A 56273-nucleotide genomic window follows, 5' to 3' on the forward strand; every position below is an offset into this window, starting at 1 on the left:
TTGCTTCCTTTTTGGCGTTTGAAAAAGGGAGTCGCCGTAAGGGCGAAACCATAAGTGGTCGTTACCGCAGCAATGGATATGTACTCCGACAACAATCGCCCACAAGCTTTGGCTGTCCTAGGCACTGGCATCGGTTTCATGCGCATCGGCAAAGGCCATGAGCACGTCCAGGTCGAGCACGTCCAGCTTGATCCGCGAGATAAAGGCAGAGAAGGCCAGGTTGGCGGCAAGCAGGCGTAAATCCGAGGCCCAGGCCGGCAGATGGACCGGGCCCTGGAGCCAGCCGGACTCGAAGAGCGGGGCCAGGCGAACGGTATCCCCCAGGCTCAGGCGCCCGGCGAACAGGTAACCGACCAGCTCCGGTCGGTTGTCGCGGATCGCGATGCGCAACAGGGTGTGAACGCCGAGCAACCCGGTCAGGTAGGCCGCATCCTTGGTGAACGCCGAACCGCCGCGCAGGTCGGCGCCGCGGAACACCCGCTGGGTTGAACGGAAAGATTCCTCCTGGGTCTGGCCGGCAGCGAGAAAACCTTCGAACACCTGGATGAAATCGGCGCCATCGAGCGCCTGTTGCACCGCCAGCACGCGCAACGCGAGGCGGCGCAGGCGGTTGATGTCCATGCTGCCGGTGAACAGTTCGGCCAGGGTGGCGATACCTTCCTGGGTCTGGGTGGTGCGCGGCGCGCCCAGGCCAAGGCTCTTGAGGTTCGGTTGCAGTGCGCCGTTCTGCGCCGTGGCCACATGCACGAAAGCCTCGTGCTGCAACAGCTGGTTCTTGTCCAGTTGCGAAAACAACGCGCTGGCCCGCAAACGAATGCGGCTCGCCCCGGCGATGGCCTTGGCGGCCAGGGTCGGATCGAGCACCACCGTGATCCGGCCCGGGCCGAAGAAGCGGTCCAGTTCCGGTTGCATCCAGGCGGCGAAGGCCTCGGCCGGGATTTCCGCCGGGCTCGGTGGAATCCGCGCACCGCCCAGAAGGGCGTCGGTGGTCTTGAGGAAGAAGTGGGCCGCGTCCAGCATGCTCAGGTTCAGGTTGGGGTAGTAGAAGTCCGGGCGCCGATACAACGCTGACGAATACTGGGTAAAGGCCGGGGTGCCAATGGCACCAAGCATGTGCCCGGCCGTGGCATAGCTGCGCGCGGTCATGGCCAGGTGGCGCCCGGCGGGATGCCCTTCATCGCAGCGGCCGACAAAGGCCTCGAGCGCGCCAATGTCGGTGCTGTGATCACGCGGGCGCAACGTGACCCCGGGCAATCGGGCTTGCCCGGCGCGCCAACGGGCCAGGAACGTTTCCTCGACCCCCTCCGGCCAGGCCAGGGCATCCAGCACGCGGATCTTGCGTACCAGGCCGGGCAGGGCGGCATCGAGTTCGGACAGGGGAGCGCTGCTCACGTACATCTCCATGGGCAATCAGGTTCAATCGTAAAAGCTTAGTCGGTGTCGCAGCGTCGCGGTACGACTGCGCACGTTCGAATCGCCAGCGAAACAGGCTTTTCAAACTACACTGAAAATTTGTTGAAACCGCCCAGTGATAAAGGACCGCTGCCCTGGCCTGTCTCAAAGGGCCACACGTTGACGCGGCCGTGCGAGGATGACTGCATGCAAGGCACAGCAGAGCAAAAGCGGGCACGGGTACTGGATCCGGTCGATCGGGTGACGGAAGTGATCTTTGGCCTGCTCATGGCCATGACCTTCACCGGAACCATCAGCGTGGCGACCTCTGGCCAGGAGGCGGAACGCACGATGATGTTCGCCGCACTGGGGTGCAACCTGGCTTGGGGACTGGCCGATGCGGTGATGTATCTACTGCGCAGCCTGATCGAACGCACGCGCAAACGTACGCTGTTCGCCGCCCTGAGCGGCGAAGCGGATGCGGCGACCGGGCAAGCGCTGATCGCCGACGCGCTGCCACCGCGGCTGGTCGCGGCGGCCGGCCCCGAAGAACTGGAGTCACTGCGGCTGCGTTTGGTCAAATTTGCCAACACGTCGGTACAGCCGCGCCTGACCTGGGACGACTTCAGGGGCGCGATCGGGGTTTTCCTGTTGGTCGTGGCTTCGACATTCCCCCTTGTGGTGCCGTTTCTGTTGCTCGACCAGACAGCGCTTGCCGTACGCCTGTCCAACCTGGTCGGGCTGGTGGTGCTGTTCATCGCCGGCTGGATACTGGCGCGCTATGCCGGGGCAAAGCCCTGGGTAGGTGGCGTTGCGATGGCGGTCACCGGTGCCGTACTGATCGTCGCGATCATCGCGCTCGGTGGCTGAGCAGCCGGCAATGACACGGCTTACCTGTCGACAATTTGTTTTTCTGAGGTCTTGGTCATGGCAAAGGACAAAAAGAAAGCCGCTAAGGGTTATCCCGCACAAAGCCTGAAACTGAAGAACAAGGATTACCTTGAGCAACTGCGCCTGCTGCACGTCGAGCTGGTCAAATTGCAGGAATGGGTGAAAGCCAAGGGCATCAAGATCTGCATTGTCTTCGAGGGCCGCGACGGCGCCGGCAAGGGCGGGACGATCAAGGCGCTGACCGAGCGCGTGAGCCCGCGGGTGTTTCGCGTGGTGGCGCTACCGGCACCGACCGATCGGGAAAAAAGCCAGATGTACCTGCAACGCTACCTGCCGCATCTGCCCGCCGCCGGCGAGGTGGTGATCTTCGATCGCAGTTGGTACAACCGGGCGGGCGTGGAGCGGGTGATGGGGTTCTGCAGCAAAGAGCAGGTTGCCGGGTTTCTGAAAACGGTGCCCAACGTCGAGCGTGCGATTGTCGATTCGGGCATTATCCTGCTCAAGTATTGGCTGGAAGTCAGTCCGGAAGAACAGACCCGAAGGCTTGAGGAGCGCATCAAGGATGGGCGTAAAATCTGGAAATTGAGCCCCATGGACCTCAAGTCATACAGCCGCTGGTACGACTATTCACGGGCGCGTGACGACATGTTCCAGGCGACCGACACCGAGCACGCCCCCTGGCTGGTGGCCAACTCCAACGACAAGCGGCGCGTGCGCCTGAACATCCTCTCTGATTTTCTCAGTCGCGTCCCCTACGAGGAAGTCGCGCGTGAGAAGGTGGTGCTGCCCAAGCGGCAGAAGCCCGGCGGTTATCGCGAACCGGATTATCCGCTGCGGCGAATTCCCGAAAAATTCTGACGGGCACTTCAAGCAGGCACTTCCAAACAGAGTCATGCGCTGGACAAAAAGGGCCACAGTCCCATGAGCCATTCGGATGCTTCGCCGCCCACCCCGGAACCGGGGCGCATTGCCCCTCGCGATACCGGCGGCGACAGCGGCTGGAGCCGTTGGTTGCCCGGGCTACGAACGCTGCGCGAGTACCAGATAGCCTGGTTGCGCCACGACATCATGGCCGGCCTCGTGCTGACCACCATGCTGGTGCCCGTCGGCATCGCCTACGCCGTGGCATCGGGCGTACCCGGCATCTATGGCCTATATGCGACCATCGTTCCGCTCCTCGCTTATGCGCTGTTCGGCCCCAGCCGGATCCTGGTGCTGGGGCCGGATTCCTCGCTGGCCGCCGTGATCCTCGCCGTCGTGCTGCCATTGTCCGGTGGCGACCCCCATCGCGCCGTCGCCCTGGCGAGCATGATGGCGATCGTGTCGGGCGCGGTGTGCATCCTGGCCGGCATCGCACGCCTGGGTTTTATCACCGAGCTGCTGTCCAAACCGATCCGCTATGGCTACATGAACGGGATCGCGGTGACGGTACTGATCAGTCAATTGCCGAAAATCTTCGGTTTTTCCATCGAGTCCGACGGCCCGTTCAGAAACCTGTGGGCGATCGCCACCGGGGTGATGCAAGGCAAGACCAACTGGACCACTTTCATGGTCGGCGTCGCCACCCTGGCGGTGATCCTGCTGCTCAAAGGCAACAAGCGAATCCCGGGCATCCTGATCGCCGTGGCAGGTGCGACCGTCGCCGTCGGTGTGCTGGACCTTGCCACGGGCGCGGGCGTGTCGGTCCTTGGTGTGCTGCCACAAGGTTTGCCGGCGTTCGCGATCCCCTGGATCACCCGCGCGGATATTGTCCCGGTCATCATCGGCGGTTGCGCCGTTGCCCTGGTCTCGTTCGCCGACACTAGTGTGCTTTCGCGGGTCTACGCCGCGCGTACCCGCACCTATGTCAACCCGAACCAGGAGATGGCGGGGCTGGGCTTCGCCAATCTGGCGGCGGGTTTTTTCCAGGGTTTTCCCATCAGCAGCAGTTCTTCACGGACGCCCGTGGCCGAAGCTGCCGGCTCCAAGACCCAGTTGACAGGCGTGGTCGGCGCAGTGGCGGTGGCCGTGTTGCTGATGGTGGCGCCCAACCTGCTGCAGGACTTACCCAACAGCGCACTGGCAGCCGTGGTGATCGCCTCGGCCATCGGCTTGATCGAAGTGACCGACCTGCGACGCATTTATCGTATCCAGCGCTGGGAGTTCTGGCTGTCGATCGCCTGCACCATTGGCGTCGCCGTGTTCGGTGCGATCGAGGGTATCGCCCTGGCCATCGTGATCGCCGTCATCGAATTCCTGTGGGATGGCTGGCGGCCGTACTCCGCCGTGCTGGGGCAAGCCGAGGGGGTGAAGGGCTACCACGATATCCAACGTTATCCGAACGCGCGCCTGATCCCCGGCCTGGTCCTGTTCCGCTGGGATGCGCCGTTGTTTTTCGCCAACGCCGAACTGTTCAATGAACGGGTGCTGAACGCCGTGGCGGCTTCGCCCACGCCGGTGCGCTGGTTGGTCGTGGCGGCGGAACCGGTCACCAGTGTCGACGTGACCTCTGCCGACATGCTGGCAGAGCTGGACGACACCCTGCACGCGGCGGGTATCAAGTTGTGCGTGGCCGAGATGAAAGACCCGGTCAAGGACAAACTCAAGCGCTTCGGGCTGTTCGCCAGGCTTGGCGAATCGGCGTTTTTTCCCACGATAGGCGAGGCGGTGGACAGCTATCTGGCGGCTCATGGCGAGCAATAGGAAGCGCGTACTTTCAAGGGCGGCCAGCCCAACGTGCTGGCGCCCTTAACTGCCCGGGGACTTACCAGAACTTGAAGGTGTAGGCGATTATCAGTCGATTCTCATCGACGTCGGTCGTGTCGCTACCGCGATACGTCACATTGCGCCAGCGCAGGCTCAGGTTGCGCAACGGTCCACCCTGGATCACGTAGCCGATGTCGGTGTTGCGCTCCCACTCCTTGGCGCCAACGGCACGAATCTCGAAGTCATCGCCGCGCATGTAGCGGGTCATGAAGGTCAGGCCGGGGATGCCCAAAGCGGCAAAATCATAGTCGTAACGCAGTTGCCAGGAGTCTTCCCCGGCCCGCACGAAAGGCTGGTACGTGCCATTGTTCAACGCCCATGGGTCAGCCACCAGCAGGTAGGGCAGGCCAGTGTCGCCACGCTGGTTCTGATAGCCCAGGCCCAGGGAATGGCCGCGGCTGCTCAAGGTCAACATGCCGCCCAGATAGCGGTTGTCGACGTTGGTGCGGCCCTCGTCATCGCTGCCGAAGTAACGCACGTCGGCTTTGAGGTTGACGCTTTCGCTCAATGGCGCCTTGTACAAGAGGCTGGCGGCATTCTGGCTGTAGTTGTCCTTGAGCTCGGCGCGATAAACCGTGGCGCTGAGGCTGGGCAGGAAGGCGTAGGTAAAACCGCCATAGTTGAAGCGGTCAGTGGGCACACCACCGGTGGAACCATCGGCCGCCATGCGCATGTCTTCGTAGTCGGACGAGTCGCGCTGGTGGGCCTGGCGAAATTGCCCGGCGGTGAGGCTCAGGTCCTGGATATCGGTGGAGACCACCTGCCCACCGCGATAGGTCTGTGGCAGCAGGCGCGTGTCATTGCGAAACAGCACCGGCATCACCGGTTCGTGGTTGCCGAGGGTGACGAGGGTCTTGGCGACCTTGAGCTTGGCGGTCGGTGCCAGGAAGCTGTACTCATCGACCGGCTCGCCGGTGCGCTGGTTGCGCTGCAGCACGCCAGTGCCGCTGCTGCCGCCACCCGAGTCGAGCTTGACGCCCACCAGCCCCAGCATGTCCAGGCCCACGCCAATCGTGCCCTCGGTAAACCCCGAGTTGGCGCGCAAAATGAAGCCTTGCGCCCAGTCTTCCGCCTTGCTCTGGGGCTTGCCATCGTGGCGCGGGCCGTCAAACAACCCGGCGTCCCGGTAATCACGGTTCATGTAGAAATTACGGGTTTCCAGGCTCAAGTGACTGTCGGCGATGATGTCTGCGTGGGCCTGTGAAGCGAGCAATAAAGCAGAGACGCAAGGGGCCTTGAAGGAATACCGGGCACGAGTCGGCCCGGCCAGATGCCCGGTGACGGGATTGGCTGTACGCATGATGAGAGGTTCCTGCCTGCTGTGAGTTGTTTTTGTTGTTCAGCCAGCCCCGGGAAGGGGGCTGTTTAGGGTTTCATGAACAATGACGCTTCGGCGAGGGCAGGAAGGTGGGGATCAGCCTATTGCGCCTCGTCGTCTTGCGGCTCGTCGCCGAGCGATATGGCCACCATGTCGCCTTGCAGCTTGTTGAGGTAATGCAACAGGCTGACGCTGTCGTCGAAACTGAAGCCTTTCAACGCCTGCTGGTAAAACGTCTGGATCCGCTCCTGCAACGAGTCCCAGAAGGCCCGGCCGGTATCGGTCAGTTGCACCAGGCGCGCACGTCCGTCATCCGGGTGCGGCACGCGCAACACATGGTTGTCGCGCTCCATGCGCTTGAGCACGCCGTCCAGGCTCTGGCGACTGACGAACAGGTACTCGGTCAGTTCAAAGAACGAGATACCGCCTTCATAACGTTCACGTGACAGGGCGCCGAGCACGGCCCATTGCACCGTGCTGATGCCCATCTCTTTCTGGACTTGCCGCTGCAACACGTTGCCGGTCTGGAACAGCCGGAAAAACAGCGTGTTGGGTACGGATCGGGTATCGCTATTGTTCATTGATGTTCCTTATCGCTCCGTCAGGGTGAGCACAGTTGTATGAGCGCCCGACCTGATGGAGCAGGCAGGGCATCAATTGGGGACAAATTCGCGCGCGATGATATTTTTCATGATCTGCGCGGTGCCGTCACCGATTTGCAGGCCAAGTACATCGCGCAAGCGCTGGGCGAACGGCAGGTCCTCGCCGTAACCGGTGTGCCCATGGGCCAGCAGACACTGCTTGACCACATCGAACGCCAGTTTCGGGCCCCACCACTTGTTCATCGCTGCTTCGGCATTGTGTGGCAGCTTATTATCCTTGAGCCACAGGGCGTAATAACACTGCAGGCGGGCAGCATGCACGTAGGTCTGCAATTCTGCCAGAGGGTGGGTCAAACCCTGGAACGATGACAAGGCCTGGCCGAAGGCCTTGCGCTCGGTCAACCACTGCCAGGTTTCATCCAGCGACTGCTGGGCCAAGGCCAGGCATTGCAGGCCGATCAGGGCGCGGCTGTAGTCAAAGCCCTGCATGACTTGCTTGAAACCCTTGTTCTCATCACCCAGGCGATGGTTGACCGGCACCTGCACATTGTCGAAAAAAATCGAGCCGCGACCGATGGCGCGCTCGCCGGCATCCTCGAAGCGGGTGGTGCTGATGCCGGGCAGGTTCATCGGCACCAGGAACGCGCTGATACCGCTGGCGCGTTGCTCCACGGTGCCGGTGCGGGCGAAGACCACGGCGACGTCGGCCTGGTCGGCCATGGAAATCGACGTCTTCTCGCCGTTGAGCACATAGACGTCGCCCTTGAGCTCGGCCTTCAGGCGCAGGCTGGCGGCATCGGACCCGCCGCTGGGTTCGGTCAGGGCGATACAGGCGACCTTGCGCCCAGCGGTCATTTCACCCAGCCATTCCCGGGCCAGGGAGGAGTCGGCGTAGTGGGCGATGATCTGGCCGTTGAGCGACGTCAGCAGCGGGATGTACGCCACGTTGAAGTCGCCACGGGCCAGTTCTTCGATGATCAGGCCGGCGGTGACGCAGTCCAGGCCGCTGCCGCCGAATTCTTCCGGCAATTCACCGCCGAGCAGGCCCATCTCGCCCATCTGGGCAATGACTTCGCGCTCGATGCGGCCATCGCGATCCCGTTGGCGGTAACCGGGGGCGAGGACGTCGGCGCTGAATCGGGCAACGCTTTCGCGGATGGCATTTTGTTGTTCTGTGAAGGCGAAATTCATGATGCTCTCCAGGCCATTCGGGTGCTGTGCCGGCAGCGCGATGGCCGCCGGCGCAGGGATCATTTGTAGAACTTACGGAACTCGGGCTTGCGCTTTTCCTTGAACGCGGCGACACCTTCTTTGGACTCCTCGGTGTCGTAGTACAGGCTCAGGGCCTGCATGCCGAGGCCGCCAATGCCGCCGATGTTGGCGCTGTCGGCATTGAACGAGCGCTTGGCGATGGACAGCGCGGTCGGGCTCTTCTCGAGAATCTCTTCGCACCACTTCTGTACTTCTTCATCGAGCTGCTCGTGAGGCACCACGGCGTTGACCAGGCCCCAGTCCAGTGCCTGCTGCGCGCTGTACTTGCGGCACAGGTACCAGATCTCGCGGGCGCGTTTCTCGCCGATCAGGCGCGACAGGTAGGCGGTGCCGTAACCCGGGTCGACCGAGCCGACCTTGGGGCCGACCTGGCCGAATACGGCTTTGTCGGAGGCGATGCTAAGGTCGCAGACCACGTGCAGCACATGCCCGCCACCGATGGCAAAGCCGTTGACCCGGGCGATCACCGGCTTGGGCACTTCGCGGATCAGGTTCTGCAGTTCTTCGACCGGCAGGCCGATCAGGCCGCGACCGTCGTACTGGCCTTCATGGGCGCCCTGGTCGCCGCCGGTGCAGAAGGCCTTGTCGCCAGCACCGGTGAAGACGATGACGCCGATGTCCTTGTTCCAGCCGGCACGGTTGAACGCGTCAAGCAGCTCCATGCAGGTCTGGCCGCGGAACGCGTTGTAGCGCTCGGGGCGGTTGATGGTGATGGTCGCGACGCCGTTGAGTTCGTGGTACAGGATGTCTTCGTAGTTCATTGCATGCTCTCCCATTTGAGTGTGGTCTGGCTTAGCCAGCCATCGTCAGGCCGCCGGACACGCTGATCACTTGACCGGTAATGAAATTGGCATCGTCGCTGGCGAGCAGGGCGATGATTCCCGGGTAGTCTTCCGGCTGGCCGAGGCGACGCATCGGCACGGCATTCTTGAAGGCTTCCAGGAGTTTTTCCGGGTTGTTGGAGGTGTCGGCCACGCTCTTGAGCAGCGCGGTGTCGGTGGGGCCCGGGCAAACCACGTTGACGTTAACGCCCTTGGTCGCCAGCTCCCGGGCCAGGGTTTTGCTCAAGCCCACCAGGCCGGCCTTGCAGGCGGCGTACACGGCCTCGCCCGAGGAGCCGACGCGGGCGGCATCGGAGGCGACGTTGATGACTTTGCCACCACCGGCCTCGAGCATTTTCGGCAGCACCACGTGGTGCATGTTCAGGGCGCCGGTCAGGTTGATCGAAATCAACTGTTCCCACTGCTTGGGCTCGGTCTTGAGGAACGGCATGAAACGGTCGAAACCGGCGTTGTTGACCAGTACCGTCGGCACGCCCAGGTCTTTTTCGATGGCGGCCACGGTGTCGGTGATGGCGGCGTAGTCGGTGATGTCGGCGGTGTAGGCGACGGCCTTGCCGCCGGCTTCGCGGATCAGGTCGACGGTGGTTTGTGCAGCATCGCTGTCGCGATCGAGCACGGCCACCAGGCTACCTTCGGCAGCGAAGCGCTGGCACACGGCGCGACCGATGCCGCCGCCACCGCCGGTGATGATGACGGTTTTTCCATTCAGGCCTTTCATAGGGGCATTCTCCAATTCAATTGATTTGCGCGATTTGAGGGGGAGGGTTCAGCGGCGCTTGACCGGGTCGATGCGAATGCTCGCGGCCCGCTCATGCAGCTTGAATTTCTGGATCTTTCCGGAAGGCGTGCGGGGCAGGGCAGGCAGCACTTCCAGGTACTCGGGCAAGTAGTTGCGCGACAGGTTGTGTTCGAGCAGGAAGGTCACCGCCTCATCGAGGCGCAGGTTCGTGTAACCGTCATGCAGGGTGACGTAGGCGCAGACCCGCTCGCCAAGACGCTCGTCGGGGCAACCCACCAGGGCCACCGCCGAAATGGCCGGGTGCTTGTAGAGCAGGTTTTCCACCTCGACCACCGGAATGTTTTCGCCGCCGCGGATCACCACATCCTTGGTTCGCCCGGTGATGCGGATATAGCCCTGGGCATCCATGCGGGCCAGATCGCCGGTGGCGAACCAACCCTGGGCGTCGACGCTGTAGAGGTCGGGACGCTTGAGGTAACCCACGAACAGGCTGGCGCCGCGGACCTGAAGATGGCCTTCGCTGCCGGCAGGGGCTTCAATGCCGGCATCGTCGACCACCCGCACCTCTACCAGTGGCAGGGCCACACCATCGGTGTAGATGGCCCGCTCGGGATCGTCCTGCGGACGGGTCATGGTCGAGGCTCCGGATTCAGTCATGCCCCAGGCCGAGATGATTTTCGCGTTGAGGCTGTTGCCGGCCTTTTCCACCAGGCTTTCCGGAATCGGCGCGCCGGCGGAGACGAAAATCCGCAGGCTCGACAATGCATCGCGGTGCCCAGGGGCAAGCTCGATCAGGTCGGCGAGGAAGGGTGTCGAGGCCATCGTGAACGTCGGGCGCTCGGCGGCGATGATCTTCACGGCGGTGCGCGCATCCCACACGTCTTGCAGAACCGCTGCCGCGCCGAGGTAGATGGGCATCAGCATGCCGTAGAGAAACCCGGTCTGATGGGCCATGGGCGAGGCCATGAAGACAATGTCCTGGCGGCCAAGCCTCAGGCGCTCTGCATAGGGAATGATGTTGCTCAGCAAGGTTTTGCTGGTGTGCAGCACGCCCTTGGGTTCACCGGTGGTGCCGGAGGTGAACAGCAGCTGCACAATGTCATCGGCCTGCGGGCGACGCTCGGCGAACAGCGCCTGGGTATCGCCATTGTTCTCCAATGCCCGGTCCAGCAGTTGCCGTTCGAAGCTGTTGTCGCCTTCGCCACCGATCACCAGTACATGGCGCAGTTCAGGCAAATCAGCGCGCAGGCCCTCGGCCATGCTGGCGTAGTCGAAACCCCGGAAAAGCTTGGGCACGACCAATAGATGACTGCGGGCGTGGCCGAGCATGAAACGCAACTCGCGCTCCCGGAAAATCGGCATCAACGGATTGAACACCGCGCCGATACGGGCGCAGGCCAGGAACAGGGCGGTCATCTGCCAGCCGTTGGGCAACTGGCAGGACACCACGCTGCCTTTTTCCACGCCCAGGGCGGCCAGGCCGGCGCCCATGCGGGTCACCACGGCATCCAGTTCGCCGTAGGTAAACGAGACGGGGGTGTCTTCGCCGCTCTGGTAACTCGACAGGGCGCGGCAGTCGGCGCCCCGGGCAAGCTGCGCATCCCAATAATCTGTAATGATCATGTCACTACTGCTGGGCGTTTCTGGATGACGCTCTGCGGGTGTGCCTGTCCAGTTGTTCATTTGTAGATATCGACTCTTAAGGGTTTGAGTTGTTGTTATCTGGCGATCTGGTGTTGCCCTTTCGATGAGCTGAAGATAAGGCTTTCAAAATTAATATGTCAACATGTTGTCTTTATATTTTTCTGTGGATATATTCGAAGGCATTCCCGCAGAACAAGAGGTAGATGACATGGCTTTCCTGAACATCCTTGTCGAGCAGCGTGCGGCCGTTGGCCTGATCCGCCTTGATCGCCCGACTGTCTATAACGCGCTCAATGACGCCTTGATGACGGAGTTGGGCCAGGCACTGCTGGCCTTCGAGGCCGATGAGCAGATTCGGGCCATCGTCATTACCGGCAACGACAAAGCCTTCGCCGCCGGTGCCGACCTCAGCGAATTGCAGTTCAAGGGTTTTGCCGATGTGTACCTGGAGGACTTCGTCACGGCCAACTGGGAGACCGTGACCCGCTGCCGCAAACCGGTGATTGCAGCGGTTGCCGGCCTGGCGCTGGGCGGTGGCTGCGAGCTGGCGATGATGTGCGACATGGTCATCGCCGCCGACAACGCACGGTTCGGCCAGCCCGAAGTCAAGGTCGGCACGCTGCCCGGCGCCGGCGGCACGCAGCGCCTGACCCGCGCCATCGGCAAGGCCAAGGCCATGGACCTGTGCCTGACCGGGCGTTTCATGGACGTCGATGAAGCCGAGCGCCTGGGCTTGATCAGCCGCGTGGTGCCCCTGGCCAGCCTGCTGGATGAAGCCCTGGCCGTGGCCGCGCAAATCGCCGCTCACCCGGCCATCGCGGTCAAGCTCAATAAGGAAGCGGTCAACCGGGCGTTCGAAACCACCCTGGCCGAGGGCGTGCAGTTCGAGCGGCGCCTGATGCACGCCAGTTTTGCCAGCCAGGACCAGAAGGAGGGCATGCAGGCCTTCGCGCAGAAGCGCCAGCCGGTGTGGACTCACCGCTGACTGGCGCAAGCGATTGGCAAGCCGCATAACAACAAGAAGAGGAACTGTCCGATGACTTCAGTCGTACACATGACCCGCGAGGCAGGCGTGGCCTTGATCCGGGTCGACAACCCGCCGGTCAATGCCCTTGGCCACGCCCTGCGCGCCTGGTTGCTGGAAGCTTTTAGAACGGCCGAACAGGACGCGCAGGTGGAATTGATCATGCTCTATTGCGTGGGCAAGACCTTTATCGCCGGCGCCGATATTCGCGAGTTCGGCCAGCCGGCCCAGGTGCCGATCCTGCAGGAACTGACCCTGGCCATCGAAAACGGCAACAAGCCTTCGTTGGCGGTGTTGCACGGTTCGGTGCTGGGCGGCGGGCTGGAAGTCGCACTGGGTTGTCACTACCGCATTGCCCACAGTGCTACCCGGCTCGGTTTGCCGGAAACCCGCCTGGGGCTGTTGCCCGGTGGTGGCGGCACCCAGCGCTTGCCGCGTCTGGTGGGCGTGGCAACAGCGCTGGAGATGATCATCACGGGCGAACCGATAGAGGCGAGCCAGGCGCTGGAGCTCGGTCTTGTAGACGCGCTATTCGACGACGAGCCTCTGGTCGCAGGCCTGCGGCATGCACGGCAACTCTTGGCCGAGCAGGCCCCAGTGCGGCGCGTCGGCCAGATCGAAATGCCCACGACATCCGTCGAAGCCAGCGCCTTGATTGAGGCCCGACACAGCGAAATCACCCGAACCCAAGCTGATTCATTCTCGGCGCCGCGCTGCCTCGCCGCCGTCGAAGCGGCAACGCAAATGCCATTGAGCGAAGGCCTGCAGCGCGAGCGTGCACTGTTTCTCGAATGCATGGCATCGCCCCAGCGCGCGGCGTTGATCGAAGACTTCTTTGCCCGGCGCCAGGCGGCCAGGCAACGCCAAGGCTGAACTTGCGGCCAGCCTTGGGGTTGGCCTGACCATCGATAGAGGACTTTGCATGGACATCCATTACACACCCGCCGAGCTTGAGTTCCGCGCCGAGGTGCGGGCCTTTCTAAGTGACGCGCTGCCCGCAGACATCGCCAGCAAAGTTCGCCTGGGCAAGCGCTTGAGCAAGGACGACCACCAACGCTGGCAGCGCATCCTCGCGCGGCGCGGCTGGTACGCGGCCAATTGGCCGGTGGCCTTTGGTGGCACCGGTTGGAGCGTGGTGCAAAAGCACCTGTTCGAAGAAGAATGCGCCGCCTTCGGCGCACCGCGCCTGATCTCCTTCGGCGTCAACATGGTTGCCCCGGTGATCATGAAGTTCGGCAGCCCGGCGCAGCAGGCGCATTACCTTCCACGCATTCTCAGCGGCGAAGACTGGTGGTGCCAGGGTTACTCCGAACCGGGCGCGGGCTCGGACCTGGCCAGCCTCAAGACCCGCGCCGTGCGCGAGGGCGAGCACTATGTGGTCAACGGTCAGAAGACCTGGACCACCCTGGGCCAGCACGCCAACATGATTTTCTGCCTGGTGCGCACAGACAGCGAAGCCCAGCAGCAGCGGGGTATTTCCTTCCTGCTGATCGACATGGCCACTCCCGGCATCAGCGTTCGCCCGATCATCACGCTCGAAGGCGAGCATGAGGTCAACGAGGTGTTCTTCGACAACGTCCGCGTACCGGTCGAGAACCTGGTGGGCGAAGAGAATCAGGGCTGGACCTGCGCCAAGTACCTGCTGACCCACGAGCGCACCGGGCAGGCCGGTATCGGCCAGTCCAAGGCGGCACTGGCGCACCTCAAGGAGGTGGCCCGGCAGGAACTGCGCAACGGTTTGCCGCTGCTGGACGATTTGCAGTTTCGCCTGCAGGTCGCCGAGGTTGAGATTCAGCTGCTGGCCATCGAGATGAGCACCTTGCGCATCCTCGCCGCCGCCCAGGCCGGCGGTGTGCCCGGTGCCGAAAGCTCGATCCTGAAGATCAAGGGTTCGGAAATTCGCCAGGCAATCAGCCACTTGCTGCGCAAGGCGCTGGGCACCAAAGCGTTGCCCTTTGTCGAGGCAGAACTGCACGACGACTTCACCGGCACGGTGTTGCACAGCGACTACAGCGCCGCCCCCGCCAGCCAGTATTTCAACCTGCGCAAGCTGTCTATCTACGGCGGCTCCAATGAAATTCAAAAGAACATCATCGCCAAGATGATTCTTGAGCTTTAAGGAGGTACGCAATGGACTTCACACTCAGCGCCGAGCAGCAGATGCTGCAAGACACCGTGGCCCGACTGGCCCGCGATCACTACAGCTTCGAAGCCCGCGAGGGCTACTACCGCAGCGAAGCCGGCATGAGCCCGGCGTTCTGGAACCAGATGGCCGAACTGGGCCTGTGTTCGGTGCCGATTGCCCAGGCACACGGCGGCTTCGGTGGCAGCGGCGTGGACAACCTGCTGATCATGACCGAGCTCGGTCGCAACCTGTGCCTGGAGCCGTTCCTGCAATCGCAGATTCACGCGGCCGGCCTGCTGCAGCAACTGGGTGATGCCAGCCAGCAGGCAGACCTGTTGCCGCAAGTCGCTGCAGGCTCGCTGCAATTGGCGGTAGCTTTGGAAGAACAGCAAAGCCATTACCAACTGCACGATGTGCAAACCCAGGCGCGCGCGGTCGAGGGCGGCTGGTGCCTGTCCGGGCGCAAGATCGCCGTGGTCGGCGCGGCCAGTGCGGGGTTGATCCTGGTGTCGGCGCGTACAGGCGGCGATGCGCTAGGCGAACAGGGGATCAGCCTGTTCCTGGTCGATTCCCAGGCGGACGGCTTGCAGCGTTGCGATTACCCCTGCATCGACGGCCCGCGTGCCAGCGACCTGATCCTCGACGAGGTCTTTGTAGGTCGCAGCGCGTTACTTGGCAACGTTGGCGAGGCCTTGCCAGCCTTGCGTTATCAGCAGGGTCGCGCGATTGCCGGGCAGTGCGCCGAAGCCATCGGCGGTATGGAGGAGGCGTTTCGCCTGACCCTCGACTACCTCAAGACGCGCAAGCAGTTCGGCGCCCCCATCGGCAAGTTCCAGGTGTTGCAGCATCGCATGGCCGACATGCGCGGCGAGCTCGAATTGGCCACCTCGATGGCCATCCTGGCCGCCTGCGTGGCCGATCAGGCCGACAGTGACGACCGCAGCCGGCAACTGGCCGCCGCCAAATTCGTGGTGGTGCGCGCCGCACGCCTGATCGCCGAGCAAGCGATCCAGTTGCACGGCGGCATCGGCATGACCTGGGAATACAGCCTGGCCCATCACGCCAAAAGACTGGTGATGCTCAGCCACCAGTTGGGCGATGACGACCACCATTTGCAGGCCTATGCCGCGCTGCTGCGCAGCGCCTGATCCATCACTGCACTCACACGGGAACACACTATGAAAGTACTGGTTGCGGTAAAGCGCGTGGTCGATTTCAACGTCAAGGTTCGCGTCAAGGCGGACCATTCCGGCGTTGACCTGGCCAACGTCAAGATGGCGATGAACCCCTTTTGCGAGATCGCCGTGGAAGAAGCGGTGCGCCTGAAAGAGCAGGGGGTTGCCACCGAGGTGGTGGTCGTCAGCATCGGCAGCAGCGCGGCTCAGGAGCAACTGCGCACCGCGCTGGCTCTGGGCGCCGACCGTGCCATTCTGGTCGAGACCGGTGAAGACCTGGGTTCCCTGGCCGTGGCCAAGCTGTTGAAGGCGGTGGTCGACAAGGAACAGCCTCGGCTGGTGATCCTCGGCAAACAGTCCATCGACAGCGACAACAACCAGACCGGCCAGATGCTCGCGGCACTGAGCGGCTACGGTCAGGGCACCTTCGCCTCCAAAGTCGAAATCAGCGGCGACAGCGTGGCCGTGACCCGCGAAATCGACGGCGGCGCACAGACGGTCGCGCTGACACTGCCGGCCATCGTCACCACCGACCTGCGCCTGAACGAGCCGCGCTACGCGTCGCTACCCAACATCATGAAAGCCAAGAAAAAGCCGCTGGAGGTGCTCACCCCGAGCGCCCTGGACGTGAGCTGCGCGGGCACCGTGCAGACTTTGAAAGTCGAAGCGCCGGCCGCGCGCAGCGCGGGTATCAAGGTCAAGTCGGTGGCCGAACTGGTCGAGAAACTCAAGAACGAGGCGAAGGTAATCTAATGGCTATCCTGGTTATCGCTGAACACAACAATGCGGCACTGGCGGCCGCTACCCTCAATACCGTGACCGCCGCGCAGCAGATCGGTGGCGACATTCATCTGCTGGTCGCAGGCCATGGCGCTGGCGCCGTGGCTGAAGCGGCGGCGCAGGTTGCTGGCGTGGCGAAAGTGCTGCTGGCCGACAACGCCGCGTATGCTCACCAATTGCCGGAAAACGTGGCGCCTCTGGTTGCCGAGCTTGGCAAGGGCTACAGCCACATCCTCGCCGCCGCCACCAGTAACGGCAAGAACATCCTGCCACGGGTTGCCGCGCAACTGGATGTCGACCAGATCTCGGAGATCATCGCGGTCGAAAGTGCCGATACCTTCAAGCGCCCGATCTATGCGGGCAATGCCATCGCGACGGTGCAGTCATCTGCCGCCGTCAAGGTGATCACTGTGCGCAGTACCGGGTTCGACGCCGCTGCCGCCGAAGGGGGCAATGCCGCCATCGAAGCGCTGAGCCTGGTCACCGACAGTGGCCGGTCGGCGTTCGTCAGTGAAGCACTGGCCAAGTCCGACCGCCCGGAGCTGACCGCGGCGAAGATCGTCGTGTCGGGCGGCCGTGGCATGCAGAACGGTGACAACTTCAAGCACCTCTATGCACTGGCCGACAAGCTCGGTGCGGGCGTGGGGGCGTCGCGCGCCGCGGTCGATGCCGGCTTCGTGCCCAACGACATGCAGGTCGGCCAGACCGGCAAGATCGTCGCGCCGCAGTTGTACATCGCGGTGGGCATCTCCGGCGCCATCCAGCACCTGGCTGGCATGAAGGATTCCAAGGTGATCGTGGCGATCAACAAGGACGAAGAGGCGCCGATTTTCCAGGTGGCCGACTACGGCCTGGTGGCGGATCTGTTCGAGGCCGTGCCGGAGCTGGAACGGGCAATCTGAGGAGGTGCATGTGAATACGTTCAGACAGATCGGTGTGATCGGCAGCGGTGCCATGGGCCGGGGGATCGCCCAGTTGTTCGCCTCCGCGGGCGTTCCGGTGTTGCTGTATGACAGCCGTAGCGAAGCAACGGAAGAAGCGCTGCAAGCCAATCGGGCCTTGCTAGAGCGATCCACCGCCAAGGGCAAGTTGAGCAGTGAAGCACTGGCGACTGCACTGGCTTGCATGCGCCCGGCCATCAGCCTTGAGGCCTTGGCCGATTGTGATGTGTTAATCGAGGCGATCGTGGAAAACCTCGAGGCCAAGCAGTCGTTGTTCCGCGCGTTGGAGGAAGTCGTCAGGCCCGATGCAGTGCTGGCGACCAACACCTCATCCTTATCGGTGAGCCTGATTGCCAGTGCTTGCAAGCATCCCGAACGGGTGGCCGGGTTGCACTTCTTCAACCCGGTGCCACTGATGAAAATCGTCGAGGTGGTCCGTGGCGAACTGACCGACCCGCAGGTGGTTCAGCGCCTGGCGGCGCTGGCCGGGAACGCGGGTCATTTTGCCGCGACGACGCCCGACTCACCGGGCTTCCTGGTCAATCATGCCGGGCGGGCCTTCGGTCCGGAGGCCTTGCGCATCCTCGGCGAAGGGATCGCTACCCCGGCGCAGATCGATCGCATCCTCAAGGACAGCCTCGGCTTTCGCATGGGGCCGTTCGAGCTGTTCGACCTTACCGGCCTGGACATCTCCCATGCGGTGATGGAGTCGATTCACACCCAGTTTTACCAGGACCCGCGCTACACCCCCTCGGCGTTGGTGCCACCGCGTCTGGCCAGTGGTTTGCTCGGGCGCAAGACCGGGCAGGGTTTTTATCGTTATCAGGACGGTAGCGTGGTCGAGCAAGCAGAGCAGGCGCATCCGCAGGTGGCGATCACCCAGCCGTTCTGGCTGGACTGCGACGACTCGGCCATGCGCGAGCGGATCGCCGCAGTGTTGTCGGTTGCCGGCTTGGCCCTGGAGCAGGCCGATCAACCGAGTGCGAACGCCATCTGCCTGGTCACGCCTTTGGGCGAGGATGCCAGCAGCGTGATCGCCCGCAAGCGACTGCCGCCGTGCCGTAGCCTGGCGCTGGAGACCTTCGTCGGTTTCGACACGCGCCGCGTGCTGATGCGCCAACCGGCGCTCGATCCACAGGTCCTGGCCCAGGCACGCCAGGCCTTGGGGGCCGATGGTGTACCGGTGGAAGTCATCAATGACTCGCCGGGCTTCATCGCCCAGCGCGTGCTCGCCGGCATCGTCAACCTGGGTTGCGAAATTGCCCAGCGGCGCATCGCCGAACCCGCGATCCTCGACCGTGCGGTGCAGTTGGCCCTCGGTTACCCCCATGGTCCGCTGGGTTTTGGCGACCATTACGGTGCTTTGCAGATCCAGCAGATCCTGCACCGACTGCATGAGCTGTATCAGGAGCCGCGCTACCGGGTCAGCTCCTGGCTGCGGCGTCGTGTGCAGCTCGGCCTGCCCCTGACCACCCCCGAGGAGCAAGCATGAGCGCCTATATCTACGATGGCCTGCGTTCGCCTTTCGCTCGTCACGCTGGCGCCCTGGCCGCTGTGCGCCCGGATGACCTGCTGGCCAGTGTGGTGTGTGCCCTGGTGGCGCGTAACCCGTTCGACGTGCGCGACTATGAAGACTTGATCGCCGGCTGCAGCAGTCAGGCCGGTGAGGACGGGCGCAACCTGGCGCGTCATGTTGCACTGCTGTCCGGCCTGCCGACGGCCGTTGCCGGCTTGACCGTCAATCGCCTGTGCGGTTCGGGCCTGGCCGCCGTGCTGGATGCTGCGCGTGCCGTGCGCTCGGGCGAGGGCGAATTGTTTATTGCTGGTGGCGCTGAGAGCATGAGTCGTGCGCCGTTTGTGGTGGCCAAGGCGCAAAGCGCATGGTCCCGTGATTTTCATGTGTACGACAGCTCAATCGGCGCACGCTTTCCCAACCCGAAGGTAGAGTCCGGGTTCGGTGCCGATTCGATGCCGCAGACGGCGGACAACGTCGCCCGTGAACTGGGCATCACTCGCGAGGACGCCGACCGCTATGCCGCGCGCAGTCAGGCGTTGTTCGACGCGTCCGTGCGCGAGGGGTTCCAGGCCGGTGAAATCCTGCCGATCGAAGTGCCGCAAGGGCGCAAGCAGCCAGCGAAGATCGTCGACCGTGACGAGCATCCGCGCCCGCAAAGTAACTTCGAAGCACTGTCGGACCTGCAACCGCTGTTTAACGGCGGCGTTGTCACCGCGGGCAACGCTTCGGGCATCAACGATGGTGCGGCAGCGCTGCTGATTGGTTCGCGGGCCATGGGTGAGAAGGCCGGGCTCAGGCCTCGTGCGCGCATCCTGGCCGGCGCCGTGGCCGGGGTCGAACCGCGCCTGATGGGCCTGGGCCCGGTGCCGGCCTGCGCCAAGGCCTTGCAGCGCGCAGGCTTGACGCTTGCCGACATGGACCTGATCGAAATCAACGAAGCGTTCGCCGCACAAGTACTCGGCTGTGCCCGGCAACTCGGCGTGGCCTTCGATGATCCGCGCCTGAACCCCAACGGTGGTGCCATTGCCATCGGCCACCCGCTGGGTGCTTCCGGCGCTCGCCTGGCCTACAGCGCGGTGCGCCAACTGGAACGCAGCAACGGCCGCTACGCCCTGGTCAGCCTGTGCATTGGCCTGGGGCAGGGCATTGCCTGCGTGATCGAACGCCTCGACTGACCAACATTACAAGAACCCAACCGGAGAACTACACATGGCCAACAAGGCAAGCTTCAACTGGATCGACCCGCTGCTGCTCGATCAGCAACTCACCGAAGAAGAGCGCATGGTGCGCGACAGTGCCCAGCAGTTCGCCGCCGACAAGCTGGCGCCTCGGGTGCTGGAGGCTTTTCGTCACGAGCAGACCGACCCTGCGATCTTTCGCGAGATGGGCGAGACCGGCCTGCTCGGCGCGACCATTCCTGAAAGCTATGGCGGCAGCGGCCTGAACTATGTGTGTTATGGCCTGATCGCCCGGGAAGTCGAGCGCGTGGACTCGGGCTATCGCTCGATGATGAGCGTGCAGTCCTCCCTGGTAATGGTGCCGATCAATGAATTCGGCAATGAAGCCACCAAACAGAAGTACCTGCCCAAGCTGGCCAGCGGTCATTACATCGGCTGCTTCGGCCTGACCGAACCGAACCACGGCTCCGATCCGGGCTCGATGATCACCCGGGCACGAAAAGTCGACGGCGGCTACCGCCTGACCGGCAGCAAGATGTGGATCACCAACAGCCCGATCGCCGACGTGTTCGTGGTCTGGGCCAAGGACGATGAAGGGCAGATTCGCGGCTTCGTCCTGGAGAAGGGCTGGCAGGGCCTGAGCGCGCCGGTCATCCACGGCAAGGTCGGACTGCGCGCGTCGATTACCGGCGAAATCGTCATGGATAACGTGTTTTGTCCCGAAGAGAACGCCTTCCCGGATGTGCGTGGCCTGCGCGGCCCGTTCACCTGCCTGAATTCGGCGCGCTATGGCATCGCCTGGGGCGCACTGGGCGCGGCCGAGGACTGCTGGCACACCGCGCGCCAGTACGTACTGGACCGCAACCAGTTCGGTCGCCCGCTGGCTGCCAGCCAGTTGATCCAGAAGAAGCTAGCGGACATGCAGACGGAAATAACCCTGGCCCTGCAAGGTTGCCTGCGCCTGGGGCGGATGAAGGACGAAGGCACGGCCGCGGTGGAAATTACCTCGATCATGAAGCGCAACAGCTGCGGCAAGTCGCTGGATATCGCACGCCTGGCGCGGGACATGCTGGGTGGCAATGGCATCAGCGACGAGTTTGGCGTGGCCCGTCACCTGGTCAACCTGGAAGTGGTCAACACCTACGAAGGCACCCACGACGTGCATGCGTTGATCCTCGGTCGGGCGCAGACTGGAATCCAGGCGTTTTTCTGATGTTTGCCTGCCCGGTCTGAAGCCGGCGACAAAGCCCAAGAAAAAGGCGATGGTCATATACCATCGCCTTTTTCATTGGGGCTACCCGGTTACCCCGGCACGTGCTCGGTGAAACCATGGAAGGACGTGAAAGCCGCGACCGGCTCGCGCTGTGTCTGCAGGCTGTTTTCCGGTGCGTCGCGGTCCTCATGCCCGAGCGCGATGCCGCAGACCAGGATGTCCTCATCCGCCAGGGGTACATGCCGGCGGACGATCTGGTGATACCAGGCGAACGCGGCCTGGGGGCAGGTGTGCAGGCCCTGGCCGCGAGCGGCGAGCATGATGTTCTGGATGAACATGCCCAGGTCGATGTAACTGCCGGTATTGAGTCGGCGATCGAGGCTGATCAACAGGCCGACCGGCGCGTCGAAGAAGTGAAAGTTGCGCAGGTTCTGGTGCTCGCGGGCCTCCCGGTCGTTGCGGTCGATGCCGAGCGCTTCATACAGTCCATAACCGGAGGCGCGACGCCGGCCCTGATAGGGTTCGAACCAGTTGTCCGGGTAGTACTGGTATTCAGGATCATGCTGGCCGGCTTCGCTAGTGGACGCCAGGATCTCGGCACACAGCGCTTGCTTGGCATCGCCGGTCAGCACATGGACATGCCACGGCTGCACGTTGTTGCCGCTGGGCGCCCGGGAGGCCACCTTGAGGATATGTTCAATCACCGGCCTGGAAATGCCCATGGGCAGGAAGCGGCGGACCGATTTGCGGGAGCGTATGGCGTTGTCTACATGCATGGATCTTCTCCGATTATGCGCGGTTCAGTCGAGTTCGGCGTAGCCTCTGATGCGAATGCGGTTGTTCTCGTTGGCCAGTATCAGGTTGCGGCGGGTGCCGCCTGACAGGTACAGCCTCGGGTGATCGCCCAGGGCAATGGGCGACAGAAAGCGCACGCCAAAACGGCGCAGGCGCGAGCCGGGCAGCAGGCTGCCGAGCAAACCCATGCCGAGCATGCCCTGGGCAAACACGTCCGGGTGCCCGGCCTTCTGCGCAATGGCCGGTTCCAGGTGGACGCGGTTGTGATCCCCCGAGGCGCTGGCAAATGCCTGGATCTGCTCCCGACTGATCTCGGGGGCGATGCGTGCCGGCGAATCGTGTGTCTCGAGCGCAGGTCCGGCGTTGGGCGCGCCCGGTTTCGGGACGGCGACATAAATACTGAGCATCTCGCACGCCAGGGAACCATCCGTGGCGAACAACCGGGTGTGCTTGTGCAACAGGCTGAAACGCGGCTTGTTGATGACCTCGCTCAGGTGCGCGCTGCTGCGGTACACATGGCCTGGCCGCAATGGCTGGTGATAGTGAAAGTGTTGCTCGCCATGCAGCAGTTGATGGGCCTCAAGACCGGTCAGAGTGAACAGCTGCTCGACCACGCCCTGGTCCATGTCGGCACTGTAGGCGAGAGTTGGCGGCAGATTGATGTAAGGGGGCATGCCAATGGCCTGATTCAGGGCCGAAACGCGTTCGGCTTCGAACGACCATTGGCATTGCGCGAACCGGTGGCCGGCAAGCGCGGCGAGATCCATGCCGGTCACCAGCCGCCGGCCACGCTGAGCGACTCGCCGGTAATGGCGCGCGCAGCGTGGGAGGCGAGGTACACGGCGCTGTCGCCGATCTCGCTCGGTTCCAGCAGACGCTTGAGCGGTTGGCGCGCCAGGATGTGGCGTTGCAGCGCTTCTTCTTCGCTGATGCAGTCCTGGGCCGCCAGTTGCGGCAGCTGGTTTTCCACCAGGGAAGTGCGCACGGCGCCGGGCAAAATGGCGTTGGCGGTGATCCCTCGATTCACGGTTTCAAGGGCCAGGGTTCGGGTCAGGCCGATCAGGCCGTGTTTGGCGGCAACGTAGGCGCTCTTGTAGGGCGAGGCCAGTTTGCCGTGCACCGAAGCGATGTTGATGATGCGCCCGCTCTGCTGTTCGAGCATGCCCGGCAGGGCGTGTTTGCACATCAGGAATGGCCCCGTCAGCATCACGGCCAACAGGGTGTTCCATTGGCTCAGCGGGAAGTCCTGCACGGGCGCGATGTGCTGCAACCCGGCGTTGTTCACCAGCACATCCACGGCGCCGTGCTCTGCTAGCAATTGCTCATGAAAGGCGACGATCTGCGCCTCGCTGGTGACGTCCAGCGCATAGGCGCGAGCGTTGGGCAGGCTGCTCGCGGCCTGCTCGGCGGCCGCCAGGTTGACGTCGCACAAGGCCACGAAATCACCCTGGGCGGCGAAGGCCCGGGCAATCGCCAGGCCGATGCCCTGGGCGGCGCCGGTGACCACCACGGTACGTTGCGTCGGGTTCATGTTCAGGCTCCCGATGATACAGGCTGCAGGTGGCAGCGACTGATGACTTCAAGGGCGGCAGGATTTTCCATCGACGTCAGGTCGCCCGCGTCCTGGCCCAGGTAAGCGGCGCGAATCACCCGGCGCATGACCTTGCCATTGCGGGTCTTGGGCAACTCGCTGACGTAGTGCAGATGCTTGGGACGCATCGCCTTGCCCAACCGGGTGCCGATCAGGCCAAGCAGTTCGGTTTCCAGCGCGGGGGTCGGTTCGCTGCCTGGATGGAGCACCACGAAACACACCGGGGCTTCACCCTTGATCTCGTCGGGAACGCCGATGGCCCCGGCCTCAAGCACCTGGGCGTGGCTGACCAGGATCGACTCCATTTCCGCAGGGCCGATCCGCTTGCCGGCCACGTTCAGGGTGTCGTCGGAGCGACCGGTGATGGTCCAGAAACCTTCGCCATCGATGATCGCCCAGTCGCCGTGCACCCAGGTTTCAGGGAAACGGTTGAAGTATGAGTCTGCATAGCGCTGCGGTTCCTGCCAGAAGCTTTGGGTCATGCCGATCCACGGCTGGCGAAGCACCAGCTCGCCCAGTGCCTGGCGCACCGGTTGGCCCTGGGTATCGCAGACGTCAGCCGCCATGCCCGGCATGCGACTGTTGAATGTTACCGGGGCGATCGGCTTGATCAGCACATTGGTCAGGATGCCGCCGCCAATCTCGGTGCCGCCAGCGTAGTTGATGATCGGATAACGGCCCCGGCCTACGGTATTGAATAGCCACAGCCAGGGCTCCGGGTTCCACGGCTCGCCGGTTGAAGTGAAGGTACGCAGGGCGCTGAGGTCATGGCCTTGGGCAATGGCTTCGCCATGCTGCATTAGCGAGCGGACAAGGGTGGGGGATACGCCGATGTGCGTGGCGTGGTGACGTGCGCCGAGCTTCCAGACACGATCTGCTTGTGGGTAGTCCGGCGAGCCTTCATAGATCACGGCGCAGGCACCGTTGATCAGGCTGCCGAAGACTACCACCGGGCCGGTCAGCCAGCCCATGTCGGTGATCCAGAACAGCCGGTCGTTCTGCCCGACATCCATGCACAAACCGACATCCAGCGCCGCCTTGAGCGGGAATCCGCCGTGGGTATGCACCGCGCCCTTGGGCTTGCCGGTGGTGCCGGAGGTGTAGATGATCATCATCGGTGCCTGGCTGTCCATGACCGCTGTCGGGCACTGGCTGCCGTCGCAGGCTTGCAGCGTGGCAAAGTCCAGGTCGCGGGTCGGGTGCCAGGGGATGTCCCGTCCCAGGCGTCGCACCACCACGACTTTTTCCAGGGACGGGCTCAGTGCGGCGGCCTTGTCGGCCTCTTCCTTCATGGCGATCACCCTGCCGCGGCGCATGAAGCCGTCGGCGGTGATCAGCAGCTTGGCCCCGCAAGCTTCGATGCGCGTGGCCAGGGCTTCGGCGCCATAGCCGGAGAAGGCGGGCGTGAAGATCGCGCCGAGCTTGACCACCGCCAACAGTGCAACCACGGTCTCGATCAGCATCGGCATGAAGATGGCGACGCGGTCACCGCTGACCACGCCCAGTTCACTCATGCCCTGGGCAACGTTGTTGACCCGCCGCGCCAGCTCGCCGTAGCTCACTTCAAGGCACTGGCCGTCTTCGCCTTCCCAAATCAACGCGGCTTTCTGGGCGTGCTCCGGGTCGACAGCCCAGCGTTCCAGCGCGGTGCGCAGGATGTTGAGTCGGCCACCCTCGTACCAGCGCGGATGCTTGATGCCGCCCGCGGCATTGAGCGGCGTTTGATAAGGCTGGTCCCAGACGATGCCCAGGGCCTTCTCCAGGGCGCTGGCGAACCATTGCGGATCGTTGGTGGAACGCTCGATGAAGGCGTCATAGTCAGGCTCGCCCACTGCCTGCATCCACTGATGCAGGCGCGTGCGACCAATGAAATCGGCGGACGGCGTCCAGACGGCGGAGGTATTCATGGTCATGTCCTTATCGCTGATCAATGGGATCACTTGAAATTCTTCTTCACAAGCAGCTTGATCGATCCGACGACACCGGAACGGAAGCAGAGTACGCAGAGCACGAAAATGCAGCCAAGGATCGGCGTACCCCAGGTACCCAGTGGCGATTGCGCCAGCAGGTGTTGCAGCGAGATCACGATGCCGGCGCCGACAAACGGGCCGAGCAGGGTGCCGACGCCGCCGAGCAAGGTCATCAGCACCACTTCGCCGGACATGTGCCAGTGTGCATCCGACAAGGTTGCCAGTTGAAACACCACGGCCTTGGTGGAACCGGCAAGGCCGGCAATGCCCGATGAAATGACAAAGGCCAGCCATTTATACCGCGTGACGTTGTAGCCCAGCGACGTGGCGCGGTCTTCGTTCTCGCGGATGGCCTGCAGAATCTGCCCGAAAGGCGAGTGCACCACGCGCTTGGCCAGGGCGAAGCCCAGCACGGTGATGGCCAACACGAAGTAGTACATGGCGTGGTTGTCCGCCAGGTCGATGAACCCCAGCAGCTTGCCGCGACTGATGCCGTGCAGGCCGTCTTCGCCACCGGTGAAGGGGGCCTTGAGGAACAGGAAGTACAGCAATTGCGCGAGGGCCAGGGTGATCATCGCGAAATAGATGCCCTGCCTGCGAATGGCCAGCGCGCCAAACAACGCACCGACCAGCGCGGCAGCGGCAGTCCCGCCGATGATCGCCAGTTCCGGTCCGATGCCCGGGTGTTGGCTCAACAGATAACCGGTGCTGTAGCCGCCCGCGGCGAGGAACGCGGCATGCCCGAAGGACAGCAGGCCGGTATAGCCCAGCAGCAGGTTGAACGAGCAGGCAAACAGGCCGAAGCACAACAGTTTCATCAGGAACACGGGGTAAGCGACCCAGGGGGCGATCAAGCCGATCGCGATCAGGGCGATGTACAGCGTGTTGAGCTGGCGTCGCTCACGGATCCCGCGCTGTTGCGCGAATGTCAGCAGAGATTGAGTGTTCATGGGCTTACGTCTCCTTTCCGAACAGACCGTTGGGGCGTACCAGCAGTACCAGGATCATCACCAGGAAAATCACCGTGCCGGATGATTCGGGCCAGAACACCTTGGTCAGGCCTTCGATCAGACCCATGGCGAGCCCGGTGAGGATCGCCCCCATGATCGAACCCATGCCGCCGATGACCACCACCGCGAACACCACGATCAACAGGTTGGAGCCCATGGTCGGCGACACCGAGTAGATCGGCGCTGCCAACACACCGGCGAAAGCCGCCAAGGCCACGCTGAAACCGTAGGTGAGGGTGGTCAGCAACGGCACGTTGACCCCGAAAGCCTGCATCAGCGCCGGCTTTTCGGTGCCAGCGCGCAGGTAGGCACCCAGGCGCGTTTTCTCGATCACGTACCAGGTGAACAGGCACATCCCCAGACCGGCCGCCAGCACCCAGGCGCGGTAGGCCGGCAGGAACATGAAGTCCAGCTTGAAACCGCCTTGCAGCGCCGGCGGAATCGGGTAATTGCTGCCGGACACGCCGAACAGGTTGATGAAGCTGCCTTCGATAATCATCGCCAGGCCGAAGGTCAGCAGCAGGCCATAGAGATGATCCAGGTGCGCGATGCGCCGCAGCAGCAGGCGCTCGATCAAAATGCCCAGGGCGCCGACCAGCAGCGGCACCAGGAACAGCGCCGCCCAATAGTTCACGTTCAGGTACTTGAGCAACAGCAGCGCGGCGAAGGCGCCCAGCATGTATTGCGCGCCGTGGGCGAAGTTGATGATGCGCAGCAAGCCAAAGATCACCGCCAGGCCCAGGCTCAACAGCGCGTAGAACGCGCCGTTGATCAGGCCGAGCAACAATTGGCCGAACAGGGCTGCCAGGGGTACCCCCAATAGCATGGTCATGTCAGTCGTCCTCGGGCTTGGTCAGGGGCGTAACGTGCTGGCGACTTTCTGATCGGCCGTCACGAGCTTGCACTTGCTTTGTGAAAGCGGCAGGAAAGCTTCGTCCGCCGGGATCGTGCCGAGGATCTTGAACAGATCCCACTCACCCGTGGATTCCTCGGGTGCCTTGACCTGGGCCAGGTACATGTCATGCACCATGCGGCCATCGACCCGAACCCGACCGTTTTTAGTGAACATGTCGTTGATCGGCGTCTTGATCATGTACTCGCGCACGGTCTGCGGGTCGTCGGAGCCGGTGGCTTGCACCGCCTTGAGGTACTGGTAAGTGCTGGAGTACATGCCCGCCTGAACCATGGTCGGCATGCGCTGGGTGCGCTCGAAGTAGCGCCTGGCCCAGGCGCGGGACTCATCGTTCATGTCCCAGTACCAGCCGGACACGAACTTGGTGCCCTGGGCCGTCGGCAGGCCGATGGCCTTGATGTCGGTGATGAACACCATGAGGCTGGCCAGGGTCTGGCCGGATTCCATCAGGCCGAATTGCTTGGCGGTGGAGATGGCATTGACCAGGTCGGAGCCGGCGCTGGCCAGGCCGATGATCTTGGCGCCCGAGGCTTGGGCTTGCAGGATGTACGAGGAAAAATCGCTGGTCTGGAACGGGTGGTTGGCCTTGCCGATGATTGTACCGCCGTTCTCGACCACCGCCTTCGACACTTGCGCCTCCATGGCGTGGCCGAAGGCGTAGTCGGCGCTGAGCATGTACCAGGTGTCACCGCCGCTGGCGACGATGGCCTTGGCCGCACCGTTGGAGACCGAGTAGGTGTCGTACACGTAATGCAGGTGGTTGGGCGTGCAATATTCGTTGGTCAGGCTGGCAGCGGCGGCGGTGGAGACGATGGCGAAGCGTTTCTTTTCCTCGACCAGGCGGGTGACGGCGATGGCCACCGGTGAGGCGTTGAGCCCGGCGATCAGGTCGACATTGCGCTGGTCGATCCACTCGCGGCTGATGTTCGCGCCCAGGTCGGCGTTGTTCTTGTGGTCGGCGGAAAACAGCTCGATTTTGTCCTGGCCGATCTTGCCGCCCATGTCCTCGATGGCCATGCGTATGGCTTCCAGTCCTCCGGGACCGGCGAGATCGCTGTAGGGGCCGCTGAGGTCATCGAGGTAGCCGATGCGAATTTCATTGTCACTGATACTGGCCTGCGCGGTGCTGGCGAGCAGGCCACAAAACAGGCTGGCGCTGATCGCCCGGGCGATCTGGGCGGTACTGAAGTTGAATGCTGCAGACATGCGAATCTCCACGGCTTGAGAGCGCGCTAATTGTTGTTATGGGTCGTTTACAGCAGGGTCAGACGCCAAGCATGGCGTTCAGTTGATCGCGTTTGCCGTCCAGTTCCCCGGCGCTGAAGTGTTCGACGACCTGACCGTGTTCGATCAGGTAATGACGATCGGCCAGGGGCGCGGCGAAGCGGAAGTTCTGCTCCACCAGGACGATGGTGATGCCCCGGCGCTTGAGCGCCACCAGCACTTCGCCCAGGCGCTCGACGATCACCGGGGCCAGGCCTTCGGTGATCTCGTCGAGCAGCAACAGGTTCGCCCCGGTGCGCAGGATCCGGGCCATGGCCAGCATCTGCTGTTCGCCGCCGGACAGGCGCGTGCCCTGGCTTTTGCGGCGCTCGTGGAGGTTGGGGAACATGTCGAAGATTTCCTCCAGCGACATGCCGCCCGTGGCCACGGTTGGCGGCAGCATGAGGTTCTCTTCCACGTTCAGGCTGGCGAAGATGCCGCGCTCTTCCGGGCAGAACCCAACGCCGAGGCGGGCGATCTGGTGCGCGGCGGTCTTCACGGTCTCCTGGCCGTTGATGCAGATCGAGCCGCTGCGGCGGCCGACCATGCCCATGATCGATTTCAGGATGGTGCTGCGGCCGGCGCCGTTGCGGCCGAGCAGGGTAACCAGCTCACCGCGATTGACCGTCATGTCGACGCCGTGAAGGATGTGCGACTCGCCGTAGAAGGCATGCACGTTGGCCAGGCGCAGTTGTTCGCGTGGTGGATTCTGTACGTCAGACATGCCTAGCCTCCTTGCCCATGTAGGCTTCACGCACCTGCGGGTTGGCCGATACGCTGGCGTAGTCGCCTTCGGCCAACACGCTGCCGCGGGCCAGGACGGTGATGCGATGGCACAGGCTGCTGACGACGCGCAGATTGTGCTCGACCATCAACACCGTACGGCCCACCGCGACCTTGCGGATCAGTTCGACCACCCGCTCGACGTCCTCGTGACCCATGCCCTGGGTTGGTTCATCGAGCAACATCACCTTGGGTTCCAGGGCCAGGGTCGTGGCCAGTTCCAGTGCGCGCTTGCGCCCATAGGGCAGCTCAGCGGTCTTGTGCAGGGCGAAGTCCTGCAGGTCGACTTGTTCAAGCAGGTGCATGGCGCGCTGGTTGAGGTGGTCGAGGGAGTTGGCGGCTTTCCAGAAGTGAAAGGAAGTGCCGAGTTCCCGCTGCAGGGCAACGCGGACGTTTTCCAGCACGCTCATCTGGCCGAACACCGCCGATATCTGGAAGGAGCGCACCAGCCCCAGGCGGGCGATCCTGTTGGGCGCGAGCTTGCCGATGGCTTTTCCTTGATAGAGCACCGTGCCGCGGGTGGCTGGCAGGAAGTGGGTCAGCAGGTTGAATACCGTGGATTTGCCGGCGCCGTTGGGGCCGATCAGGGCATGGATATGCCCCTCCTGCACTTGAAGATCGACCGAGTCCACGGCCGTGAAGCCATTGAACGCCTTGGTCAGCCCCCGGGTTTCGAGAATGACATTGCTCATCGCTGTTCTTCCTGCCTGGTGATGGTTTGCTTGGCTGGACAGTGCACATGCCGCCTGTGCACGGGTCAGCCTTGATCGCTGGACGCACGCGCAACGGCCGAACGGTCTGGCAGGAATTTACGAGAGATATAAGTCATCATATTGTCATTAATGGCGTCGAGCCAAATTTTTGCAGGATGGATCGCTGACGTCATTTGCGTGGTCTGTCTCATTGCAAGCACCTGATTCACTGAATCTGATTGTTTTTATGGTGATGTGAATGCTTTGTCGATGGAGCAGACAATACGCTCGACGATTTATTAATGTCAACATGTTGTCTTTAAATGAAGGCGGCATGCAGGCGTCATCGTCCTTGCTACCTCAACGGTGAGGCCGCAGTGGTCAGTTCCTGCACTCAGGTGTCCAATAAGGGGGGAGGTGACACGTTGAAAGCGGCCAGTCGACCTTGCGCCGTCTGGCCGTGCTGATTTTTGCGGGGGCATCCGGACGTCGATAACGCCGTTTACAGCTCTTCAGCCCAGATCAGCAGCCTGATGCCGTTCAGGCACCTGGCTTGCCTCATCGCCCCACGTCCGGTTGACGCGCTGGCCGCGCAGGACCGCAGGCCGATCGGCGATTTCCTGCGCCCAGCGCTGCACGTGGGTGTATTGGTGGGCCGATAGAAACTCGGCAGCCGAATACACGTTGTTGCGCACCAACTGCCCGTACCAGGGCCAGACCGCGATGTCGGCGATGGTGTAACGGTCACCGGCCAGGTAAGGGCTTTGCGCAAGCCGGCGGTCGAGAACGTCCAGTTGCCGCTTGGTCTCCATCGTGAAGCGGTTGATCGGGTATTCGTACTTCTGCGGCGCATAGGCGTAGAAATGCCCGAAGCCGCCGCCCAGGTAGGGCGCCGAACCCATTTGCCAGAATAGCCAGTTGAGGGTTTCGGTGCGTCCTGCGGGGTCGGTGGGCAGGAATTCGCCGAATTTCTCCGCCAGGTAGAGCAGGATCGAACCGGATTCGAAGACGCGGATTGGCGGCTCCACACTGCGGTCCAGTAGCGCCGGAATCTTCGAGTTCGGGTTGATCTCGACAAAACCGCTGGAGAACTGTTCGCCCTCGCCGATGCGGATCAGCCAGGCGTCGTATTCGGCGTCGGTATGCCCAAGTGCCAACAGTTCTTCCAGCAGGATGGTCACCTTCACGCCATTGGGCGTGGCCAGAGAATACAGCTGCAATGGGTGCTTGCCTGTCGGCAGCGTCTTGTCATGGGTCGGGCCGGCAACAGGGCGGTTGATATTGGCAAACTCGCCGCCAGAGGGCGCATTGTGTTTCCAGACCTTGGGAGGAACATAAGACGCTTTGCTCACGAGATGGACCCCATAGTGTGTAGTGATGGCGTTGAACGCTTACGATCGCGCAGGGTTAAAACAGTAAGTCGCGCGAGCGCTATGAGCAACTGCTGTCGATTTCGCAGAGTCTCGTTCGACTATGGGTCAGGGACAGCATCAGGAGAAACCTATGCGCAAGCTCATCGTTGCCGCTTTCATCAGCCTGGATGGCATCATTCAAGCGCCCGGCGGGCCGGATGAAGACACCAGCGGCCAATTCCGTTTCGGTGGCTGGATAGTGCCTTACTCGGATGAGGTTTCTGGCCAGGCCATACGGGATTTGTTCTCACAACCCTTCGAGTTGCTGCTGGGGCGTCGTACCTACGACATATTCGCGGCGTACTGGCCGCAGATAAACACTGAGGCGCACAACTACATCGCCGACCTGTTCAACGCGGTGCCCAAGCAGGTGGCCACCCATCACCCCGATACGCTCGATTGGCACAATAGCCATGCACTGCAGGGCAACCTCGTCGACGCGATACGTGCACTCAAGCAACAGGACGGCGCCCACCTGTTGACCCAGGGCAGCGCCGACCTGGTGCGCCAATTGCTGGCAGCGGGGTTGGTGGACGAGCTCCGGCTGATAACTTTTCCCGTCGTCCTCGGGCACGGCAAGCGTCTGTTCGATGACAACGCACAAGCTTGCGCCTTCACGTTGGAGCATTCGACCAGCACCCCTGGCGGAGTATTGATCAGCCGTTACGTGCGCAGCGGCGAGGTGCGCACGGGATCGTTCAACGATGTTGAAACCTAGCGAATACCGCTCCCCGCCATGGACTCCGGCACCCACTGCGCCGTCGACAACGGCTCGATGTAGCGAATCCCGCCATGTGGGCCCACCACGCCGTTGATGTTGTAGGTGCCACGCGACAGGTCGTACGTCATGAACGGAGTGGCGTCCGGGACTTGCTGGTCATAGCTCTGGCTGAAGAACGCGAAAGAGCCACGATACAGCTGGCCACTGGTGTCGTACTGGTCGGAGGCCACCGCGGCCCAGGTATCTTCATCCAGGTAAAAGCGGCGCTTCTGATAGATATGCTTGGCGCCGGGCTTGAGATTGCCCTCGACAACGTAGACCCGGTGTTTTTCCCAGCGTACGTAATCCGGGGAAATGAAGTTGGGGGTCGTCAGCGATTTGGCTTCGCGGGCGTAGGTGAGTTTGTAGGTGTTGTAGGGCACGATCATTTCCCGCTTGCCCACCAGCGTCCAGTCGTACAGCTCGAGTGCACGAGCGGTGCCGGGGTTGGGCGTGTCGTAGGCCAGGATTGAAATCTGTTTGACCCGGCGCTGGGCCGGCATGTACTGCCAGGCGCGGCCAGGAAACTCCGTGGCATTGGTGGCGTTCTTGAGCATGATCGACTCGCCGGCTCGGCGCGCAGGCCCGGTATAGGACAGTTTCAACTGATAATAAATGTCCGAGCTGCTGAACGGCTTCGACATGTTCTCGTAGATCGGGAAGGACACGTAGGCCTCGCCGGTGACCGCCAGGCTCGGCACGCCCGCCGTGTCGACGCTCCAGGAGTCGTACTTGGAGTGGATGTTGACGCCCTGGTAGCGCAGCAGGAAATTCCACATCGCTTCGGCGCCCGACTGCGGGATCGGGAACGGCACCCCGGGCATCACATTGTCGATGGCGGTTCCGCCGTCGAGGGCGCGGGCGTTGGTGGCATTCGTGCGGCTGTTGTCCAGTACCGCCTGTGGCAGTGATGCGGTGCGGTGGGTCGGATACACGTCGACGCGAAAGCCGGGGTAGCGCCGGGCCAACGCGACGGTGGTGGCGGTGAGCATGCCTTTGTACGCATCGACGTTCTTGCCGTTGATCACCAGCAGCGGTTTTTCGTGGGCAAAGGGGTCAGGGCGCATGCTGTCGCCGGCCTTGAAACTGGAAGGGGCTGTGGTCAGGCCACCGCTGTAGGGCGGAATGGAACCGTCGGCGTTGCCGGCCTGTTCGGCACCCACTCCCGTCAGGCTGGTGCCCAGCCGGGCGGCTTCCTGGCTCGATACATAGGCGTGGGCATCGATGGCCAGCCCCATGACGGGGATGGCGGCCAGAAGACTTTTCACGAATTTCATCTTGTTATGCTCCTGCCAGGCGTACCAGGCAACTCGTGACTCAGAGGCCACGGTCGCATCCGTCGGCGCAATTGCCAGAGTTTGTAGCTCCATTAAAAAGCCTGTGCTGGGGGGGGCGCTTCGCATTTGACGACAGTTACTTGGCTATTGATGACAGTGCCGGTTGCTCGGCGAGGGATGTGGAGAGGATCTACTAGCATTCCGCCAAAGGACGGTGGCTGCCAGGTGCTGACGGAGAGACTGAGCGCACAGGAAAAAAAGGCACCGTGATACAGTCGTTGTGGCCGAAAAATGGGCACATCCCGTTGCCGTAAGATGCTTTGTCCCTTTTTCCTGTCGTTAACGCGTAAAGGCGGCATGATTTAAGCAGGATGTACCAGAGCAACAATTTGTACGGAGATGCCCGATGATTGTGGAAGCTAAAAAGCTCTCGGACCAGGAAATAGATGTTCTTGAGCGCGCGGTACCTGATCAAGCCAAGATGGCTACCATGAATGCTTATGCTCGTGCATTGCTGGTAAGCAGTAGCGTGCTTCGTGTGGATTCCGGGGATTTGGTACGGGTGTCACCGGATGGGAACAAAATTTTTGTTGCCAAAGCAAAGCCGCGTCGAAAGGTTAAAGTGGGCGAGGTAATTACAGTGCGCCGCGTAGAAGGTAAAGCGGCAGGTGGTCGTGCCTAGACTCCGAGTTTTTGCGGGGCCCAACGGCTCAGGTAAGAGCACAATCAAGGATGTGATCGATCCCGCTCTAATTAAAATTTAGGTGAACGCCGATGAGCTCGAAAAAGAAGCGAAAGCTACTGGGTTTATCGATTTGACTGCATTTGACGTCCTGACGACTTTAGCCGAGCTGCTATTTTTTCATGCTGAGCACTACCTGATCAGAGACAAAAAACTGAACGACCAGGCCGAAAAAATAGGACTGCAAGGTTCGAAAGTTGATTATCGAAATGTGGCTGTCAACTCCTACTTCGCATCCGTAATCTCTGATTTTCTGCGACAGCGTCTGTTGGAAAAAGGGATAAGTTTTACCTTTGAGACGGTAATGTCCCACCGCAGCAAGGTCGACTTCATGAAGTCGGCACAAGATCTTGGGTATCGGATATATCTGTACTTTGTATCTACTGAAAACCCCGAAATCAATATTGATCGTGTGGGCATCAGGGTGCGAGAGGGTGGCCATCCCGTAGCTCCTGACAAGGTTAGAGAGCGGTACCAAAAGTCTCTTGCATTGCTCCCAGAAGCCATCGCTGTAAGCAATAGAGCGTATATCTTCGATAACTCTGGTACTAACGCCGTTTTACTCGCGCAAGTAACTGATGGGATCAGCCTTGAATTCAGTACCGAAGAAATTCCAGATTGGTTCTTTGAATCGTACGTTGACAAAGTGGAAGGCTGATCGGGCTGCATAGTGTGCAGGTGCGCCAAAATCCACCTTCCGTAGAAAGGAAAAACCAGTCACGTCCAATGACCCACTCCACACGGGTGGGGGCGTGGCCGTGAAGGCGGATTATCCTTCAGGCCTCATAAAACCCGCACGTTCTGCAACGGTGGGGCGAATTCAAAGAGGTGTCTGTCGTGAACCGTTGTTTATCCACTCTGGCCGGTAGTAGTCGCAAGCTTGATGGTGGCGTGATGTTCGGCAATACGCCGCGGCAATTGTGGGCTGACTGGATCAAGCCCGACCAGGACAACCTGGTGGACCTGGCCTCGCGAGGCCTGTTGGTGCAGCAAGGGGGCAAGAATATCCTGGTGCTGGCCGGTGCCAGCGCCTTGCTTGCGCCACCGCGACGGACCTGCAGCTGCCAGAAACATCCCCCGGGATTGCTGGACAGCCTGGCGCAGCAGGGCCTGGCCGAAGGCGACATCAGCGCGGTGGTGCTGACGCACTTGCATGCGCAATTGACACCCGAACTGAGTGCGGCGATCGAAGAGGGCAATACACCGCGCTTGCTGTTTCCAGCTGCGCAGTACATTACCGGGGAGCGCCATTGGTCCCGTGCACTTCACAACCATCCCCATGATCGCGCCTTATTCGTCCGCCAGATCGTGCGCAGGCTGCAGGGCAGTGGTCGGCTGGTGCTGGTCGATGACGCCCGCTGCAAAGAGCTCGGCGATGGTTGGCAGTTCCACTTCAGCGATGGTTACACGCCAGGGCAATTGATCCCGGAAATCGCCATGCCCGGCGGGCCGGTGGTGTTTGCCGGCGACCTGATTCCCGGTACCCACTGGTTGCGCCTGGACGTGACGACGGCCAACGATCGCAATCCGGAAGGGTTGGTGGGCGAGAAAGAAAGGTTGTTGGACCACCTGGTGGCCAGCGGTGGACGCCTGGTGTTCTCCAGTGATCCGCAGATTGCGATGATCAAGATCATGCGTGATCGTCATTCGCGTTACCAGGCGTTTGACACGTACACCACCTTGAGCCGTTTTGAGTGTTGATGCATTCCCTTGTAGGAGCGAGCCTGCTCGCGAAAAACGTCCAGGTAACGCGGGTATTCAGGCAGCCCGCGTCACCGTTGACGACCATCGCGTTCAGGCTCGCTCCCACAATTGCTCCCAACCATGGAATCTCCCATAGAGACCTGTGGGAGCTGTCCATCACACCACCTCAAACAACCCGGCCGCTCCCATGCCGCCACCCACGCACATGGTCACGACCACGTACTTCACGCCACGGCGCTTACCCTCCAGCAAGGCATGACCGACCATGCGCGAACCACTCATGCCGTACGGGTGACCGATGGAGATCGCGCCGCCGTTGACGTTGAGCCTGTCGTTGTCGATGCCCAGTTTGTCGCGGCAATACAGCACCTGGCAGGCAAATGCTTCGTTGAGTTCCCAGAGGCCGATGTCATCGACTTTCAGCCCGTGCTGCTTCAGTAGTTTTGGCACGGCCAGCACCGGACCAATGCCCATTTCCTCGGGTGCCAGGCCCGCCACCGCGATGCCCCGATACACACCCAGCGGTTGCAGGTTACGCTGTTCGGCCAGGCGCGCGTCCATCAACACGCAGGCACTGGCGCCATCGGACAATTGGCTGGCGTTGCCGGCGGTGATACAGCCGCCTTCGATCACCGGTTTGAGGTTGCTTAGGTCTTCAAGGCTCGTTTGTGGGCGATTACCTTCGTCCAGGCTCAAATTGATCTGTTCCTGGCGCACCTCGCCGCTGGTTTTGTCCAGCACCTGCCTGGTCACTTTGACCGGCACAATTTCCTGGCTGAACACACCAGCCTGTTGCGCAGCGAAGGTGCGCTGTTGCGATTGCAGGCTATAGAGGTCCTGTGCTTCGCGGCTGATGCCGTAGCGCCTGGCCACCCATTCGGCGGTTTGCAGCATCGGCATGTAGGCCAAGGGAACGTTGCGCAGGACACTTTCGTCGTGCTGGCTGCCGACCCATTCCATATGACGGTTTTGCACCAGGCTGATGTGTTCCTGGCCCGCGCCGACGGTCACCTGCATGCCGTCGACCATGATTTGCTTGGCGGCGGTGGCGATGGCCATCAAGCCCGAAGCGCACTGGCGATCCAGGGTCTGGCCGCTGACGGTCAGCGGCAGGCCCGCGGCCAATGCGCTCATGCGCCCCAGGTTCCAGCCGGCAGTGCCGGCGGGCATGCCGGTGCCCATCACCAGGTCTTCGATTTCACCCGCCTCGATTCCGGCGCGCTCGACCGCGGCGCGAATGGCGAAACTGGCCATGGTCGGGGCAGTGGTGACATTGAAGGCACCGCGAAACGCCTTGCCGATCGGCGTACGGGCAGTGGAAAGGATGACGGCTTCTTTCATCGTATTGTTCCTGTTGGGGGGAGGGGCGGCCCACTGTTGAGCCATGCCTCGATCTCGGGCAGCGAGTAAAACTGAAAGCGCGCCCACGATAGTGAGGTGCTCCGGGCATTTACCCCCCCTCCTTTGGGGTGGACGGAGCACAGCCGTTTCGTGGGGTTGCTTGGGACCCGCCGGAGTCCATTCTTCACTGTGGCGTGTGCTGACTTCTCAGGAAGTCCTGCACCAGGTTCGATCGGTCGAACGACTTGGCCGCCTGCACCGGCGGGTACTCGGCCAGCGTCTTCAGGTGTGCGCCGATCAGCTCGCTCATCGGCGCCGAGATCCACGACGACTTCTGGATCATGTGGCCGTAGGAATCGTTGCTGTCGTAGCTTTCGAACGGGTCGCTGCGCAGGTTGAACATCAGCGGTGCAAACAGCGCCTTGATCGGTGCGTAGTAGTCCTCCTTGGTTGAGAAGTGCAGCTTCCACGGGCCGATGCGCACGGCGGTCAACTTGCTCTCGATGTAGTAGAAGAGGCTGGTACGCGCGCTGTCTGGCGCCTTGCCGGTCCAGTAGTCGAGGTTGTTGATGCCATCGACGTACTGCTTTTTCTGCACTTTCATGCGCTCGACCACATCCGGCACACCTGCCGCCGCGGCCAGGGTGGTGAACATGTCCTGGTGCGCCTGGATGCCATTCTTGATCTGGCCGGGCTTGATCACACCCGGCCAGCGCAGCATCGAGGGCACGCGCACACCACCTTCGTAGGTGGTCATCTTCTCGCCACGGAAGGGCGTCGTGGCGCCATGGGGCCAGGAAGAATGCTCCGGGCCATTGTCGGTGGAGTACCAGACGATGGTGTTTTCATCCAGGCCGTTGCGCTTGAGGAAGTCGAGCACCTGGCCGATGTCATGGTCGTGCTGCAGCATGCCGCTGCCTTGCATGTCGTCTTCGTGGGTGTACGGGGCGGCGGCATGACGCCACTTGTCGTTGAGGTGGGTGTACAGGTGCATGCGGCTGGTGTTGAGCCAGACGAAGAACGGCTTGTCGTCGCTCTTGGCTTTGCGCATGAAGTCCAGCGCATGGGGGATCACTTCGGCCCCGTCGAAATCTTCCATGCGCTGGGTCGTCAGCGGCCCGGTGTCCTCGATGGTCTGTTTGCCGACCAAGCCAAATCGCGGGTCTGACGTCGTGTCGTCCTTGTCGCTGGCGAAGCTGTGCAGCACGCCACGGGTGGCGAATTTTGTGGCGTAGGCCTGCGGACCGCCGGGATACGCCTTGGCGAAATTCTGGTAGTCCGCGTATTCACGCTGTTCCTCGGTATTGAGGTGGTACAGGTTGCCGAAAAACTCGTCGAAGCCATGCACCGTCGGCAGGTTGGGATTGTTGTCGCCCAGGTGGTTCTTGCCGAACTGGCCGGTGCGGTAACCGGCCTCTTTCAATACTTCGGCCAGGCTCGGCGAAGCGGCCTGCAGGCCGAGTTTGTCGCCCGGCTGCCCCACGGTGGTCATCCCGGAGCGAATCGGATACTGGCCGGTGATGAACGCCGCGCGACCGGCCGTGCAGGAGGGCTGCCCGTAGTGATCGGTGAAGCGGATGCCCTCCATGCCGATCTGGTCGATATTCGGCGTGGTGTAGCCCATGGTGCCCATGCCGTACGCACTCACGTTCTGCCAGCCAATGTCATCGCCCCAGATCACCAGGATGTTGGGTTTGGCCGACTGCGCCTGCACCAGTGGAGCGGCAAGCGCAACGCAGGCCAGGACAAGCTTGGACAAAGTCTTCATGACGCCACCTCGATGCTCTCCAGCGCGCGGCGCAAGGATTCAGGTAGCGCCACTGGCCGGCGCGTCACGCGGTCAACATAGACGTGGATGAAGTGGCCCTGCGCCGAAGCCTCGTTGTTGCCATTGGCGAACAGCCCCACCTCATAGCGAACGCTCGAAGTGCCCAGGCTCGCCACGCGCAGCCCGGCGCGCACCAGGTCGGGGAAAGCGATGGACGAAAAGTAGCTGCAATGGGTATCGACCACCAGGCCGACCGCAGGACTGCACTCGAAGTCGAGTACGTTCTGCTCCAGCAACCAGCCGTTGACCACGGTGTCGAACCAGCTGTAGTAGATGACGTTGTTCACGTGGCCGTAGACGTCGTTGTCCATCCAGCGCGTGGTGATGTCGCGCAGGTACGGATAGGCGTTGCGTTCGTGCGGTACGGGTTTGCCCATGACTTCAAGCCTCCTGCTTCATGCGGCGCACGCGGATATCCGCCTGCTCCTTGTGGCCGGACATTTGCTCGTAGCCGCACAGCCGTGAGCAGTACTCGCCGATCATCACGCTGGCCTCGTTCGTCAGCACGCGCTGGTAGGTGTGGGTCTTGATGAACTTGCCCACCCACAGCCCACCGGTGTAACGCCCCGCGCCCATGGTCGGCAGCGTGTGGTTGGTGCCGATGACCTTGTCGCCATAGCTGACATTGGTGCGGTGGCCGAGGAACAAGGCGCCGTAACGCGTCATGCGATCGTGGTACCAGGCCGGATCCTGGGTCATCACCTGCACGTGTTCGGAGCACAGGCGCTCGGCGACTTCCAGGGCCTCTTCGTCGGTGTCGCACAGGTAGATCTCACCGAAGTCGTTCCAGGCCACGCTCGCCACAGGCGCGGTGTCCAGCCGCGAAAGCACAAGATCGATGGCGGCCGGCAGCTGTTCGGCGATTGTTTTGCTGGTGGTCACGCAATAGGCGGGGGAGGTCGGGCCGTGTTCGGCCTGGCCCAGCAAGTCGACGGCGACCAGTTCGGCATCCACCGTGTCATCGCAGATCACCAGGGTTTCGGTCGGCCCGGCGAACAGGTCGATGCCAACGCGGCCGAACAGCTGGCGCTTGGCTTCGGCGACATAGGCATTGCCCGGGCCGACGATCATGTCGACGCCGACGATGCTCTCGGTGCCGATGGCCATGGCCGCCACGGCCTGCACACCACCCAGGCAGTAGATTTCGTCAGCCCCGGCCAGGTGCATCGCCGCGACGATCTCCGGGCACGGCCGGCCTTCGAACGGCGGGGCACTGGCGATCACGCGCTTGACGCCGGCGACCTTGGCGGTGAGCACGCTCATGTGGGCGCTGGCGATCAGCGGGTACTTGCCGCCGGGAATGTAGCAGCCCACCGAATTCACCGGAATGTTGCGATGACCCAGGACCACGCCGGGCAAGGTTTCGACCTCGACATCGTGCATCGAATCCTTCTGGATCTGGGCGAAGCGGCGAATCTGCGCCTGGGCGAACCTGATGTCGTCGAGCGTCTGGGCGGGCAGGCTGGCGATGCACGCGTCGATCTGTTCCTGGGTCAGGCGCATGTCTTGCGGCGCCCAGTGGTCGAACTTTTCGGAGTAGTCGCGCACCGCAGCATCACCGCGTTGCTCGATGTCCGCGAGGATAGCTTCCACGGTGGCGCGCACCTGGGCCTGATCGCTCGCTTTCGCCTGGGCCGATTGGCCTTTTTTGAGTTGTTGAATCACCGGATATTTCCTCTGGATTGTTTTTGTTTTAGCGGTTGGGGGGCTATGCGGAAGTGCGCAACACCAGATGCCCCGGCATCTCGTGCAGCGCCGGGTCGACGCCGTCGCCGGGGCGACCCTTGCCCAGCAAGCGAATGGCGCAATCGATCATCTGGCTCAGGGGCTGGTGCACGGTGGTCAGTGAGTTTTCGGGCCAGGCGGCGGCGCGGACGTCGTCGAAGCCGACCACGGCGACATCCTCGGGGACGCGCAGGGTCGTGTTCATCCGCAGGTAACTCAGTACGCCGAAGGCCATCACGTCGTTGGCGCAGAACACCGCGTCGATGGCCGGTTGCCCGGCGCTGAACAGTCGGGCCGCCGCCTCGCGCCCGCCTTCGTAGGTGTATCCACCCTCAACGCAGGCAACCAGGCGTTGACCGTGCGCGACCAGGCCCCGCTCGAAGCCGCGCAAGCGGTCGGCCGTGGTGGAGATGCCCGCATCGCCGGACACGAAGGCGCAAGCCTGGCGTCGTTGTCCTACCAGATAGTCGGCCACCTCGGCGGACATGCGCTCGTTATCGCAGCACACCGACCAAACGCTCGCGTCCTCGACACGGCGGTTCATGAACACCAGGCCGACACCCTGGCGTGCGCACAGGTCCGCCAGGTGTGAAGACAACTTCGCGGCGGTCACCACGATCCCATCGACCTGGAACTGCAGCAGTTGCGGCATCAGTTCGTCCGCATCGCCCCCCGGTGGCACCACGAACAGCAGCAGTTGCCGGCCTGCCTGGCGCAGTTGCAGGGAAAGCTCCTCGACCAGCGCCGGATAGAAGGGATTGGCCATGTCGCCAACCACCAGCGCAACGATGCCGGTCTTGCGCTGGTTCAAGGAGCGGGCGATGGCATTGGGTCGATAGCCCAATTCTTCGGCCATGGCGAGGATGCGCGCGCGCAGCTTGGCCGAGATGCGCGACTGCGCATCGAAGGCGCGAGTGACCGTGGAGGTGGCGACCCCTATGCGTTGGGCGAGGTCCCTGGCGGTGACGCGCACGACGGGCGTCGGGTTTTGCAGGGCCGGTAAACCCTGCGCGGTGCTGTCGTGCTGCATGTCGTTGGCTCCGGCCGCTTATCAGTCTTGTGCAAACGTGTGCACTCATGGACCGGATGCTATCGGCGCAAAGCCGATTCAGACTCCCCCCGAAGAGAGGGGGGAGCGGACAGCGTCGCAAACCACCCCTTGCGCAAGGCAACTAACGTGGCCTACCCGCTTCGAGGGGGCAGGGCGAGCGTGAGCCGCCAGGCGGGCGACAGGGTCCTCGATATCCGTGCGCAGGGGGAAGGTGAGCATCGACACGGTGTTGCCGGCGGCGACGCTTTCATTGCCCTGGCGGGTGTTGACCGGTGCCAGGGTCACCAACGACTTCTCCGGCAGTTCATCCTTGGCGATCAGGTAGCGCCGCATCGCGCCGCCGACCATGGCCAGTACCGCATCGTTGACCGTGGCCCCGGGCACCAGGTTCTTGATCTGTTTGACGACGCCCAGATCGAGGGTGACCGAATCCCAGACTCGACTGGACGTCACGTTGCTGTTGAAGCGGGTGCGCGGCGCGCCGCCTTCGGAGCTGAGTACCGAACGCGCCATTTTGCGCAGGCTCGCCACGGTCAGCTTGGGCAGCACGCGCGCCAGGGGCAAAGCCATGCGCGCGGAGGCCATGACATTGTCGGTCAGCATGCGGCTGACCGTGTCCAGCGGGCCCCATCGCAGCGGTAAACTCGCCGCCGGGGGTGTCTTATCCACCACGGCGACGGGCTTGCCCTGCGCCCCGGCCAGGTCGTGCAAGGCCCAGGTCAGTTCCGCGGCGGCGGCGCCATCCATCGCGGCATGGTGGGTCTTGGTGAGGATGGCGAAGCTGCCCTTGGGGATGCCCTCGATGTTGTCGAGGCCCTCGATCACGTACATCTCCCAGGGTGCCCGGGAAAGATCCACGGAGCGGGCATGGATGCGCGACACCATGATGCAGAACTGGCGCCAGTCGCCCGGTTTGGGCAGCGCGAAATGGCGAACGTGGAAGTCGATGTCGAACAGGTCGTCTTCCACCCAATAGGGATAACCGAGACCGAAGGGCACCTGGACGATCTTGCGCTTGAACACCGGTGAGACATCGAGGCGCTCGTTGATATGCTCGACGATCTGCCGAAAGCCGAGGCGTTGCCCCTCTACCGTGGACTGATCGTAGATGTAGATCATGGTGCAATGCGACGCGGCATGTGGTCGATCGACTTTCAGGAACAGGGCGTCTTGCCCGCTCAGTTTGCTCATCGTTGAGGCTCTCGCTGGGTGGTGGATGTGGATTGCCCGAGAGCTGTCCAGCGAGCTCGCCCGGGCCTGGTCAATACGACGAAGGTCGATGGCGAGCAGATTCGTCGATCTGCCGTTGACCCGTCCCCCTGCAAATGGGGGGGAGTACGTGGCTGGTGCGGTATTTATTCTGGCGGCTGTCGCAGGGTCCTGTGCGTGTCGCCGGGATGCGCAAGTTGACCCTCGGCCACAGAGGAGTTTTGTGTGTCGAGTCAAGAGCGCTGCATGAGTGAGCAAGGGCCAGGCGATTCACAGGGTCCCTGGTGGGAACGTTTGTCCGAAGACTTCTGGCGGCAGGCCGATGGCACGGAACTGGATGCCCGGCACCCGTTGAAGATCCACGGCACCGCCGCCGTCGAGCGAGTGATGCGCACCGCCCTGTCGACGACGGTCGCGGCGAGCGCTTTGGCGACGTTATCCAGGCGTGGGCGTCTGCAGCGCGAATTCGAGGCACTGCGTTTCTACGAACCGCTGGCGCGCGCCGCAGACGCCTCGCGTGTATTCCTGCCGCCACCGAAGGGCATTGTCGTTGCCGAGCGCGAGCTTTCCGGCAAGGACATCCGCCGCCTGCAGTTGCGTTTCGCAAGCTCGTTCAAACCACTCAATCCGTTCGCCCGCCCGCAGTTCGAAGCCATGCAGCGCAACACCTGCGCCCATGCCCAGTACTGGTGCCATGGCGACCGGCCGCGACCGACGCTGATCGTCATCCATGGTTTCGCCGCCGACCCGCACTGGCTCAATGCGCACGCGCTGTCGCTGGCCGGTTTCTACCGGCGCGGCTACGACATCCTGCTGTTCACCTATCCGCACCACGGCCTGCGCGCCGAACGCGGCAACTGGTTCAGCGGCCAGGGGCTGTTCGGCAGTGGGTTGGCGGCTTTCAACGAGGCGCCGCTGCATGCGATCCACGACCTGCGGGTGTTCATCGACTATCTACAAAGGCGTGGTGTCGAGCAGATCGGTGTCACGGGCATTTCCCTCGGCGGGTACACCGCAGCGGCGCTGGCGGCCGTTGACGAGCGTCTGGCCTGGTGCGTCCCGATTGTGCCCGCGGTCAGCCCGGTCGATGCGTTCCTCGAGTGGCAACCTACGGGTCTGCTGCTCTCGCGGTTGATGCGCAGCCAGGGCATTGGCGTGGCCGAAATGCGCGGATTACTGGCCGTGCACAACCCGCTGACCTATGCCCCGTGCCTGGACGGCGAGCGCATGCTGATCATCGGTGGCGCGGGGGACCGGGTCACCCTGCCACGCCATGTGCGCCTGCTGCACCGGCACTGGCCGGGCAGCGAGCTGCACTGGTTTGCGGGCAACCACATCCTGCACCTGGGCCGGGGTGAGTACCTGACACGCATGGGCCAATTGATGGATCGATACGCCGGCTCCTTGTAGGAGCGAGCCTGCTCGCGATGGACTCAAGAACACCGCGGGGAATCAGATTCCCCGCGTTATCGTTAACGACCATCGCGAGCAGGCTCGCTCCTACAGTTTCCTGGTATTGGGTTATGCCCGGGAATCTCGTCGATCCTTCAGGCAGTGAGCCGGTATCCCGATCAGCAACACCAGCGCCCCAAGCACCATCACGATCGCCATCACATCGAACGCCAGGTACAGGCTGCCGGTGGCGGACTTGATTGCCCCGACAGCGGCCTGGCTCAGCACGCCGGCCAGGTTGCCCAGGCTGCTGATGATCGCAATGCCGCCTGCCGCGCCTGCCTTGTTCAGCAACGCCGGCGGGATCGTCCAGAACAGCGGGATGGCCGACAGCGCCGCGGCGGAGCCCAGGCTCATGAGGAAGATCGACAGCACCACATTGCCGTGCACCAGGCCCAGCAGGGCAAAGCTGCCCGCACCCACCAGCATGGTCAGCCCCAAATGCCAGCGGCGTTCCATATGCCGGTCGGAACTGCGCCCCAGCAGGTACATGGCACACACCGCGACGATAAAGGGCAGGGCGGCCAGCATGCCGATCAGTTTCAGGTCTTCCAGGCCGAAGCCGCGGATCAGCGTCGGAATCCAGTAGGTCACCGTGTTTGAGCCGCTGTAGATGCAGAAGTAGACGAGTCCGGCGATGTACATTCGAGGTTCGCGCAGCACGCCGCCGAAGTGACTGCTCACGGCTCCCGGCTCACTGCAAGTGTCCTGGGCGATCTGGTGCTTTTCTTCGTCGGTCAGCCAGTTGGACTGCTCGGGACGATCCGTCAGCCAGAACCAGCCGAAGAGGCCCAGCAGCAGGGTGGGTGCGCCGGTCAGGATGAACAGCATTTGCCAGTCCTTGAAACCCAGCCAGCCATCGAGATGGGCCATGATCACGCCGGACAGCGGCCCGCAGATGATCCCGGCCACCATCCCCGCCATCAACAACCCGGCCGTGACTCGCCCGCGCAAGGACGCCGGCAACCAGTAAGTCATGTAGAGGATTATCCCGGGAAAGAACCCGGCCTCGGCCACGCCCAGCAGGAATCGCGCGGCGATCAATTGGTTGGCCGTGGTGACGAAGGCCGTCGCCACGGTGACCATGCCCCACAGCAGCATGATGCGGGTGATGGTGCGGCGCGCGCCGACCCGCTGCATGTACAGGTTGCTGGGGATCTCGAAGAGGATATAGCCGAGGTAGAAGATCCCGGCGCCGATGCCGTAGGCGGCGTCGCTCAGCAAAATGTCCTCGGCCATGCGCAGCTTGGCGAACGACAGGTTGATCCGGTCGATGGCATTGACGATGAAGGCCAGCACCAGGAAGGGCATCAACCGCCACAGCACCTTGGCGTAGACGCGTCTGGTGGCAGGGGGTGCGCAAGCGATATCCGGAAACTGCGAAAGGGTGTCATTCATGTGTCGTTGCTCATCGTGTTTTCCTCTTGGACTTGTTGTTGTAGGCGAGGTCGTTCGTAGGGCGAGTATAGAGTTCGGGCGGGGGCGTTCGTTCCGGATTCGAGTGGTCCCTGAAGTGCGTCTAACCCTCTGAAAACACGTGGGTTATTTGGTTATTTCGGAAAGCGTATCCGCGACACCTCCGGATAAGGTGGCACCCACTCCGAAGGAGGGGGGTGAGGGACCAAGTCGAGCCTCTACGGTATGGGCCTGGAGCCTCACGCCAAACAAGCGGAGGTCGTCAAAACCAATACCTGGAGAACCCTTGCGATGCTATCGATGGCCTTCAATACCACCCGCTCGATCATCATCGAGCGCGGTGCCGCCACCCGTCTTGCCCCTCAGGTGCTGAACCTGGGGGCCAGCTCCGTGCTGCTGGTGACCGACGCGGGCGTCGTGGCCGCCGGGTTGCTCGACCCGGTGCTGAGCGGTTTTGCTGCAGCGGGCGTGCCGGTGCGGGTATTTGCCGAAGTACTGGCCGACCCGCCGGAGTCGGTGATCCTCGCGGCGGTTGAAGCGGGCAGAGAATGTGGCGCCGATTGCGTGGTGGGATTTGGCGGCGGCAGTTCGCTGGATGCCGCCAAGCTGGCGGCGTTGCTGTTGCGCGGTGGCGAGCAGCTGGCGCAGATCTATGGCATCAACCAGAGCAAGGGCGCACGCCTGCCGCTGATCCTGGTGCCCACCACCGCCGGCACCGGCTCCGAGGTCACCGCGGTTTCGGTGGTGACCACCGGTGCCGGCGAGAAGAACGTGGTGATCTCGCCAACCCTGTTGCCGGATCTGGCGGTGCTGGATGCCGAGCTGACGCTGGGATTACCAGCACCTATCACTGCCGCGACCGGTATCGATGCCATGGTCCATGCGGTCGAGGCCTACACCAGCCGGCACCTGAAAAATCCGCTCTCCGACTGCCTGGCCAAAGATGCCTTGCGCCTGCTCTGCGGTAGCCTGTATCAAGCCTGCCACGAGGGTTCGGACCTGGTCGCCCGGGAAAACATGTTGCTGGGGGCGTGCCTGGCCGGCATGGCCTTTGCCAATTCGCCGGTGGCTGCTGTGCACGCGTTGGCCTACCCGATCGGCGCACGTTTCCATGTGCCGCACGGGGTGTCCAACGCGCTGGTGCTGGGTGCCGTGATGCGTTTCAACCTGGAAGCGGCAGCGCCGCTCTACGCGCAGCTGGCCGAGATCGTGCTGCCAAACGTGACGGGAAGCGAACGCCAGAGAGCACGCGCCCTGGCCGATCATCTGGGGGGCCTGGCCGGTGAGCTGAAATTGCCAACCCGTTTGCGTGACGTGGGCATCGGCGAGGGCGATATCCAGGCCCTGGCCGAAGATGCGATGAAGCAAGCGCGCCTGCTCGGCAACAACCCGCGCCCGGTCAGCCTGGCCGACGTCCTGGCCATTTACCGGGAGGTGCTATGAGCAGCAAGGCCTACCGTCCCCGACGCGAAGATTTCCGGCGCTTTTACACCCTCGGCACACGCTGGGGACCACGACTCCTATGGGCATGTGCAGAACATCGTCTACTACTCGTTCTTCGATTCGGCGATCAGTCATTTCCTGGTGGAGCAGGGCACCTTGGACATCGACAGCAGCCCGGTCATCGGCCTGATCGTCGAGTCGAGCTGTACCTTCTTTTCACCCATCACCTTTCCCGACGTGGTGATGGTGGGGTTGCGCATCAGCCATCTGGGCAACAGCAGTGCGCGTTACGAGCTGGGCATTTTCCGTAACGACGAGTACGAGGTGTCGGCGCTGGGCTATGTCGTCTATGTGTACGTGGATCGTGCGAGCAATGTCTCGGTCGCCATGCCTGAGGGGGTGCGGGAGGCGTTGCGCCGGCTGGCCGACTGATCCTTCAGGCGGTAGTGCGTGACAGGTCGATCCCCCTCGACAGGAGGGGGCGGCCCTTTGCCGGTGCGGGTGACCATCGTTGCAATCTACAACGACAGACCGAAAACGCCGCCTGGGACATTATCCATCTACGGCTGGCTGGGCTTTTCTATCAGGCAAGCAGCTGACAGTTGAACTCAATACTTCGAACAGATTCACAGTTCAATAAAGCAGCATATTTTTCCTGCGCTGGATTATGGAAGTGATTCTCCATGTCTGACGGGGTCAGCCAGTGCCCGGTAACAATCCAGAGGTTGGAGTTGCAATGGCTTTGTACCGCTGAGTATGAGAGACAGCCTGAGGAATCGCGCAGGGAGCCTATCATTTCGCGCAGCATGAGGCCGACAGCCTCTACCTGGCCAGGGGCAGCATGAATGGTTACCGTGTTGGTTGCTGCTATAAACATGGTTTATTGCTCCACGCAAAATAGATACGGTGCACGGCCATAAAGGGGTCTTGGATACATTGCGCACTAGACACATGGGCAGGTTAGTGCGCTGAGTGATAAAGCTCGACATCCAATAAATAAAAAAAGTAGAAGTCCAATGTATGAAATTCATCTGATTGGGCCCTTTATTCTTGAAGTCGGACTCGTGGGATGCCGGCCAATGCACGCATGACCGTACATCCAGAGGATCAACGAAAAAGGAAGCCATGAGGGCTGGTGGCACCACTCTGCCGAAAGGTAGTGCCATTTCGCGCCGACGCCGCCTATACTTCATTTGACGGAATAAATCCTTCAAGTGACGGAGGCATGATGAGCACTTCAGCAGTGGAGAGGCGCCACGAGAAACAGAAAGAAGCGTTACGTAGCGTAGGCGCCAACGAGTTTTGGGCTTTCAGCGCCTGCCGTTACTCACTCAACGAATCAGAACGACTGCGCCAGATCAAGAGCGGATTTCCTGCCCATCTCTTCCTGGCCATGCGCCATACCTTCAACCTGCAAGATACCGGTTTGGCGCTTCTACTCAATGCGTCGATCTCCACGCTTGAGCGGCGGGTTCGGGAGCATCAATCCCTTGATACCGTTGCGTCCGAGCGCCTGGATCGCATTGCTTCCGTTTCCCTACAGGCTGAAGAGGTCTTCGAGGACCGGGTTGCAGCTGCGCAATGGTTGTCGAAGCGGAACAAAGCCCTTGGTAACAATGCACCGATTCTGCTCTGCGAAACTGAAATCGGTGCCAAGCAAGTTCGCCGTGTCCTGTACGCATTAGAGTGGGGCGGGGTCGCTTGATGCGGGCGTGGCGAATAGCGAAGGAGAAGCGAGCGACTGACCTGTCCGGCAAGGGCGCGGCAATCGAGGGTGGGCGATGGAACGATCAGGACGTGCCTGTCGTATACATGGGCATGACACCGGCCATCTGTTGCCTGGAAACCTTTGTGCATGCGGTTGGTGAGCCGACCTTTCCATTGAAAATCACCTGTTTTGAGTTGCCTGCCGAGGTCTCGCTGTACCTGGAAGTTGAAGCGCTGAATCTACCTGATGGGTGGGCGAGTCTGCCTGCCGACCGCCCAAGCATGGACTTCGGTACCGCCTGGCTGAAATCGAACACGCACCTGGGCTTGATCGTTCCCTCTGCCATTTTGCCATTGGAACGCAACATTGTGATTAACCCAAATCACCACGCGGCGAGCCAGATCAAAGTGGTTGAGGTTTACGATTTCATGTACGACCCGCGAATGTTCCAAGTCGGTAAGTAGTCAGATGAAGCTGGGAAAAGTCCGTTGAAACAGAGGGCGCTACTCAGGTCGACTTGCCTGCTGCTTGTGCTACAAGCAGCCGTGTCGGCGGAAGATGCCTGCCTGCTGTCAATCGACCGCTTTCAATTGCACCACGCCGTTGTTTATACAACTGACCAGCTCATACCGTATTGATTGAAACGCAGCTCTCTTGATACTCCGCAAGAGCTGCACACCACAGTCAGGGGCTGATGGAATAATTATAGCTAGCTGCTTTTAGCATTGGGCTCTATATTAGATTTCGCAGTATTCTGGTTTTCGGTTTTTGTTTTTTCTTGCGCGGAAAGCGCTTGTTGTACGCGAGCTTCATTTCTCTCGAATACTCTGTCCGCGCCACCCTCAGCGAAGGCCGTGGAACTTAACGCGGACAAGAACAAAGTGCATGCAATGATAAGCTTTTTCATGAGAGCGCCTTCCCGGTAGTGCCACGGCATGTGGCTTGAGGTTTTAGGCTATTGGAATGAAAACCACCGTTAAATATCCAATGCTCAAAAAAAATTGCTGACCAATTTTTTATTGGGGGGCGTATCTTGAGAGTACCGGTATAGCGATTTTAAGGGGAATTGGATGTTTCGTGCAGGTATACAATAATCTATTGTAGCGGCGTGAATATAATAGAACACTTCATAAGCCGGCGCTAAAAAATACTGATAACCAGAGGAGTGCGTCAATGAAGCTGCTGCACGTCGATGCCAGTCCAAAAAGCGCGCGTTCCAATTCGCGAGCCCTGGCCCGCCACTTCGTAGCGTGCCTGCGCGAGCAAAATGTAGCGCTCGATATCGATTACCTGGATGTGGCGCAAAATCCCCCAGCGCACATCGACGAATCGTTCACCATCGCCGCGTACACGCCTACTGTAAAGCGCACGGCCCTAATGGAGCAGGCTCTGGCTGCGTCCACAGCGTTATGTCAACGCGTGCTGGATGCCGATGCCTTCCTGTTTGCCATGCCCATGCATAATTTCTCTTACCCTTCGGTTTTCAAAGCGTTCATAGACAACATCATTCGAGCCGAATTGACTTACGTCGTCGGCAGTTCAGGCCACTACATCGGTCTATTGACCCGACAGAAAACCCTGTTCATCACGACCCGAGGCACCGACATGCGCGCGGGAATGCCGCTGTCGCACATGGATGCACTGACCCCATCGCTCAAGGCAGCATTCGGCTTCATAGGTATTCAAAACCCTGAATTCGTCAATGCACAACCTACGCAATTTGCAGCAACCGAAGAACGTGAAAAAGCGTTGCAAAGAGCCCGTATCCAATTGTCGGACGTGGCTCGCAAGTGGGCGAAAGAACAGATGTCGAGTTGAGCACGAAAAAAGCTGCGCAGCACCGGTAAATAAATCGGCGCCACCATCGGCCAATACTGCACCACCCACTTCATTGCCGTTGACGGATGGCTCAACACCTCTCGTACTTGCGGGCTTTCACTTTTCCCGAAGAGGCTCCAATAGCAGAAGTGTTCGCAATTATTGGTAAGAAGTCGATAACGCCTTTCACCTACCCGGGAGAGTGCACGCTGTAGAACCCGCTCTGGCTTGAAGCCGGGTTGCATTTGCCTTCTGACACGAACCTGTCTCCCGTTGGCAAAACCGGTCAACTGTATGATTTCAATGGGACCCGTCTCAAAGCCCCCACACATCCCGGCGTAGTGGATCACCTGCCGTTCTCCAAGATAAATTCCATGGTGAACATATCCATTGCGAGCGGTAATCAAGTGACTACCTGGCGCAACATCGATCAACGAAGACCAGTCGTCATCGTGCCACAGTGCATCTGGATATCGTCCATGTGAAGAACCGCTGACAGTGTTCATGGTCGAGTACGCTTTTGTGTTGAGTCCCATACTGTGACAGGCACAAATCGCGCCATCCGCTCAACCCACCAATAGACGGTCTAACGGCGTAGCCAGGCAATTTTATTGACTAAAAGATCAAATGAGACGTTCGCCATTTGATCAAATGCGTGACAAACGCAATGAGGGGCAGATCCACGAACCTATGGAAAGGACTGAGGTATCGTATTCGCAGTGCTCCGTTTCGACGTACGAACCTCAGCTCAATGCTTAACCCTCAGCCAACTTCTTCAATCGATAGGCCAGCGCTGGTCGCGTTATGCCAAGAAGGCGGGCTGCTTCGGAGACGTTCTGATTCGCTCGATCCATGGCACCCTGTAGCAGTTGTTGTTCCACATCATCCAGACTCACTCCCAGGTCGAGGAGCCTGTCCACCCACTCATCTGCAGGTTCAAGCTTCTGGCTGACCAGATTGCCATCGCTCGACAGCCCGATGCTGAGTGCTTCTACCGACATGTGCGGGAAGAGCGCCTCTACCGAGATGGTTTTGTTGTTGTCAGTGATGATCACGCCACGCTCTATCAGGTTTTCCAGCTCACGGATATTGCCCGGCCAGTCATAGCGCAGGCACGCCTCGTTGGCACGATCGGATAGCCCAAGGGTCTTTTTTCCGTAGCTCAGGTGCAGCTTTTCCAGGAAGTGCTCGATCAAGAGCGGGATGTCTTCGCGACGATCACGTAATGCCGGAATTCGAACCGGATAAACATTGAGGCGGTAGTAGAGGTCGGCTCGGAATCTTCCATCCTTAACCGCCTGGCCAAGGTCTTCGTGTGTCGCTCCGATCACACGCACGTCGACACGTCGAGTCTGGCTATCGCCCACCCGTTCGAGCTCACCCTCCTGCAGCACCCGCAACAAACTCGCCTGGGCGCGTGGCGTGAGCTCGATAATTTCATCAAGAAACAGCGTGCCCCCATGAGCTCGCTCGAAACGGCCCATACGCGATTGTTGTGCACCGGTATACGCACCTCTTTCAACGCCAAACAGCTCGGCTTCTATCAAGTCCGGGCTGATAGCTGCGCAGTTCAAGGCAATGAAAGGGCCTCCCGCACGCTCACTGCGCAAATGCAGGCTACGGGCGATGACTTCCTTTCCGACGCCCGTTTCACCCAGAAGCAACACGGATGCTTTTCCGGGCGCGACCTTGTCGATCAGATCACAGGTCTTGCGGTAATTGGCCGATTGACCAATCCCATAAAACTGCCCAGCACGCAGCTGCAGGCGTTGATTCATGTTGTCGACTTGAAGCTGCAGGGTGCGCAACTCATCGATGATGGGATCACTCTGGAAGTAGCGCATGAATGAATCGGCATCCTCCCACTCTTCAGCGGGCTTGCCGATGATGCGACACACGCTGTCTCCACAACCGCGGCAGCTGACTTCCTTGTAGATGATCTGGCGGCCGATGAAAAATGACGAATAGCTGATCGCGTACCCGAGCAAGGTCCAGCAAACGGGTTGTTCGGAATGCAGTTGCTCGCTCTGGTGGTTCTCGACCTCGAACGAGTCGATCCATTCGATATCGGCGTAGAAGGTTCCTGCCTCGATATCAATATCCATGACCACCGGACGCACCTTGACCATACCCTTGAGCGAATGCAGCTGAGGGCCTATCAGGAACATGTCGATGTCACTGCCATTGGGGCGTAATTTGCGCGCCAATTCGGCATCTTTCAGTCCGGACTGGTAGCCCAGTCGAAGGAAAAAACCCTTCGCACGCTCTTCGCCAATCGTCTCGATCAGCTCTCGACGAAACGACGCCATCGATGAAGCCTGCATCAGCAGCATCCGCTGTTCATCAAGCCAGATTTTCCCTTCACTGCCGAGGAAGTGAATGCGATCGGTCAGATCCTTGAGCAGCACTGAGTGCTCCGAGGCTCGATATTTCATGGTCATGCAAACGCACCCCTAAGTCTTTTTTGTTGGTGGGGATGATTCGGCCCCTACGCCAGGGCTGGGGCGTTGGGGGGCCAGAAGCAGAACTCTAGCAATTTGCGTTCCGCAAAAAACTCAGTTCCAGAGCGTTCCTGGAACCTGCCTGGAAGTCACCTCCAGAGCGCTTGATCACAGGGTTAAGGATAACCCTCCACGTGCTCGACATGACGAGCGCTGATTGGTTATTTGCTCAAATCGCAGGGGTGCAGAGTGATCAAATGATCAAATCGTGGAAATCGCCAGTCCCTCAAAAATAACCTCAAGCCTAAGCAATGGAACGCCAAAGAACATCTTAACCTGATGTTTTATAACGTTTTTGCTCATCTGTTCATTTCTCGCAGGTTGGGCTGGCACCGTTGTTGCTCTGTCCCTCTCCATAACAACAGGGGAGCACCCGAGCATGAACCTACCTGGTAGCACGTTCGATCAAATGCCGCGCTACATCCGCGTGCGCAGCAAGCCAGAAGATGCCTTTGTCGAATTCGATTTCGCAATTGGCTACCCGGAGCTGTTTGTCGAGCTGGTGCTGCCGCATCAAGCGTTCAAGCAGTTTTGCGAGAACCACCATGTGCAACACATGGACGCCCGAATGTCCGACGCCCTGGACGCCGATGCACGCAAGTGGCGTTACGGCGAAACCCGCGACGCTGAATGACCCGCACACCACCACCTAAAACAACAACTACAGGAGACCACTCCATGAGTGTCGAGATCAAGACGACGACTGTCGAGACGATCCGCAACACCTTCAGCCATACGCGTCGCCGTTTTGGCGACAAGGTTGCCAGCCGTTATCAGGAAGCCAGTTTCGACCTGGAGTCGGCGACCAACTTTCATTACCGGCCGCTGTGGCAACCCGACAAGCTGCTCAACGATGCCACACGTACTGCTGTGGTCATGGCCGACTGGTATGCAGTCAGCGATCCGCGCCAGTACTACTACGGTGCCTATGTCCAGGCCCGGGCCAAGATGCAGGAAAACGCCGAGCACGATTACGCCTTCTGTGAAAAGCGCGACATGCTCGGCGGTTTGTCAGCAGAGAATATCCAGCTGATCAGTACGCTGTTGCTGCCTCTTCGCCATGCGGAGCTGGGCGCCAACATGAACAACAGCAACATCGCCGCCGATGGCTTCGGCACCAGCGTCACGCAAATGCATATGTTCCAGGCCATGGATCGACTGGGCATTGCCCAATACCTTTCGCGCATCGGCTTGATGCTCGATGACGGCGATGTCCTGCTTCTCGCGCAAGCCAAACAGCTGTGGCTGAACGATGCTGCCTGGCAAGGAATGCGCCGCTACGTCGAAGACACCCTGGTCATACGTGACTGGTTCGAATTGACCGTGGCGCAGAACGTCGTCAGCGATGGTCTGGTTTACCCCCTGATGTTCCACAAGCTCGACGAGCATCTCTCGGCCAATGGGGCTGGCCAGGTCGGCATGCTGACCGAGTTCATGCGCCTGTGGTTCGCCGAAAGTCAACGCTGGGTAGACGCACTGCTCAAGACGGTCATCAACGAAAGCCCTGAAAACAAATCGATGGTGCAAGGCTGGGTCGATCGCTGGAGCCAGCGCTCGCTTGAAGCCTTGGCCCCATTGGCCGCCAAAGGTCTGGGTGCTGCCGCACTCGAATCAGTACACGCGGAGTTCACCGCGCGCCTGAAAAAAATTGGCCTGACAGGAGCTGCCGTATGACTTCCCTCGTTTACATCAACCTGCAAGACACGGATTACGCACGCTCGATCGTCGAAGCAATCAGGGCCGACAACCCCCACGCGGTTGTCCAGCATCAGCCATCGATGATCCGCATCGAGGCCAGTAGTCGCCTGGAAATTCGTCGCGAAACCATAGAGCAGATCACAGGTACCCCATGGGATATCCAGGAAATGCTGATGTACGTGATCACCCTGGGCGGCAACGTCGAGGAAGAGGACGACAGTTTTTCCCTGCACTGGAACAGCTGAGCGCTGCCATCGCGCCGTTAGCGTTTGTTCGATAACAAGAATTTGGGAGAGCCATCATGGCCGTGAAAAAACGCCTCAATGCCAAAGAAAAATACCGCTGCATGACCCGTGACCTGGACTGGGAACCCAGCTACCAGACCCATGAAGACATCTATCCACACGAGCGTTTCGAAGGGATCAAGATTACCGATTGGGACAAGTGGGAAGACCCGTTCCGCCTGACCATGGACACCTACTGGAAATACCAGGCTGAAAAGGAGAAAAAGCTCTACGCGATCTTCGATGCGTTCTCGCAGAACAACGGCCATACCACGCTGTCAGACGCCCGTTATGTCAACGCGCTGAAATTGTTCCTGTCGGGCGTTACACCACTGGAATACCAGGCCTATCAGGGGTTCGCACGGGTTGGTCGGCAGTTCAGCGGCGCCGGTGCACGCATCGCTTGCCAGATGCAGGCTATCGACGAACTGCGTCACGTACAGACTCAGATTCACGCCATGAGCCACTACAACAAGCACTTCAATGGCCT

At 61.4% G+C, this 56273-nt stretch carries 54 protein-coding genes and 2 pseudogenes (1 of these 56 running past the window's edge); 26 read left to right on the forward strand and 30 right to left on the reverse strand.

The window, feature by feature from the left end; genetic code table 11:
• Nucleotides 1-117: 117 nt before the first annotated feature.
• A complete protein-coding gene (locus tag PMI35_RS10330; RefSeq protein ID WP_008062345.1) occupies nt 118-1392 on the reverse strand; it encodes a flavohemoglobin expression-modulating QEGLA motif protein in 1275 nt (424 codons plus the stop codon).
• A gap of 207 nt (nt 1393-1599) precedes the next feature.
• On the opposite strand from PMI35_RS10330, the gene PMI35_RS10325 reads away from it, so the two are divergent.
• The 3 genes from PMI35_RS10325 to PMI35_RS10315 all read left to right on the forward strand — a co-directional run bounded on the left by PMI35_RS10325 (nt 1600) and on the right by PMI35_RS10315 (nt 4965).
• Nucleotides 1600-2262 carry a hypothetical protein gene (locus PMI35_RS10325; RefSeq protein WP_008062347.1) on the forward strand — a complete coding sequence of 221 codons (663 nt, stop codon included), beginning with the start codon at nt 1600-1602 and terminating at the stop codon, nt 2260-2262.
• Nucleotides 2263-2319: 57 nt separating this feature from the next.
• Nucleotides 2320-3141, forward strand: a complete 822-nt coding sequence (gene ppk2, locus PMI35_RS10320) for a polyphosphate kinase 2 (RefSeq protein WP_008062349.1) — start codon at nt 2320-2322, stop codon at nt 3139-3141.
• Nucleotides 3142-3204: 63 nt separating this feature from the next.
• Nucleotides 3205-4965 carry a SulP family inorganic anion transporter gene (locus tag PMI35_RS10315; RefSeq protein WP_008062351.1) on the forward strand — a complete coding sequence of 587 codons (1761 nt, stop codon included), beginning with the start codon at nt 3205-3207 and terminating at the stop codon, nt 4963-4965.
• A gap of 61 nt (nt 4966-5026) precedes the next feature.
• Here the strand turns inward: PMI35_RS10315 and PMI35_RS10310 are convergent, their stop codons facing one another.
• The 6 genes from PMI35_RS10310 to PMI35_RS10285 all read right to left on the reverse strand — a co-directional run bounded on the left by PMI35_RS10310 (nt 5027) and on the right by PMI35_RS10285 (nt 11424).
• Nucleotides 5027-6328: an OprD family porin gene (locus tag PMI35_RS10310; protein ID WP_008062352.1), complete on the reverse strand. Its 1302-nt coding sequence runs from the start codon at nt 6326-6328 to the stop codon at nt 5027-5029.
• A 119-nt stretch (nt 6329-6447) separates the two neighbouring features.
• A complete protein-coding gene (locus tag PMI35_RS10305; RefSeq protein ID WP_008062357.1) occupies nt 6448-6927 on the reverse strand; it encodes a MarR family winged helix-turn-helix transcriptional regulator in 480 nt (159 codons plus the stop codon).
• A gap of 72 nt (nt 6928-6999) precedes the next feature.
• A complete protein-coding gene (gene aliB / locus PMI35_RS10300; protein WP_032831823.1) occupies nt 7000-8139 on the reverse strand; it encodes a cyclohexanecarboxyl-CoA dehydrogenase in 1140 nt (379 codons plus the stop codon).
• A 59-nt stretch (nt 8140-8198) separates the two neighbouring features.
• The gene (locus PMI35_RS10295; protein WP_008062363.1) at nt 8199-8981 is read right to left on the reverse strand and encodes an enoyl-CoA hydratase-related protein; all 783 of its coding nucleotides are present in this window, start codon (nt 8979-8981) and stop codon (nt 8199-8201) included.
• A gap of 31 nt (nt 8982-9012) precedes the next feature.
• The gene (locus PMI35_RS10290; RefSeq protein WP_008062364.1) at nt 9013-9780 is read right to left on the reverse strand and encodes an SDR family NAD(P)-dependent oxidoreductase; all 768 of its coding nucleotides are present in this window, start codon (nt 9778-9780) and stop codon (nt 9013-9015) included.
• Between the two features lie 48 nt (nt 9781-9828).
• On the reverse strand, nt 9829-11424 hold the full coding sequence (locus PMI35_RS10285) for an AMP-binding protein (protein WP_008062365.1): 1596 nt from the start codon (nt 11422-11424) through the stop codon (nt 9829-9831).
• A gap of 229 nt (nt 11425-11653) precedes the next feature.
• On the opposite strand from PMI35_RS10285, the gene PMI35_RS10280 reads away from it, so the two are divergent.
• Genes PMI35_RS10280 through PMI35_RS10240 form a run of 9 tightly spaced genes read left to right on the forward strand, consistent with a single transcriptional unit; the run spans nt 11654 to nt 21397 of the window.
• Nucleotides 11654-12430, forward strand: coding sequence for an enoyl-CoA hydratase (locus PMI35_RS10280; RefSeq protein ID WP_008062366.1), 777 nt, complete (start codon nt 11654-11656; stop codon nt 12428-12430).
• Between the two features lie 51 nt (nt 12431-12481).
• Nucleotides 12482-13342, forward strand: coding sequence for an enoyl-CoA hydratase/isomerase family protein (locus PMI35_RS10275; RefSeq protein ID WP_008062368.1), 861 nt, complete (start codon nt 12482-12484; stop codon nt 13340-13342).
• A 49-nt stretch (nt 13343-13391) separates the two neighbouring features.
• Complete coding sequence (locus tag PMI35_RS10270) at nt 13392-14588, forward strand: acyl-CoA dehydrogenase family protein (RefSeq protein ID WP_008062370.1); 1197 nt, start codon at nt 13392-13394, stop codon at nt 14586-14588.
• Between the two features lie 11 nt (nt 14589-14599).
• Nucleotides 14600-15742, forward strand: a complete 1143-nt coding sequence (locus PMI35_RS10265) for an acyl-CoA dehydrogenase family protein (protein WP_008062372.1) — start codon at nt 14600-14602, stop codon at nt 15740-15742.
• A 30-nt stretch (nt 15743-15772) separates the two neighbouring features.
• Nucleotides 15773-16522, forward strand: coding sequence for an electron transfer flavoprotein subunit beta/FixA family protein (locus tag PMI35_RS10260; RefSeq protein WP_008062374.1), 750 nt, complete (start codon nt 15773-15775; stop codon nt 16520-16522).
• Nucleotides 16522-17451 carry an electron transfer flavoprotein subunit alpha/FixB family protein gene (locus PMI35_RS10255; RefSeq protein ID WP_008062376.1) on the forward strand — a complete coding sequence of 310 codons (930 nt, stop codon included), beginning with the start codon at nt 16522-16524 and terminating at the stop codon, nt 17449-17451. Before PMI35_RS10260 ends, PMI35_RS10255 begins: the two co-directional genes overlap by 1 nt.
• A 10-nt stretch (nt 17452-17461) precedes the next feature.
• Entirely contained in the window at nt 17462-18982 is a 1521-nt protein-coding gene (locus PMI35_RS10250; protein ID WP_008062378.1) for a 3-hydroxyacyl-CoA dehydrogenase, read from the forward strand.
• The gene (locus tag PMI35_RS10245) at nt 18979-20181 is read left to right on the forward strand and encodes a 3-oxoadipyl-CoA thiolase (protein WP_008062380.1); all 1203 of its coding nucleotides are present in this window, start codon (nt 18979-18981) and stop codon (nt 20179-20181) included. The genes PMI35_RS10250 and PMI35_RS10245 overlap by 4 nt, the downstream gene beginning before the upstream one ends.
• 34 nt (nt 20182-20215) lie before the next feature.
• Nucleotides 20216-21397: an acyl-CoA dehydrogenase gene (locus PMI35_RS10240; RefSeq protein ID WP_008062382.1), complete on the forward strand. Its 1182-nt coding sequence runs from the start codon at nt 20216-20218 to the stop codon at nt 21395-21397.
• Between the two features lie 89 nt (nt 21398-21486).
• Here the strand turns inward: PMI35_RS10240 and PMI35_RS10235 are convergent, their stop codons facing one another.
• The 11 genes from PMI35_RS10235 to yghU form a co-directional block, all read right to left on the reverse strand.
• Entirely contained in the window at nt 21487-22173 is a 687-nt protein-coding gene (locus tag PMI35_RS10235; protein ID WP_008062384.1) for a nitroreductase, read from the reverse strand.
• 24 nt (nt 22174-22197) lie between these two features.
• Nucleotides 22198-22959: an FAS1-like dehydratase domain-containing protein gene (locus tag PMI35_RS33360; protein ID WP_008062385.1), complete on the reverse strand. Its 762-nt coding sequence runs from the start codon at nt 22957-22959 to the stop codon at nt 22198-22200.
• A gap of 5 nt (nt 22960-22964) precedes the next feature.
• The gene (locus PMI35_RS10230) at nt 22965-23723 is read right to left on the reverse strand and encodes a 3-hydroxybutyrate dehydrogenase (protein WP_008062386.1); all 759 of its coding nucleotides are present in this window, start codon (nt 23721-23723) and stop codon (nt 22965-22967) included.
• A 2-nt stretch (nt 23724-23725) separates the two neighbouring features.
• On the reverse strand, nt 23726-25690 hold the full coding sequence (locus tag PMI35_RS10225; protein ID WP_008062387.1) for an AMP-binding protein: 1965 nt from the start codon (nt 25688-25690) through the stop codon (nt 23726-23728).
• A 29-nt stretch (nt 25691-25719) separates the two neighbouring features.
• Nucleotides 25720-26703, reverse strand: coding sequence for a branched-chain amino acid ABC transporter permease (locus PMI35_RS10220; RefSeq protein WP_008062388.1), 984 nt, complete (start codon nt 26701-26703; stop codon nt 25720-25722).
• 4 nt (nt 26704-26707) lie between these two features.
• Nucleotides 26708-27595, reverse strand: a complete 888-nt coding sequence (locus PMI35_RS10215; RefSeq protein WP_008062389.1) for a branched-chain amino acid ABC transporter permease — start codon at nt 27593-27595, stop codon at nt 26708-26710.
• A 21-nt stretch (nt 27596-27616) separates the two neighbouring features.
• Nucleotides 27617-28882 carry an ABC transporter substrate-binding protein gene (locus PMI35_RS10210; RefSeq protein ID WP_008062390.1) on the reverse strand — a complete coding sequence of 422 codons (1266 nt, stop codon included), beginning with the start codon at nt 28880-28882 and terminating at the stop codon, nt 27617-27619.
• 58 nt (nt 28883-28940) lie between these two features.
• On the reverse strand, nt 28941-29663 hold the full coding sequence (locus tag PMI35_RS10205) for an ABC transporter ATP-binding protein (protein ID WP_008062391.1): 723 nt from the start codon (nt 29661-29663) through the stop codon (nt 28941-28943).
• Complete coding sequence (locus tag PMI35_RS10200; RefSeq protein ID WP_008062392.1) at nt 29656-30414, reverse strand: ABC transporter ATP-binding protein; 759 nt, start codon at nt 30412-30414, stop codon at nt 29656-29658. The genes PMI35_RS10205 and PMI35_RS10200 overlap by 8 nt, the downstream gene beginning before the upstream one ends.
• Nucleotides 30415-30479: 65 nt before the next feature.
• Nucleotides 30480-30626: a hypothetical protein gene (locus tag PMI35_RS34720; RefSeq protein WP_157295744.1), complete on the reverse strand. Its 147-nt coding sequence runs from the start codon at nt 30624-30626 to the stop codon at nt 30480-30482.
• Nucleotides 30627-30926: 300 nt separating this feature from the next.
• On the reverse strand, nt 30927-31766 hold the full coding sequence (gene yghU / locus PMI35_RS10195; RefSeq protein WP_008062393.1) for a glutathione-dependent disulfide-bond oxidoreductase: 840 nt from the start codon (nt 31764-31766) through the stop codon (nt 30927-30929).
• 151 nt (nt 31767-31917) lie between these two features.
• Here yghU and PMI35_RS10190 point away from each other — a divergent pair, with 151 nt between their 5' ends.
• Nucleotides 31918-32544: a dihydrofolate reductase family protein gene (locus PMI35_RS10190; protein ID WP_008062400.1), complete on the forward strand. Its 627-nt coding sequence runs from the start codon at nt 31918-31920 to the stop codon at nt 32542-32544.
• Here PMI35_RS10190 and PMI35_RS10185 read toward each other — a convergent pair.
• Nucleotides 32541-33863 carry a DUF1329 domain-containing protein gene (locus PMI35_RS10185; RefSeq protein ID WP_008062401.1) on the reverse strand — a complete coding sequence of 441 codons (1323 nt, stop codon included), beginning with the start codon at nt 33861-33863 and terminating at the stop codon, nt 32541-32543. The two genes, PMI35_RS10190 and PMI35_RS10185, sit on opposite strands and share 4 nt — an antisense overlap.
• 406 nt (nt 33864-34269) lie before the next feature.
• Here PMI35_RS10185 and PMI35_RS10180 point away from each other — a divergent pair, with 406 nt between their 5' ends.
• The 3 genes and pseudogenes from PMI35_RS10180 to PMI35_RS10175 all read left to right on the forward strand — a co-directional run bounded on the left by PMI35_RS10180 (nt 34270) and on the right by PMI35_RS10175 (nt 36306).
• Nucleotides 34270-34545: a hypothetical protein gene (locus PMI35_RS10180; protein WP_008062402.1), complete on the forward strand. Its 276-nt coding sequence runs from the start codon at nt 34270-34272 to the stop codon at nt 34543-34545.
• A pseudogene (locus PMI35_RS0132915) lies at nt 34532-35263 on the forward strand (zeta toxin family protein). Before PMI35_RS10180 ends, PMI35_RS0132915 begins: the two are co-directional and overlap by 14 nt.
• Before the next feature lie 179 nt (nt 35264-35442).
• Entirely contained in the window at nt 35443-36306 is an 864-nt protein-coding gene (locus PMI35_RS10175; RefSeq protein ID WP_008062404.1) for an MBL fold metallo-hydrolase, read from the forward strand.
• A gap of 159 nt (nt 36307-36465) precedes the next feature.
• On the opposite strand, the gene PMI35_RS10170 is transcribed toward PMI35_RS10175, so the two are convergent.
• The 6 genes from PMI35_RS10170 to PMI35_RS10145 form a co-directional block, all read right to left on the reverse strand.
• On the reverse strand, nt 36466-37650 hold the full coding sequence (locus PMI35_RS10170; RefSeq protein WP_008062405.1) for an acetyl-CoA C-acyltransferase: 1185 nt from the start codon (nt 37648-37650) through the stop codon (nt 36466-36468).
• A gap of 184 nt (nt 37651-37834) precedes the next feature.
• Entirely contained in the window at nt 37835-39418 is a 1584-nt protein-coding gene (locus PMI35_RS10165; protein ID WP_008062406.1) for an arylsulfatase, read from the reverse strand.
• The gene (locus PMI35_RS10160; RefSeq protein WP_008062407.1) at nt 39415-39855 is read right to left on the reverse strand and encodes an acyl-CoA thioesterase; all 441 of its coding nucleotides are present in this window, start codon (nt 39853-39855) and stop codon (nt 39415-39417) included. Before PMI35_RS10160 ends, PMI35_RS10165 begins: the two co-directional genes overlap by 4 nt.
• 4 nt (nt 39856-39859) lie before the next feature.
• Nucleotides 39860-41143, reverse strand: a complete 1284-nt coding sequence (gene hisD, locus PMI35_RS10155) for a histidinol dehydrogenase (protein WP_008062408.1) — start codon at nt 41141-41143, stop codon at nt 39860-39862.
• A gap of 43 nt (nt 41144-41186) precedes the next feature.
• Nucleotides 41187-42233 carry a LacI family DNA-binding transcriptional regulator gene (locus tag PMI35_RS10150; RefSeq protein WP_008062409.1) on the reverse strand — a complete coding sequence of 349 codons (1047 nt, stop codon included), beginning with the start codon at nt 42231-42233 and terminating at the stop codon, nt 41187-41189.
• Between the two features lie 78 nt (nt 42234-42311).
• Nucleotides 42312-43445 carry a wax ester/triacylglycerol synthase domain-containing protein gene (locus PMI35_RS10145; protein WP_008062410.1) on the reverse strand — a complete coding sequence of 378 codons (1134 nt, stop codon included), beginning with the start codon at nt 43443-43445 and terminating at the stop codon, nt 42312-42314.
• A 264-nt stretch (nt 43446-43709) separates the two neighbouring features.
• Here PMI35_RS10145 and PMI35_RS10140 point away from each other — a divergent pair, with 264 nt between their 5' ends.
• A complete protein-coding gene (locus PMI35_RS10140) occupies nt 43710-44873 on the forward strand; it encodes an alpha/beta hydrolase family protein (protein ID WP_008062411.1) in 1164 nt (387 codons plus the stop codon).
• Between the two features lie 111 nt (nt 44874-44984).
• On the opposite strand, the gene PMI35_RS10135 is transcribed toward PMI35_RS10140, so the two are convergent.
• Nucleotides 44985-46313: an MFS transporter gene (locus tag PMI35_RS10135; protein ID WP_008062413.1), complete on the reverse strand. Its 1329-nt coding sequence runs from the start codon at nt 46311-46313 to the stop codon at nt 44985-44987.
• Between the two features lie 309 nt (nt 46314-46622).
• Here PMI35_RS10135 and PMI35_RS10130 point away from each other — a divergent pair, with 309 nt between their 5' ends.
• Nucleotides 46623-47774: an iron-containing alcohol dehydrogenase gene (locus PMI35_RS10130; RefSeq protein ID WP_008062415.1), complete on the forward strand. Its 1152-nt coding sequence runs from the start codon at nt 46623-46625 to the stop codon at nt 47772-47774.
• Between the two features lie 87 nt (nt 47775-47861).
• Nucleotides 47862-48206 carry an acyl-CoA thioesterase gene (locus tag PMI35_RS0132920; protein ID WP_008062416.1) on the forward strand — a complete coding sequence of 115 codons (345 nt, stop codon included), beginning with the start codon at nt 47862-47864 and terminating at the stop codon, nt 48204-48206.
• A gap of 151 nt (nt 48207-48357) precedes the next feature.
• Here the strand turns inward: PMI35_RS0132920 and PMI35_RS34145 are convergent, their stop codons facing one another.
• Nucleotides 48358-48651 (reverse strand): putative quinol monooxygenase, encoded by a 294-nt coding sequence (locus tag PMI35_RS34145; protein WP_008062417.1) that lies wholly within the window; start codon nt 48649-48651, stop codon nt 48358-48360.
• Nucleotides 48652-49002: 351 nt separating this feature from the next.
• On the opposite strand from PMI35_RS34145, the gene parS reads away from it, so the two are divergent.
• Nucleotides 49003-49479, forward strand: a complete 477-nt coding sequence (gene parS, locus PMI35_RS10125; protein WP_008062418.1) for a type II RES/Xre toxin-antitoxin system antitoxin — start codon at nt 49003-49005, stop codon at nt 49477-49479.
• Nucleotides 49479-49946 (forward strand): RES family NAD+ phosphorylase, encoded by a 468-nt coding sequence (locus PMI35_RS10120; protein WP_008062419.1) that lies wholly within the window; start codon nt 49479-49481, stop codon nt 49944-49946. Before parS ends, PMI35_RS10120 begins: the two co-directional genes overlap by 1 nt.
• 245 nt (nt 49947-50191) lie before the next feature.
• On the opposite strand, the gene PMI35_RS0132925 is transcribed toward PMI35_RS10120, so the two are convergent.
• A complete protein-coding gene (locus tag PMI35_RS0132925; RefSeq protein ID WP_032831820.1) occupies nt 50192-50389 on the reverse strand; it encodes a co-regulatory protein PtrA N-terminal domain-containing protein in 198 nt (65 codons plus the stop codon).
• A 266-nt stretch (nt 50390-50655) separates the two neighbouring features.
• Here PMI35_RS0132925 and PMI35_RS10115 point away from each other — a divergent pair, with 266 nt between their 5' ends.
• Entirely contained in the window at nt 50656-51300 is a 645-nt protein-coding gene (locus PMI35_RS10115) for an FMN-dependent NADH-azoreductase (RefSeq protein WP_008062420.1), read from the forward strand.
• A gap of 131 nt (nt 51301-51431) precedes the next feature.
• Here PMI35_RS10115 and PMI35_RS35965 read toward each other — a convergent pair.
• Together PMI35_RS35965 and PMI35_RS10110 are read right to left on the reverse strand one after the other, a co-directional pair.
• Nucleotides 51432-51836: pseudogene (locus PMI35_RS35965) on the reverse strand (lecithin retinol acyltransferase family protein); the annotation flags it as partial.
• 219 nt (nt 51837-52055) lie between these two features.
• Nucleotides 52056-53741 carry a sigma-54-dependent Fis family transcriptional regulator gene (locus tag PMI35_RS10110; RefSeq protein WP_008062422.1) on the reverse strand — a complete coding sequence of 562 codons (1686 nt, stop codon included), beginning with the start codon at nt 53739-53741 and terminating at the stop codon, nt 52056-52058.
• 439 nt (nt 53742-54180) lie between these two features.
• Between PMI35_RS10110 and PMI35_RS10105 the strand changes: the two genes are divergently transcribed.
• The 4 genes in view from PMI35_RS10105 to PMI35_RS10090 are tightly spaced (at most 56 nt apart) and all read left to right on the forward strand, a layout consistent with a single transcriptional unit that may run on beyond the window.
• A complete protein-coding gene (locus PMI35_RS10105) occupies nt 54181-54435 on the forward strand; it encodes a phenol hydroxylase subunit (protein WP_008062423.1) in 255 nt (84 codons plus the stop codon).
• Between the two features lie 44 nt (nt 54436-54479).
• Nucleotides 54480-55475 (forward strand): aromatic/alkene monooxygenase hydroxylase subunit beta, encoded by a 996-nt coding sequence (locus PMI35_RS10100; RefSeq protein ID WP_008062424.1) that lies wholly within the window; start codon nt 54480-54482, stop codon nt 55473-55475.
• Nucleotides 55472-55744, forward strand: a complete 273-nt coding sequence (locus PMI35_RS10095) for an MmoB/DmpM family protein (protein ID WP_008062425.1) — start codon at nt 55472-55474, stop codon at nt 55742-55744. Before PMI35_RS10100 ends, PMI35_RS10095 begins: the two co-directional genes overlap by 4 nt.
• 56 nt (nt 55745-55800) lie before the next feature.
• Nucleotides 55801-56273: the 5' portion of an aromatic/alkene/methane monooxygenase hydroxylase/oxygenase subunit alpha gene (locus PMI35_RS10090; protein WP_008062426.1), read on the forward strand. It continues 1084 nt past the right edge of the window; 473 of the gene's 1557 nt are visible here — the first part of the coding sequence; the start codon lies at nt 55801-55803; its stop codon lies off the right edge, out of view.

Origin of the sequence: Pseudomonas sp. GM78 (assembly GCF_000282475.1) — a bacterium.
Classification (GTDB): Bacteria; Pseudomonadota; Gammaproteobacteria; order Pseudomonadales; family Pseudomonadaceae; genus Aquipseudomonas.

Excerpts from the sequence above, each read along its gene's own strand:
- PMI35_RS34720 (WP_157295744.1), bottom strand. The coding sequence starts at position 30,626 with ATGAGACAGACCACGCAAATGACGTCAGCGATCCATCCTGCAAAAATT.
- PMI35_RS0132925 (WP_032831820.1), bottom strand. The coding sequence starts at position 50,389 with ATGAAAAAGCTTATCATTGCATGCACTTTGTTCTTGTCCGCGTTAAGT.
- PMI35_RS10130 (WP_008062415.1), top strand. The coding sequence starts at position 46,623 with ATGCTATCGATGGCCTTCAATACCACCCGCTCGATCATCATCGAGCGC.
- PMI35_RS10325 (WP_008062347.1), top strand. The coding sequence starts at position 1,600 with ATGCAAGGCACAGCAGAGCAAAAGCGGGCACGGGTACTGGATCCGGTC.
- PMI35_RS10100 (WP_008062424.1), top strand. The coding sequence starts at position 54,480 with ATGAGTGTCGAGATCAAGACGACGACTGTCGAGACGATCCGCAACACC.
- PMI35_RS10135 (WP_008062413.1), bottom strand. The coding sequence starts at position 46,313 with ATGAATGACACCCTTTCGCAGTTTCCGGATATCGCTTGCGCACCCCCT.
- PMI35_RS10230 (WP_008062386.1), bottom strand. The coding sequence starts at position 23,723 with ATGAACCCGACGCAACGTACCGTGGTGGTCACCGGCGCCGCCCAGGGC.
- PMI35_RS10285 (WP_008062365.1), bottom strand. The coding sequence starts at position 11,424 with ATGATCATTACAGATTATTGGGATGCGCAGCTTGCCCGGGGCGCCGAC.
- PMI35_RS10165 (WP_008062406.1), bottom strand. The coding sequence starts at position 39,418 with ATGAAGACTTTGTCCAAGCTTGTCCTGGCCTGCGTTGCGCTTGCCGCT.
- PMI35_RS10150 (WP_008062409.1), bottom strand. The coding sequence starts at position 42,233 with ATGCAGCACGACAGCACCGCGCAGGGTTTACCGGCCCTGCAAAACCCG.
- PMI35_RS10200 (WP_008062392.1), bottom strand. The coding sequence starts at position 30,414 with ATGAGCAATGTCATTCTCGAAACCCGGGGGCTGACCAAGGCGTTCAAT.
- PMI35_RS10245 (WP_008062380.1), top strand. The coding sequence starts at position 18,979 with ATGAGCGCCTATATCTACGATGGCCTGCGTTCGCCTTTCGCTCGTCAC.
- PMI35_RS10110 (WP_008062422.1), bottom strand. The coding sequence starts at position 53,741 with ATGACCATGAAATATCGAGCCTCGGAGCACTCAGTGCTGCTCAAGGAT.
- PMI35_RS10215 (WP_008062389.1), bottom strand. The coding sequence starts at position 27,595 with ATGACCATGCTATTGGGGGTACCCCTGGCAGCCCTGTTCGGCCAATTG.
- PMI35_RS10140 (WP_008062411.1), top strand. The coding sequence starts at position 43,710 with ATGAGTGAGCAAGGGCCAGGCGATTCACAGGGTCCCTGGTGGGAACGT.
- PMI35_RS10235 (WP_008062384.1), bottom strand. The coding sequence starts at position 22,173 with ATGCATGTAGACAACGCCATACGCTCCCGCAAATCGGTCCGCCGCTTC.
- PMI35_RS10265 (WP_008062372.1), top strand. The coding sequence starts at position 14,600 with ATGGACTTCACACTCAGCGCCGAGCAGCAGATGCTGCAAGACACCGTG.
- PMI35_RS10240 (WP_008062382.1), top strand. The coding sequence starts at position 20,216 with ATGGCCAACAAGGCAAGCTTCAACTGGATCGACCCGCTGCTGCTCGAT.
- PMI35_RS10120 (WP_008062419.1), top strand. The coding sequence starts at position 49,479 with ATGCGGGCGTGGCGAATAGCGAAGGAGAAGCGAGCGACTGACCTGTCC.
- PMI35_RS10115 (WP_008062420.1), top strand. The coding sequence starts at position 50,656 with ATGAAGCTGCTGCACGTCGATGCCAGTCCAAAAAGCGCGCGTTCCAAT.
- PMI35_RS10205 (WP_008062391.1), bottom strand. The coding sequence starts at position 29,663 with ATGTCTGACGTACAGAATCCACCACGCGAACAACTGCGCCTGGCCAAC.
- PMI35_RS10095 (WP_008062425.1), top strand. The coding sequence starts at position 55,472 with ATGACTTCCCTCGTTTACATCAACCTGCAAGACACGGATTACGCACGC.
- PMI35_RS10315 (WP_008062351.1), top strand. The coding sequence starts at position 3,205 with ATGAGCCATTCGGATGCTTCGCCGCCCACCCCGGAACCGGGGCGCATT.
- PMI35_RS33360 (WP_008062385.1), bottom strand. The coding sequence starts at position 22,959 with ATGGATCTCGCCGCGCTTGCCGGCCACCGGTTCGCGCAATGCCAATGG.
- PMI35_RS10220 (WP_008062388.1), bottom strand. The coding sequence starts at position 26,703 with ATGAACACTCAATCTCTGCTGACATTCGCGCAACAGCGCGGGATCCGT.
- PMI35_RS10270 (WP_008062370.1), top strand. The coding sequence starts at position 13,392 with ATGGACATCCATTACACACCCGCCGAGCTTGAGTTCCGCGCCGAGGTG.
- PMI35_RS34145 (WP_008062417.1), bottom strand. The coding sequence starts at position 48,651 with ATGTTTATAGCAGCAACCAACACGGTAACCATTCATGCTGCCCCTGGC.
- PMI35_RS10170 (WP_008062405.1), bottom strand. The coding sequence starts at position 37,650 with ATGAAAGAAGCCGTCATCCTTTCCACTGCCCGTACGCCGATCGGCAAG.
- PMI35_RS10190 (WP_008062400.1), top strand. The coding sequence starts at position 31,918 with ATGCGCAAGCTCATCGTTGCCGCTTTCATCAGCCTGGATGGCATCATT.
- PMI35_RS10225 (WP_008062387.1), bottom strand. The coding sequence starts at position 25,690 with ATGAATACCTCCGCCGTCTGGACGCCGTCCGCCGATTTCATTGGTCGC.
- PMI35_RS10185 (WP_008062401.1), bottom strand. The coding sequence starts at position 33,863 with ATGAAATTCGTGAAAAGTCTTCTGGCCGCCATCCCCGTCATGGGGCTG.
- PMI35_RS10305 (WP_008062357.1), bottom strand. The coding sequence starts at position 6,927 with ATGAACAATAGCGATACCCGATCCGTACCCAACACGCTGTTTTTCCGG.
- PMI35_RS10260 (WP_008062374.1), top strand. The coding sequence starts at position 15,773 with ATGAAAGTACTGGTTGCGGTAAAGCGCGTGGTCGATTTCAACGTCAAG.
- PMI35_RS10145 (WP_008062410.1), bottom strand. The coding sequence starts at position 43,445 with ATGAGCAAACTGAGCGGGCAAGACGCCCTGTTCCTGAAAGTCGATCGA.
- aliB (WP_032831823.1), bottom strand. The coding sequence starts at position 8,139 with ATGAATTTCGCCTTCACAGAACAACAAAATGCCATCCGCGAAAGCGTT.
- PMI35_RS10310 (WP_008062352.1), bottom strand. The coding sequence starts at position 6,328 with ATGCGTACAGCCAATCCCGTCACCGGGCATCTGGCCGGGCCGACTCGT.
- parS (WP_008062418.1), top strand. The coding sequence starts at position 49,003 with ATGAGCACTTCAGCAGTGGAGAGGCGCCACGAGAAACAGAAAGAAGCG.
- PMI35_RS10295 (WP_008062363.1), bottom strand. The coding sequence starts at position 8,981 with ATGAACTACGAAGACATCCTGTACCACGAACTCAACGGCGTCGCGACC.
- PMI35_RS10105 (WP_008062423.1), top strand. The coding sequence starts at position 54,181 with ATGAACCTACCTGGTAGCACGTTCGATCAAATGCCGCGCTACATCCGC.
- PMI35_RS10210 (WP_008062390.1), bottom strand. The coding sequence starts at position 28,882 with ATGTCTGCAGCATTCAACTTCAGTACCGCCCAGATCGCCCGGGCGATC.
- PMI35_RS10280 (WP_008062366.1), top strand. The coding sequence starts at position 11,654 with ATGGCTTTCCTGAACATCCTTGTCGAGCAGCGTGCGGCCGTTGGCCTG.
- PMI35_RS10180 (WP_008062402.1), top strand. The coding sequence starts at position 34,270 with ATGATTGTGGAAGCTAAAAAGCTCTCGGACCAGGAAATAGATGTTCTT.
- PMI35_RS10275 (WP_008062368.1), top strand. The coding sequence starts at position 12,482 with ATGACTTCAGTCGTACACATGACCCGCGAGGCAGGCGTGGCCTTGATC.
- PMI35_RS10255 (WP_008062376.1), top strand. The coding sequence starts at position 16,522 with ATGGCTATCCTGGTTATCGCTGAACACAACAATGCGGCACTGGCGGCC.
- PMI35_RS10290 (WP_008062364.1), bottom strand. The coding sequence starts at position 9,780 with ATGAAAGGCCTGAATGGAAAAACCGTCATCATCACCGGCGGTGGCGGC.
- ppk2 (WP_008062349.1), top strand. The coding sequence starts at position 2,320 with ATGGCAAAGGACAAAAAGAAAGCCGCTAAGGGTTATCCCGCACAAAGC.
- PMI35_RS10160 (WP_008062407.1), bottom strand. The coding sequence starts at position 39,855 with ATGGGCAAACCCGTACCGCACGAACGCAACGCCTATCCGTACCTGCGC.